Genomic DNA, 57,671 nt, shown 5'->3' with positions numbered 1-57,671 from the left:
CGTGCACGCATGGCTGCTGCACTGTCGGCCGCCGCGCCTTTGAGACTGTCGCCCACCAGTTGGTCGCCACTGGCAATCAACGCCGAGAAGCGCTTGTCCAATGCCGCCAGATCGGCCTCCACCGAAGCCGTCGAGACGCCCATCAAGACCTTGCCGATTTCCACGCCATTAGGATTGATCGAGGCCTCGATGTAGAAGACCGACGGATCGTTCTTCGCCGCATCCAGCACCTTGTCCAGCGCGCGCTCGCCCTGGCCTTTTTCCAGCAGGGCCTTGTTGATCGGGTTTTCCCGGTTGAGATAACGCGTCAGATGCTGGCCCGTGGCGTCGTCATACACAACGAACAGGACGTTGGGATTGCGCTGGGCCCGACGGGCGAACTCGGACAAGGTCGGAACGTCGTTGTCCCACATGGCGCGAGGAGCCACCGAGGCCAGAAGCTGCGCCATGTCGCTGGCGGAATCCTTCAGGTCTTTTTCCAGGGTCGAACGCAACTGCGCCTGCTCGTCCTCCAGTCGCGCAGACAAGCCGGCCGTGAGGCGTTGACGCGTACTGGCGGACAGGCTGTCGAGGCTCGACGTGACTTCACGTCCCGCCTGCTCGAGCTCACCGGACAGTTTTTGACTGTCCGCTCCCAGGCGCTGAGCGAGATCGGCTTCCAGCGCCGTCACGGTGCTCCGGGTCAGCGCGACTGCCACCAGCACCTGCACCAAAAGGGCGATACCAAGGGTAACGAATACGGGCCGCAACAAACGGCTTTGTAACAATGAGAGAACGGCCGACACTTGAAATTCCTCTGCATGTGCGCCATTAAATTGATGGCACGCCCGAAAGTGACGCTTTCGGCAAAGCTAATAGCAAAGGTCATGCCGTCCGACAGGCATAAACGACAAAGACCCCTATTAAGGGGCCTTTGTGTTTTACATCAACAACTTATCAAGCGAACGGATGACGCAGAACGATGGTTTCGTTGCGGTCCGGACCCGTCGAAATAATGTCGATCGGCGCGCCGATCAGCTCTTCGACGCGTTTGATGTAAGCACGGGCGTTAGCTGGCAGCTCTTCCAGGGTTTTGGCACCCACGGTCGACTCGGTCCAGCCCGGCACTTCTTCGTACACGGGCTGCAGGCCCACGTAGCTGTCAGCATCAGTCGGGGCAACGGCGTTGCCTTCTGCATCTTTGTAGCCGACGCAGATGTTGATGGTTTCCAGACCGTCGAGCACGTCCAGCTTGGTCAGGCAGATGCCCGAGATGCTGTTCACGTCGATAGCGCGACGCAGGATAACAGCGTCGAACCAGCCACAACGACGAGCACGGCCGGTAGTCGCGCCGAACTCGTGACCTTGTTTAGCCAGGTGGGCACCGACTTCGTCGAACAGCTCAGTCGGGAATGGACCCGACCCTACACGCGTGGTGTAAGCCTTGGTGATGCCCAGGATGTAGTCCAGGAACATAGGGCCAACACCCGAACCGGTAGCTACGCCGCCAGCGGTGGTGTTAGAGCTGGTCACGTACGGGTAGGTACCGTGGTCGATGTCCAGCAGGGAGCCTTGGGCGCCTTCGAACATGATGTCTTTGCCAGCGCGACGCAGGTCGTGCAACTCGGCAGTCACGTCCAGCATCAGCGGTTTGAGCAGCTGCGCATATTCTTTGCATTCGGCCAGGGTCTTGTCGAATTCGATGGCTGGCTCTTTGTAGTAACCCACCAGCATGAAGTTGTGGTAATCCACCAGTTCACGCAGTTTGTCTTCAAAGCGCGGCATGTTGAGCAGGTCGCCCACACGCAGGCCACGACGTGCAACCTTGTCTTCGTAGGCCGGGCCGATGCCGCGACCGGTGGTGCCGATCTTCAGCTCGCCGCGGGCCTTTTCACGGGCCTGGTCCAGCGCTACGTGGAAGGACAGGATCAGTGGGCAGGACGGGCTGATACGCAGGCGCTCGCGCACCGGTACGCCTTTTTCTTCCAGCTTGGTGATCTCGCGCAGCAGGGCGTCAGGTGCAACCACCACGCCGTTGCCGATCAGGCACTGCACGCCTTCGCGCAGTACGCCCGACGGGATCAGGTGCAAGACAGTTTTTTCGCCATCGATCACCAGGGTGTGGCCAGCGTTGTGGCCACCCTGGTAGCGCACTACGGCGGCAGCATGTTCGGTCAGCAGATCAACGATCTTGCCTTTGCCCTCATCACCCCACTGGGTGCCCAGGACTACGACATTCTTACCCATAACACTTGTCCTCATTCGCGCAAACTTGGTGCCGGCGGCAGCCGGCAGGAAAACTCAAGAAGCCAGTGGCGATACTTGCCAAAGCCCGTTCTGCTGAATCAATTGCCGGTCGCAGTCCGCTTCACGGGCGGCGGCCAATGGTTGTCCAGGCAAGGCCTGGACGACACGCTGACCCTCACTGCGCAACTGGCAAACCTGCTGCCAGAGTGCCGCATCCGTACTGTCAGGCATCCAGATACCGCCAGACGGTAGCTCGATCTCAGCACGCCCCAGGGTCACCAGGGTTTTCAAATCGGTAGAGAAGCCGGTTGCCGGTCGAGCGCGACCGAAATCGGCGCCGATGTCGTCGTAACGACCGCCCTGGGCAATGGACTGGCCAACACCCGGCACGAACACCGCGAACACCACACCGGTGTGGTAGTGGTAACCGCGCAGCTCGCCCAGGTCGAAGTACAGCGGAAGCTCCGGGAAACGCACGGACAGACGCTCGGCAATCGCCAGCAAGTCATCCAATGCAGCCAATACCGCGGCCGGGGCCTTGGCCAGACGCTCACGCGCAGCCGCCAGCACTTCACGGCCGCCACACAGGTCGACCAACGCGCGCAGCATGCCCGACAGGTCAGCCGGCAAGCCTTCGGTCAAGGTAATGACCTCATCGATGGCCTTACGTTGCAACGCATCGAACAACTGTTGTTCAACTTCACCGGACAAACCGGCGGCGCGGGCCAGGCCGCGGTAGATACCGACATGTCCCAGGTCCATGTGCACATCCGGCACATCGGCCAGTTGCAACATGGCGAGCATCAGGCTGATGACTTCAACGTCGCTGCTCGGGCTGGCATCGCCATACAACTCGGCGCCCAACTGGATCGGGCTGCGCGAGGACGACAGGGCACGTGGCTGAGCATGCAGCACGCTGCCGGCGTAGCACAGACGGCTCGGGCCTTCGCGGCGCAAGGTATGCGCATCGATGCGCGCCACCTGTGGCGTGATGTCGGCACGGAACCCCATCTGTCGGCCCGATTGCGGGTCGATGACCTTGAAGGTACGCAGATCCAGGTCCTGGCCCGCGCCGGTCAGCAGGGACTCCAGGTACTCGATATGGGGAGTCACGACAAACTCGTAACCCCAGCTCTGGAACAGATCCAACACCTGACGACGCGCAACTTCAATACGCGCCGCTTCCGGTGGCAGTACTTCTTCGATGCCATCTGGCAGTAGCCAGCGGTCTACCGTTGCCATTACGCCTTCCCCTGTATCCGGGCGGTCAGCCTGTGGCCGAGCCTTGAGTGAAGCAGAAAATGATCAGCCCATGTTCATAAATCAGGCGCAGGAGCAACGAAGCGAAACGCCTGCTACCGGCTTCGCCAATCACTTTCCTCGAAAAACCTGTCGAGCATTCAGCTCGGGCACCTGCATAAAACAGCATTCAAACATGCAGACGCAAAAAAGCCGGGAATTTCCCGGCTGCCGCATCATACACACGTTTTCCCAAAGGATCACCCCGCCAGAGGTTTTAGCCGCCCGGCGGGATGAATCAGGTCAACGCTGTATCAAGGCTTGGCTTTTTCCAGGTAATGGAAGAAGTCACTGCTTGGGTCGAGGACCATGACGTCGGATTTGTTCGCGAAGCTTTCACGGTAGGCACGCAGGCTACGGTAGAACGCGTAGAACTCCTGATCCTGACCGTAGGCCTTGGAGTAGATCGCTGCGGCCTGGGCATCACCGTCACCGCGAACCTCTTCAGATTCACGATAGGCTTCAGCCAGCAGTACGCGGCGCTGACGATCGGCGTCGGCGCGGATGCCTTCGGCCAGTTCGTTACCCTTGGCGCGGTGCTCGCGAGCTTCACGCTCCCGCTCGGTGCTCATACGTTCGAACACACTGCGGTTCACTTCCTTCGGCAGGTCGATGGTCTTGACCCGAACATCGACAACCTCGATGCCCAGCTCCTTTTCAGCCATCTTGTTCAGCGAAGCGGTGATATCCGCCATCAGCGCATCACGCTCACCGGACACTACTTCGTGCAAGGTGCGCTTACCGAACTGGTCACGCAGGCCCGATTCGAGACGACGGGACAGACGCTCGTCGGCGATCTGCTTGAGGCCGGAAGTCGCGGTGTAGTAACGCTCGGCGTCCTTCACCCGCCACTTGGCGTAGGCATCGACCATCACTGCTTTCTTTTCCAGCGTCAGGAAGCGTTGTGTCGGTGCATCCAGCGTCATCAGGCGTGCGTCAAATTTACGCACCTGGTTAACGTAAGGCACTTTCACATGCAGGCCTGGCTGAACATCGGTCTGGACCACGCGACCGAACTGCAGCAACACCGCACGCTCGGTCTGAGCCACGATGTAGAAGCAGTTCCAGGCAGCGATCGCCACGACGACGCCGGCAATAAGGGCGATCAGCGATTTATTGCTCATCAGCGACTCTCCCTGGTACGTGCTTGCTGTTGCTGCAGATCTGCTGCCGCACGCGCATTCGCTTCATTGCTGGTGGCTGCCGCACTGGTCACCGGAGTGCTGGTGCTGCGACCACTTTCGACCATTTTGTCCAGCGGCAGGTACAGCAGGTTGCTCTGGCCATTCTTGTTGCCGGTCACGAGAACCTTGCTGGTGTTACTGAAGACTTCCTGCATGGTGTCCAGGTACAGACGCTGGCGGGTGACTTCAGGTGCCTTGCGGTACTCGGCGACCAGCTTGGTGAAGCGATCGGCCTCACCCTTGGCGCGCGAGACGGTTTCGTCACGGTAGCCATTGGCATCTTCAAGGATGCGCTGGGCCTGACCACGGGCTTCCGGCACGACGCCGTTGGCATAGGTTTCAGCCTGGTTGCGCGAACGCTGCTCGTCTTCACGGGCGCGGATCACGTCATCAAAGGCTTCCTGCACTTCACGCGGTGCCGCTGCGCTCTGTACGTTGACCTGGGTGACGGTGATACCGGTGCGATAGGTATCCATGAAGCGTTGCAGGCGCTCCTTGATTTCGCTGGCCATCAATTCACGACCTTCGGTCAGCACCTGGTCCATTGCAGTGGAACCCACCACATGGCGCAGGGCGCTGTCGGTCGCATGCTGCAGGCTGATTTCCGGCTGATCGACGCTCAGCACGAAGTCCTGCAGGTTGCTGATCTTGTACTGCACGGTCAGCGGCACTTCGACGATGTTTTCGTCTTCAGTCAGCATTTGACCCTGCTTGGTGTACGCCCGCTCACGCGTGACGTTTTCCATGTACTTCTTGTCGATCGGCGGGAAGTAGATATTCAGGCCGGGACCGACGGTTTCGTAGTACTTGCCGAAGCGCAGCACCACGGCTTGCTCCTGCTCGTCGACGACATAGACCGCGCTGTACAGCCATACGGCCGCCAACACGACCAGACCGATGCCCAGCAGGCCGCCGAAGCCGCCGCTCTTGCCCGAACCACCACCATCATCCCCGCGTTTCTTGCCACCACCGAACAACCCGTTCAGGCTTTCCTGCAGCTTTCGGAAGGCCTCGTCGAGATCTGGCGGTCCCTTGCGGTCGCCGTTGTTACGACGCTTGCCACCCCAAGGATCCTGATTATTCGAGTTGCCACCCGGCTCATTCCAAGCCATAGCGCTCTCCATCTGATAAAGCAAAGACGCACCCACGGCGCGCCGACCAATGCTACAGAATGCCTGTCACCACGGCACAACCGCTTTCTCAGGCTTTTATTGCAAAGTGTGTTGCTCGATGAATTCCACCGGTTGCAAACCTTCGCGGCTCACCAGCCGATTCAGCTCGGCGCGTGGCAAACGAACGGCCAGCAAGCTGATGCCTTCATCGTCATGTTCTTCCTTCTGTACCGCACCGAGTTCGAAGAACTGCGCACGCAGTCGAGCAAATCGGTTCGGTAAGCGCAAGGTGCCAACAAACAAATCATCCCCAAGCAGTTCGGCCACGGCCTGCCTGAGCAGGTCCAGACCTGTACCGTCCTTGGCCGACAACCAGACACGTTGCGGCTTGCCATCGGCATCGCGCTGGATCTTCGGCTCCACGCCCTCGAGCAAATCGAGTTTGTTATAGACCTCCAGGATCGGCAAGTCTTGAGCCCCGATCTCGCCAAGCACCACCATGACCTGTTCAATCTGGGCCATGCGCTCGGGTTCATGGGAGTCGATCACATGCAGCAGCAGGTCGGAATTGCTCGACTCTTCGAGCGTAGCCCGAAATGCCTCGACCAGTTTGTGCGGCAGGTGACGGATGAAACCCACGGTGTCAGCCAGAACGATCGGCCCGAGGTCATCGAGTTCGAGTCGGCGCAGGGTCGGGTCGAGGGTGGCGAAGAGTTGGTCGGCGGCGAAAACTTCGGAATCGGTCACCGAGTTGAACAGCGTCGATTTGCCGGCGTTGGTGTAGCCCACCAGAGAAACCGTCGGTATGTCAGCCCGTTTGCGGCCACGACGCGACTGCTCGCGCTGGCTGCGGACCTTTTCCAGGCGCCCCTTGATCTGCCGCAGGCGAACCCGCAACAGACGCCGGTCGGTTTCCAGCTGGGTTTCACCCGGACCGCGCAAGCCGATACCGCCCTTCTGCCGCTCAAGGTGAGTCCAGCCGCGAACCAGCCGCGTACTCATGTACTCAAGCTGTGCCAGCTCAACCTGGAGCTTGCCTTCATGGGTGCGGGCGCGTTGGGCGAAGATATCGAGAATCAGACCCGTGCGGTCGATCACGCGACACTCGAAGATGCGTTCGAGGTTACGTTCCTGACTGGGCGTGAGGGTGTGATTGAAAATCACCAGATCTACCTGTTCGGCTTTGACCAGGTCGCGTAATTCTTCGACCTTACCGCTGCCAATCAGGTATTTGGCGGATGGCCGATGACGCGGCACGTTGAAAAACGCGACGGTCTCGGCGCCAGCCGAAATTGCCAACTCCTGAAACTCCTGCGGATCTTCGCGCGCCTCAGGGTCCTGTCCATCCAAGTGAACGAGAATGGCCCGTTCACCACCACCGTGGCGCTCAAAGAACAAAGGAGACTCCTATCAGGCGTTACCTGGCTCAGCATCACCTGCTTCGGATTCGGTTGCGCTAGGCAGACGAATTGGACGAACCGGCACTACTGTAGAGATAGCGTGTTTGTAGACCATTTGGCTGACGGTGTTTTTCAGCAGGATAACGAATTGGTCGAAAGACTCGATCGTACCTTGCAGTTTGATCCCGTTGACCAGGTAAATGGACACCCCAACTTTCTCTTTACGTAAGGTATTCAAGTAAGGGTCTTGTAGCGAATGCCCTTTTGACATGTGCCGCACTCCTTTAAGGATTCAATATAAAAAAATAGGTAAACGATGGCTTGGCCGCCCCACCCCCAAGGATAGACGGCAATCGTAAGGACTCAGCTCAATATGGAGATGGTCCCCAGGTATTTCAAGGCGCGCGGCAGATTGTCGCAATCGAGGCTGTCCAGCCAGTGTAAATCAGCCCAACTGCGAAGCCAGGTGAACTGGCGCTTTGCCAATTGGCGCGTGGCAATGATTCCACGCTCCTGCATCTCGGCTGACGTCAGCTTGCCATCCAGGTAATCCCAGACTTGGCGGTAGCCTACCGCACGTATAGACGGCAACCCGGCATGCAGGTCACTTCTATTACGCAGGGCTACGACCTCGTCGATGAACCCCTGTTCCAACATTAATGTGAATCTTTGTTTAATTCGCTCGTGCAATACCTGGCGATTCGCCGGAGCAATGGCCAAGTTCGCGACAGTATAGGGCAATTGTTGCCGTCCCGAAGCGGCTGCTTCAGTACTTTGCGCAGATTGTTGCAAGCGCAGCGCAGTCATGCTCTGACCGCTGACACGGTAAACTTCCAACGCTCGACTCAAACGCTGAGGATCGTTCGGATGAATACGTGCCGCGGAAACCGGGTCAATGACCGCCAACTGCTCGTGTAACGCCTGCCAGCCAAGGCGTGCGGCCTCTTCCTCGATCTGCGCGCGGACATCCGGGTCGGCGGGCGGCATATCCGCAAGCCCTTCGACCAACGCCTTGTAATAGAGCATTGTGCCGCCCACCAGCAGCGGAATTTTACCCCGCGCGGTGATCTCGGCCATGACTTGCAGGGCGTCGCGCCGGAAATCCGCCGCCGAATAAGCCTCGGCCGGGTCGATAATATCGATCAAACGGTGCGGAAACTCTGCCAACAGCTCTTTTGACGGTTTGGCGGTGCCGATGTCCATGCTGCGGTAGACCAGCGCCGAATCGACACTGATCAGCTCGCAAGGCAGGACCTTGCTGAGTTCGATGGCCAGGTCGGTCTTGCCGGCGGCGGTCGGGCCCATCAGGAAAATCGCAGGGGGGAACTGGCTCATCAACGACCGCGCAAGAACAGTTTGTCCAGATCGTCCAGGCCCAGTTGGGTCCAGGTCGGTCGGCCATGGTTGCATTGACCGCTGCGCTCGGTGTTCTCCATGTCACGCAGCAGACCGTTCATTTCCGGCAGGGCCAGGCGTCGATTGGCCCGGACCGCGCCGTGGCAGGCCATGGTGCCGAGCAGTTCGTTCAGGTGCGCCTGAATCCGGTCGCTGGTGCCATATTCCATCAGGTCGGCCAGTACGTCACCCACCAGTCGATTGGCCTCAGCCTGCTTGAGCAAGGCCGGTATCTGCCGAATGGCCAGGGTTTCCGGGCCGAGGCGCTGTAGTTCGAAGCCCAGGCGCTGGAACCATGCGACGTGCTCTTCGGCGCAATCGGCTTCTCGCTGACTGACCGCCAGGGATTCCGGCACCAGCAGCGGTTGCCCGCTCAAGCCTTCGCTGGCCATGGCGACTTTCAGGCGTTCGTACATGATTCGCTCGTGAGCGGCATGCATGTCCACCAGCACCAGCCCCTGGGCGTTTTCCGAAAGGATGTAGATGCCTTTGAGCTGCGCCAGCGCATAACCCAGCGGTGGGATGTCGTCCTGACCGACTGGCAGCGCTACCGCATTGGCCTCGGGCAACGGCGCGAAGAACTCGCGATAGGCGGCCTGTGCTTCTGCCGCCGGAACAGCTGACTGCGCACGCGGGGTGTATTGATATTGATATCCGGCGCCAGAACCCGAACCGGCTGGCGCATTGAACGAAGGCTGGGCCTGAGGTTGCTCCAGCAGCGCATTGGCGGCCAGGCGCATTTCGCCCTGCGGGCCGAACTCACCGGCTTCGAGGCCGGTAGGCCGGACCGAGGCTGTCGCGACCGGTGCCGCCAGATGATCGTCCGGCCGCACATCGCCCAAGGCACGGTGCAAGGTGCCATAAAGGAAATCGTGAACCATGCGCCCTTCACGGAAGCGCACTTCGTGCTTGGTGGGGTGCACGTTGACGTCGACGCCCGTCGGATCGACCTCGAAAAACAGCACGAACGTCGGATGCCGGCCATTGAACAGCACGTCGCGATAAGCCTGGCGCACGGCGTGGGCCACCAGCTTGTCGCGCACGGCACGGCCATTGACAAAGAAATACTGCAAATCCGCCTGGCTGCGGTTGAAGGTCGGCAACCCGACCCAGCCCCACAGATGCAGGCCATTGCGTTCGATTTCGATTGGCAGCGCCTGCTCCAGGAAACCTGGCCCGCAGATTGCCGCCACGCGCCGGGCGCGAGCCGCATCATCGTGGGCTTCGTGCAGGCTGAGGATGGTCTTGCCGTTATGACGCAGATGAAAGGCCACGTCGAACCGCGCCAGGGCCAGGCGCCTGATGACTTCCTGCAGGTGATCGAATTCGGTTTTTTCGGTCTTGAGAAACTTGCGGCGTGCCGGGGTATTGAAGAACAGGTCGCGCACCTCGACCGAAGTACCGACCGGATGGGCCGCAGGCTGCACCCGCGGCGCCATGTCTCGGCCTTCTGTTTCGACTTGCCAGGCCTGCTCGGCATCGCGTGTGCGCGAAGTCAGGGTCAGGCGCGCCACCGAACTGATCGATGCCAGGGCCTCACCCCGAAAGCCCAGGCTCATAACCTGTTCAAGATCTTCCAGATTGCGGATCTTGCTGGTGGCGTGTCGCGCCAGGGCCAGCGGCAGGTCATCGGCAGAAATGCCGCTGCCATCGTCGCGCACCCGCAGCAACTTGACGCCGCCCTGCTCCACGTCGACATCGATGCGCCTGGCACCGGAATCGAGGCTGTTTTCCAGCAGTTCCTTGATCACCGAAGCCGGGCGCTCGACCACTTCGCCAGCAGCAATCTGGTTCGCCAGTCGCGGGCTGAGCAGCTCGATGCGAGCGCTGTTGTTCACGACCTGATTCATTCTTTGGCCGCCAGTTCAGTGCCCGGGATGGTCAGGTGCTGACCGATCTTGAGTTCATCGCTCGACAGGTTGTTGGCGCTGCGCAGGGTCGCCGGCGACACCTGATAGCGCACTGCGATCATCGCCAGCGTCTCGCCCGGGTTTACCCGATGGTCACGAGGGCCTTGAGCGATTTTTCCGGAATCACGCAGCCAGGCAACGTAAGTGCCCGGTGGCGGATTCTGCTGGAAGAACTGGCGCACGCCGCTGCTGATGGAACGTGCCAGCGCCTGCTGGTGGCTCGATGCAGCCAGCTTCGAGGCTTCGTTGGCGTTGGAGATAAACCCGGTTTCGACCAGGATCGACGGGATGTCCGGCGACTTCAGCACCATAAACCCGGCCTGCTCGACCCGCTGCTTGTGCAGGGGCGTGACCCGGCCGATATTGCTCAGGACTTTCTGGCCGACGTTCAGGCTGGAGGTCAGGGACGCGGTCATCGACAGATCGAGCAATACACCAGCCAGCATGCGGTCCTTGTCGTCGAGGCTGACGTTGCCGGCACCACCGATCAGGTCGGAACGGTTTTCACTGTCGGCCAGCCAGCGCGCGGTTTCCGAGGTGGCACCGCGATCGGACAAGGCGAACACCGAGGCACCGAACGCCGCGGTAGAAGGCGCGGCGTCGGCGTGAATCGAGACGAACAGGTCGGCGCCTTTCTTGCGGGCAATTTCCGTACGGCCACGCAGTGGGATGAAGTAGTCGCCGGTGCGGGTCAGTTCCGCGCGGAAGCCTTTCATGCCATTGACCTGGCGTTGCGTTTCGCGGGCGATCTGCAGCACCACGTCTTTCTCGCGCTGACCGCGAGAGCCGGAGGCGCCCGGGTCTTCGCCACCGTGACCGGCGTCGATCACCACAATGATGTCGCGCTTGCCCGCCGGTGCTGGCGGCAACTTGATTGCCGGCTCCGAAGGCGTGACCGGCACGGCCGGTATCGTGGCGACCGAGGGGGTCGGTGCGGGCGGCGGCGCGGCATCGGCCGGGTTATCGAACAGATCGACCACCAGGCGATTGCCATACTGGGCGTTGGGCGCCAGGGAGAAGCTTTTTGGCGTCACGGCCTTTTTCAGGTCGATGACCACCCGCAGGTCGGTCGGCGTGCGTTGGGCAGAGCGCATCGCGGTGATCGGGGTGTTGGAAGAGTTGACGTTCAGCGGCGCGCCAAGGGAGGCGCCGTTGATGTCGATCACCAGGCGATCCGGAGACGTCAGGGTAAAGACGCTGTGCTGCACCGGCCCTGTCAGGTCAAACACCAGCCGAGTGTTGTCCGGAGCCCGCCACAGGCGAACACTGTTGACCTTCGTCTCGGCCACAGCGTCGACGGTCACCGCCAGAAACAACACCCCTACGGCAGCAACCAACGCGCGAAAGCGCATACCTAACCCCATCATCTATTTGGATTCCAATGCCAAAGCGGCACACCAGGCCTCGCCACGCGAGCCCCTGGGTAAAATTTTCAGCGAACGCCCGCTGTCTTGCGGGCTAATGGTAATGGTCAGGTCGGGCTTTGGCAAAAAGCCTGCACCTTTATCCGGCCATTCGATCAGGCACAGGGCATCGTCGTCGAAATAGTCGCGGATGCCGAGAAACTCCAGCTCCTCCGGATCGACCAGGCGATACAGGTCGAAATGGAAGGCGCGAATGGTGCCAATCTCGTAGGGTTCGACCAGGGTGAAGGTCGGGCTTTTGACCGCCCCGACATGCCCCAGGCCACGGATGATACCCCGGGACAATGTGGTTTTCCCCATCCCAAGATTACCTTCAAGGAAGATCAGGCCATGCCCCTCGGTGATACGGGCGATACGTGCGCCAAAGTCGCTCATGGCCTGCTCATCGGCCAGGTACAGGGTTACTTCAGACACGGTGCTTGCTCCTCCAACAACTGACGAATGGTTGGTATCAGATCACTGGCCGCCAGCCCGCGGCCGAATTTACCTTGGCGCTCACCGGCATTGGCGTGCATCCAGACGGCGAGGCAGGCCGCATCGAACGCGTCCATGCCCTGGGCCAGCAATGCGCCGACCAGACCGGCCAGCACGTCGCCCAGCCCGGCGGTGGCCATCGCCGGATGGCCCTGATGACACACGGCAAGCCGCCCGTCAGGACAGGCAATTAGACTACCAGCCCCCTTGAGCACCACCACTGCGGTGTATTTTTTGCTCAACGCATGGGCCGCCTCGGGGCGATCCGCCTGAACCTGGGCAGTGCTGAGCCCCAGCAACCGCGCGGCTTCCCCCGGATGCGGCGTGATCACACAGCCCTTTGGCAAGCTAACCCGGCCTTCGGCCAGCAGGTTCAGCGCATCGGCGTCCCAGACTTGCGGCAGTGGTGCGTTGGCGGCGGCCGACAACAGGCTTCGCCCCCAGGCGCCCTGCCCCAGTCCAGGACCGACCACCAATACGGACACCTTTTGAAGCAAATCCATCAACTGGTTGGCCGACGCAGTGCCCAACGCCATCGCCTCGGGGATCCGAGCCAGCGCAGCGGGCACATGCTCGGGGCGGGTCGCCAGCGACACCATGCCCGCGCCGCTGCGCAGTGCACTTTGCGCGCTCAACAGGATCGCCCCGCCCAGTCCGCGATCGCCACCGATCAGCAGTACATGGCCGAACTGCCCCTTATGGGAAGCGCCCTTCCGGGCGGCCAGGCGCGGCAGATTGCCGACCGTCAGGCGCCGGGCAGTGGACGGCGCCCCCTCGAGCAGCCGGGGATCGGCGTGCAGGTCATTGAACACCCGCTCGCCCACCACATTTGCCGCGTCGCCGGTGAACAACCCCAGTTTCAAGCCGATAAAGGTAACCGTCAGATCGGCTCGCACCGCGCAACCGAGCATGCGACCGGTATCGGCGCACAGCCCGGAGGGGATATCCACCGCCGCCACTGGAAGTCCGCTGGCATTGATCGCGGCGATGACACTGGCGTATGGCGCGCGCACGTCACCGGTCAGGCCGGTACCGAGCAAGGCGTCCAGGACGATGCCACGGCAGTCCGATTGCGCGCTCCACGCTTCGATGGCAACGTTTTCGGCTACCGCTTCGGCATGGGCCGCAGCCGCATCACCACGCAGCCGCTGCGGATCGCCCGCCGCCAGTACCCGCACCGTCCACCCACCGCGCTTGGCCAGCACGGCGACCAGGTAACCGTCGCCAGCGTTATTGCCGCCGCCTGCGACCACCGTCAGTTCGCTGGCCGTCGGCCATTGGCGGACCAGCGCCCGCCAGGTGGCCCGTGCGGCGCGCTGCATCAATTCGAAGCCCGGTGTACCGGCCGCGATCAGGCTCGCATCGAGCCCTCGGACCTGCGCGGCGCTGTACAGCGCGTCGGGTAAATCATCTTTAGTGTGCGGCATGCGTCTACGGGCTCCGATGTCTGGCAGAATTATACGCACCTCAGCTCCGGTTTCTCTCGCCTCATGCCCGCTATTACCACAGACCTGCCCGCTCTCGCCCAATCCATCAAGGACTGGGGCCGCGAGCTGGGCTTTCAGCAAGTCGGCATCAGCGGCCTTGACCTGGCCGAGCATGAGCAGCACCTGGAACGCTGGCTCGCCGCCGGCTACCACGGCGAAATGGAATACATGGGCGCCCACGGCAGCAAACGCTCGCACCCCGAAGAACTGGTGCCGGGCACTTTGCGCGTGGTGTCGCTGCGCATGGACTATCTGTCGGGCGATACCAAAATGGCGCAATTGCTCGCCCAACCGGAAAAAGCCTACGTCTCGCGTTATGCCTTGGGCCGCGATTACCACAAATTGATCCGCAAACGCGTGCAACAACTGGCGGAAAAAATTCAGGCCGAGATTGGCCCGTTTGGCTATCGCGCGTTCGTCGACAGCGCGCCCGTCCTGGAAAAAGCCATTGCAGAGAAAGCGGGTCTGGGCTGGATCGGCAAAAATACCCTGGTCTTGAATCGCAAGGCCGGCAGTTATTTCTTCCTCGCCGAACTGTTCGTCGACCTGCCGCTGCCAGTGGACCCACCCCATGCCACCGAACACTGCGGCCGCTGCAGCGCCTGCCTCGACATCTGCCCGACCAATGCCTTCGTCGGCCCCTATGTGCTGGACGCCCGGCGCTGTATTTCCTATTTGACCATCGAACTCAAGGGCGCCATCCCCGAAGAGCTGCGACCGCTGATCGGCAATCGGGTGTTTGGTTGCGATGACTGCCAGATCGTCTGCCCGTGGAACCGCTTCGCCCGCCCGTCCGGCGAAAGCGACTTCAAGCCGCGACACAACCTGGATAACGCCCAGCTGGCCGATTTATTCATGTGGGACGAGGATAAATTCCTGAGCAGCACCGAAGGCTCGCCCTTGCGCCGGACTGGTTACGAAAACTGGCTGCGCAACCTGGCGGTGGGTTTGGGCAATGCGCCTTCAACGATTCCGGTACTGGAAGCGCTGAAGGCGCGACGGGAACATCCGTCCGGGTTGGTGCGCGAGCATGTCGAATGGGCGTTGCAGCAGCACGCCGAACGTCAGGCCTCGTCGTTGTAGACGAACTTGGGCATTTCCCAATGGAAGCGGATCGCTAGCAGGCGTAGCAGGAAGCCGCCGAACAGCGTGATCAGGATCGCCTGCTCTCCCGGCAGATTCAGGTACAGACAGAGCATGTAGCACCACGCCGCCGCGAACGAGACGCTGGCGTACAGCTCGCGCCGAAAGATCAGCGGAATATCGTTGCAGAAGATGTCCCGCAGGATGCCACCAAAAACCCCAGTGATCACACCGCTGACCGACGCGACCAACATGCCATGCCCCATTTCCAGGGCTGTCATGCAGCCGATCAGCGTGAACGCCACCAGGCCGACGGCGTCGAGCACCAGAAACAATGAACGCAGATGGCGCATCCAGCGCGCGGTGAACACCGTGAACATCGCTGCAAGGGTGGTCAGCACCAGGTATTCCGGGTGTTTCACCCAAGTCAGTGGGTAGTGGCCGAGCAGCACATCGCGCACCGAACCGCCGCCCAGCGCCGTGACGCACGCGATCAGCACCACGCCGAACCAGTCCATGCCGCGACGGCCGGCAGACAGCGCGCCGGTCATGGCCTCGGCGGTGATGGCGATCAGGTAAAGCATCAGCAACATGGTGGCGATCCTTGCGAAAAGGCGCGCAGTCTACTCACTTCGCTGAAGCACCAAAAGAGGGCGGCGCACGCACCACAAACCTGTGGCGATGGGATTTATCCCCGTTCGGCTACGAAGCAGCCGTAAATGCGAAAGACTCGATCTGTTTGAACGGACGCTGAAGGCCGCTTAGCGGCCCAACGGGGATAAATCCCCTCGCCATAAAAGCCCTCGCCTCACCTTCAGACCTTGATGAAATGCTGGCGATAGTGCTGCAGCTCGGCGATCGACTCGCGGATGTCGTCTAGCGCCAAGTGAGTGCTGCCCTTCTTGAAGCTGTCGCGTACGTCCGGCGCCCAACGAGCGGCCAGTTCCTTGAGGGTCGAAACGTCGAGGTTGCGGTAGTGGAAATAGCTTTCCAGGGATTTCATGTGCGTATAAAGGAAGCGGCGATCCTGGCAGATGCTATTGCCACAGATCGGCGACTTGCCCTTGGGCACCCACTTCTCCAGGAAGGCGATGGTTTGTGCTTCGGCCTCAGCCATGCTGATGCGGCTGTCGCGAACGCGCTGGGTCAGCCCCGACCCACCGTGCTGCCGAGTGTTCCACTCGTCCATGCCGGCGAGGATTTCGTCGCTGTGGTGGATGGCGATCACCGGACCTTCGGCCAGGGTGTTCAGGTCGCTGTCGGTGACAATGGTGGCCATTTCGATGATGACATCGGTATCCGGGTTCAGACCGGTCATTTCCAGGTCGATCCAGATCAGGTTCTGCGGGTTTTGCATATGTCGGCTCCTAGGCAATGCTGCGCAGTTTAGCCTAGGCCGGTGGCCGGGCGTGCTAAACTCGCGGCCGTTTTACCTAATCGCTGCATTCTTGATACGGAACACCCATGGCCAAACGCCAACTCAATCGTCGTCAAAACTGGCGCATCGAAAAGATTCAGGGCGAACGCGCTGCCCGCGCCGCCAAACGCGAGTCCTCGGCTGTCGAGGCACTCGAAGGTGGCGACCTGGGTCCGGAACAGACCGGCCTGGTGATCGCGCACTTCGGGGTGCAGGTCGAAGTCGAAGCCCGTGAGGGCGCGCTGGCCGGCCAGGTGTTCCGTTGCCACCTGCGGGCGAACCTGCCCGCCCTGGTGACCGGCGACCAGGTGGTCTGGCGTGCCGGCAACCAGGGTATCGGCGTCATCGTGGCGCAATTGCCACGCAATACCGAACTCTGCCGCCCGGACAGCCGTGGTCAGCTCAAACCGGTAGCGGCGAACGTCGACATGATTGTCATCGTGTTCGCGCCGCTGCCTGAGCCCCATGCCAACCTGATCGACCGCTACCTCGTGGCCGCCGAACACGCGGGCATCAAGCCGCTGCTGTTGCTGAACAAGTTCGACCTGATCGACGAGCATAACGCCCCGGCGCTGAATGCCTTGCTCGCGGTTTACCGCACCCTGGGTTATCCAGTGCTGGAAGTGTCGGCCCACCACGGCAACGGTATGGAACAGCTTCAAAAACTCTTGGACGGGCGCATCAGCGTGTTCGTCGGCCAGTCCGGCGTCGGCAAGTCGTCGCTGGTCAACAGCCTGCTGCCGGAAGTCGAAACCCGCGTCGGCCCGTTGTCCGAGTTGTCCGGCCAGGGAACCCATACCACGACCACCGCGCGTCTGTTCCACTTCCCCGGTGGCGGTGAGCTGATCGACTCTCCGGGCATCCGCGAATTCGGCCTGGGCCATGTCAGCCGCGCCGACGTCGAGGCCGGTTTCATCGAGTTCAACGACTTGCTCGGCACCTGCCGCTTCCGTGACTGCAAGCACGACCGCGAACCCGGTTGCGCCCTGCTCAAGGCCCTGGAAGACGGCCGCGTGCAACAGCAACGGATGAACAGCTACCGCTCGATCATCGCCAGTTTGCCGGAAAACGGCTACTAAACAGACGTGCCGACCGCCCTGACTTCAGCGGGGCTGTCGGCGGCTGGATCCCGCCCCACTTAAACATCAGAAGTTTCTGTAAGGCGCACGCACGCGCACTTGTAGGACATTTCTCTTTCCGCGCCATCCCCTTGTGGCCGCCCTGCAATCGCCTAAGTTCAAACCCTCTTCGCACTCCTGCGACACCGAGGGACACCCATGCAAACCTACCATCTGTTCATTAGCCACTCGTGGAACTACTCCGACGCCCACGACAGTCTCGTGCGCCTGCTCAACGCCAAGCCGGGTTTTACGTACAAGAATTTTTCGGTGCCACCGGACAACCCGATTGTCGGCGCGAAAACCGACAAACAACTTGAGGAGGCCATCGAAAACAAGATCCGCCCGTGTTCGGCGGTATTGATCATGGCCGGGATGTATTCCACCTACAGCAAGTGGATCAACAAGGAAATCGAGATCGCCAAGCGCATGGGCAAGGTGATCATTGCGATCAAGCCGTTCGGTGCCGAACGCATTTCCACGGTGGTACGTGACGCGGCACATGCCGAATGTGCGTGGAACACCAACAGCATCATCACCGCGATTCGCCAGCATACGGCGGTGTAACCATGCGCAAGGGACTGTTTATCGGCATCAACGACTACACCCATGTATCGCGCCTGAGTGGTTGCAGCAATGACGCCATGGCCATGGCCTCGGTGCTGAAGACCGACGCCAATGGCGATCCGAACTTCAAGAACATTGTACTGACCTCCGCCGAGGACTACCTGAGCCGGGAAAAACTCGAAGACCAGATCCACGAGCTGTTTTCCGGGGACTGCAATGTCGCACTGCTGTATTTCGCCGGCCACGGCAGCTTCGACACCGACACCGACGAAGGCATGTTGATCCCGCAGGATTACAAGAGCGCCAAGGACGGGATTCGCCTCAGCGACATTCTGAACTGGGCGAGCAAAGCCACGAAAATCAAAAACAAAGTGATCATTCTCGACTGTTGCCAGAGCGGCTCGGCCGGCGAGGTTCGCGCCTTGCGCAGTGAGGGCAGCGTAGTCGGCGAAGGCATGACCATTCTGACCGCCTGCAAAAAGGAGGAGCCGGCAATGGAGGGCGCACAGCACGGTATGTTCACCGGATTATTGCTCCAGGCCCTGCACGGCGGAGCAGCGAACATCCTGGGCAAGATCACCCCCGGCAGCCTCTATTCGTTTGTCGACAATGCGCTCGATGCCTGGGAGCAGCGCCCGGTGTTCAAGACCAACGTCTCGCAGTTCATCTCCCTGCGCGAAGTGTCACCGCTGATCCCCAAGGAAATCCTGCGCAACCTCCCCGAATGGTTTGCCGAAGCGGAGTCGGTGTACCCCCTCGCCCCCAGCTTTGAGCCCACCGAACCGGAGTTCAACCCGGAACAGGGCGAGGTCTTCGCCCAGCTGCAAAAGTGCAACCGTCACAGCCTGGTCGAACCGGTAGACGCCGAACACATGTACTACGCCGCCATCCACTCCACCGGCTGCCGCCTCACCGCCCTCGGCGCCTATTACCGCGAACTCGCGATCAAGGGACATTTCTGATGCCAGTGTTTATCAGCTACCGCCACATGGATCGCGCCCACGCGATCCACATCAACACGCGCCTGATGCAGGCCAATATCAAAACCTACCTCGACGTCGTGCTTGGTATCTGCCCAATCTATTCCGACATAAGCAGTGAATTGCTGAGACAGGAGCGTTTGCATCAACAACCTCCACAGGCGCTAAAGTACATGCAGGGACATGCATGCTTGCGTCCAGCGAAAGCGATATAGAGAGCCGTGTCCGGCTTTCCCTGAGGATTCGTTAGAGGGCGCAAGCGCACCTGTGGGCTCGAAGGTGAGGCGGTAATCATCGTGTGCTTGAGAGGCATATTCGTAGCCCACAGGTGCATGTTCCTTCCTTGATTAAAACTGACTTCCAGACACCGAAGTATGGAAGAAGAAAGGAACGGACAACCTATATCGAGAGGCTTCGTTCCGGTTCTGCGCAGTGGCTAAACCGGCATGGATGCCGGTTTAGCCGCGCTGGGCCATGGATGGCCCAGCGCGGCGGGCCCTGTAGGAGCGAGCATGCTCGCGAAAAACGCCAGAACAACACGGGCATTCAGATAGCCCTCGTCATCGTTGACGACCATCGCGAGCATGCTCGCTCCTACAGGCTTTTCCAAGTGACTCGCCGTAAGGGCGAAACCATAAGAAGCCGTTACCGCAGCAATGGATATGTACTCCGACAATAATAATAGGTCGGAGGCCGCCTTCGCTGGCAAGCCAGCTCCTATGTATGGACTCGCCCCCACTGTCTACCCGCTTTTGAAAAACTGTCGCCCCGTTGCATCTATGTATCAGGCCTATTCATGGAAGCCGTCTTCGGCATCTGGCCAAAATTGGAAGAGCTCGTGGTATGCCGATTACAGTCAGGCCTCGAAGGCCAGTAGGAGCTTAGGCATCAATCCACGCCGGTCTTACCTGGGGTCAATTTTTTTCAACAAAGGGTCGGACAGTCAGTACCTCGGTGGCAGAACTCTGTCGCTCAGTGGCTCATCGTCGCTTGCTGGCCATCACCAGCGTGGCGACGATAAGTCTGATCATTCTGTAAAAGCACCCAGACGATTCGCAGGTTGCGGTTGGCTAGCCTGATCGCAGCCTCCTTACGGCCCAGCCGGCTCATCCAGCGCAACAAGCGGCGGTCATCGGGTTGCTGGGAATCAGGTCGTAGTTGTTGCAGCACCGCATGGGCTCCCTGGATCATCAGGCTGCGTAAATAGACATCACCTCGCTTGGTCATGCCCCCCAGCCGGACCGTCTGCCCGCTACTGTGCTGGTCAGGCACCATGCCAAAGTACGCGGCAAACTTGCGGGCATTGGGAAATCGCTCAGGCTTGCTTTCCTTGGCCACCAGTGCCGTGGCAGTGACTGGGCCGATGCCGCGCACAGTCATCAGTCGCTTCGCCGTCATGTCGGCGTTGGCGGCCACTTCCAGGCGTCCCGTCAGCACGCTGATGCGCTCGCCCAAATGGCGCCACTCGGCCAACAGTTCGTCGATCAGTTCACGCAGCAGGCCCGGCACCGGCTGGGTAGCATCCTCCAGTACCCGCGGTATTTTCTGGCTGATCGCAACATCGCCCTGCGCCAAAGCCACGCCGTGCTCGAGCAGCAGGCCGCGCATCTGATTACTGACGGCCGTGCGTCGACGCACATAGCCCTGACGAGCGCGATGCAACGCCTGCATTGCCAGTGCCGCAACGCTTTTGACCGGTACTGCGCAGATTTTTTCATCGCGACCCGCCCGCAAAATCGCCAGTGCATCGTTGCGATCATTTTTAGGCCCGCTGCGATGGGTGGCCACCAAACCGGCTGGAAGAATCCGCGCCAGGTTGCCTTGGTCTTGCAGCTGCCGGGCCCAGGCTTGAGCACCCGGACCGGTCTCCATCAAAATCACGACATGAGGCGGCAGCTGCCGGAGAAACTCATAAAACGCCTCACGCGACTTGATCCGCTGCTCGTAGCGCACTTGGCCAAGGACATCTTCACCGGCGACCTGAAAGACCTGCTTGGCCAGATCCACCGCTAAGGTTGTACAGGCCGACAAATCGGAAGAAGACAGGGATTGATCAATCGAACTATGATTTTTCATGGACTCGCCCTCGCTGTCGTTGGCTGTTTAGACTGCCAGCGTGGCGCATTGACGCCTCGGCTGGGGCGAGTCCATCCAATTACAAAAAGCGGCCTCCAAACCAGTAAAAGCCACAGAAAAAAAGCCGACATCACTGTCGGCTTTTTTGTAGGTCACTGCTTCGGCGATTCACCCGGTTTCGGTGCCGGGTCATCGAACAGGTTCAACCGTTCACGCAGTTCGTGAGCCGGTAGCGGCTCCTTGTCCGCCGGCAACGCGTTCGGGTCGACCGGTGCAGCTGGTGCGGCTCCCGGAGCGGCCGAACCTTGTGGTGCATCCGGAGCAGGCTCCGCACCTTGCGAACCTTCGATAGCACGCTGTGCCTTCTTGGTCAGCACGATAATGTCGATACGGCGGTTGACCGGATTGAACGGATGCTCGCGGTCGAACAGGGCCGACGAGGCGTAACCGACCACACGCGCCACTTGCGCATCCGGGTAGCTGCCCGCCACCAACGCACGGCGCGCGGCGTTGGCACGGTTGGCCGAAAGCTCCCAGTTACCGAATTCACCGGTGCCGCTGTACGGCTTGGCATCGGTATGGCCGCTGATGCTGATCTTGTTCGGCACTGCCTTGATGGTATCGGCCATGGCCAGCAGGATGTCTTCGAAATAGGGTTTCAGGCGGGCTGAGCCTGAGTCGAACATCGGCCGGTTCTCGGCATCCACGATCTGGATACGCAAACCGTCCGGGGTGATCTCGAACAAGATCTGGTCTTTGAATTTCTGCAGTTGCGGGTTCTCTTCGACCTTGTTCTGCAGCTCTTGCAGCAGCAGCTCCAGGCGCTCCTTCTCCACCATCTCGGCCATGCCTTCGACCTGTTCGACGTCGACCGTCACCTTGTCCGGCTGCGGCTGGGTCTTCATCTCGGGGTTGAGGGTGTTTTCCGGCGCCATGGTCGGCGTGCCGCCCAGATCGATGATGTACGGCGTGCCACTTTCGGAAAAGCCGATCGGGTCCTTGAAGTAACCGGCGATGGCGATCTTCTGTTCCGGGGTGGCGGTGGACATCAACCACAACACCAGGAAGAACGCCATCATCGCTGTGGCGAAGTCGGCGAAGGCGATTTTCCAAGAGCCCCCGTGATGCCCGCCGGCGTAGCGCTTGACGCGCTTGATGATTATCGGCTGGTTGTTTTCCATGGCTTAACGACCACGAACCGCTTGTTCCAGCTCAGCGAAGCTAGGACGGTGCGCCGGGTACAGAACCTTGCGCCCGAACTCCACGGCCAGCGATGGCGGCATGCCGGAAGCGGAAGCAACCAGCGAGGCCTTGATGGCTTCGTAGACGTTCAGTTCTTCCTTGGCATCGTGGGCCAGGGAATGCGCCAGCGGACCGAAGAACCCGTAGGCAGCGAGAATACCGAAGAAGGTACCGACCAGCGCCGCACCGACGTGCAGGCCGATGGACTTCTGGTCGCCCTCACCCAGCGAGGCCATGGTCACCACGATACCCAGAACCGCCGCGACGATACCGAAACCGGGCATGGCGTCGGCGATACCGTTCACCGCGTGGGACGGGTGCTCCAGGTCTTCCTTGAGGCTGTAGAGCTCCATGTCGAACAGGCCCTCCAGCTCATGGGGCGCCATGTTGCCGGAGGACATGATGCGCAGGTAATCACAGATGAACGCGGTCATGCGCTCATCCTTGAGGACCGTCGGGTACTTGGCGAAGATCGGGCTCGCCGCGGCATCTTCGATATCCGCTTCGATGGCCATCATGCCTTCGCGGCGGCTCTTGTTGAGAATCTCGTAGATCAGGCCCAGCACTTCAAGATAGAAGGCATGGCTGAAACGCGAACCGAACATGCTCAGGGACTTCTTGAGCACGTGCATGGTCATGTAACCGGGGTTGGCCTGCAGGAATGCACCGAGGGCCGCACCCCCGATGATCATGACCTCGAAAGGTTGGATCAGGGCGGCAATCTTGCCATGGGAGAGCACGTATCCGCCGAGCACGCTCGCGAATACGACGATGATGCCGATTATTTTAGCCATAGGTAGGAGAGCACTTACTGAGTCGGGTTCAAGGTCATATTCGGAAGTTAAAAAATCTCTTCTTCTACTTATCGGCAAAACTGCGCCAGACTATAGCCAGTTCAGGCGAAAAGCCAATTTGACCCCCTCCGGGCATAGGTATTGTTGACGATGATCGCCTCCAGACATGGCTAAACAAACAAACGTCCCGACGCCAACACCGACCACGCTCGAAGGCTGGGTCAAACTTCTCGACGGCGTGCGCCTGCCGGTTCCGCAGGCCAGTCACGACCGTGTCTGCCGGGCCATGCGCGACAGTCGCAGCTCTATGCGCAAGATCGCCGACTTGATGCAGGACAGTCCGGCCCTGGCCTTGAGCGTGATTCGCGAGGCCAACCGGTACAGCCATGGCGGCATGACCGAGCCGGCGGAAAACCTTGAGGTCGCCATCAATCGCCTCGGCTTGAAGCGCACCGAGGAGCTGCTCGCGCGACTGCCTGCCATGCCCCAAGACGAGATTCCGAAAGCCCTGCGCCAGTTGCAATTGATCAGCCAACACGCCAGCCAACAGGCCAACGGTTTTTTTGCCAGCCGCCTGGCGCGCCTGTGGCAGGACATCCACTGGGGCAGCCTGCTTTTTCTGTCGCCGCTGTGGCCGCTGGCCCTGACACATCCGCACCTGCTCGAAGACTGGGAGCTGCGGGTCATTCATAAAGGCGAATCGGCGTGCACCGTCGAAAAGCAACTGTTTGGCGTTCGCCTGCTGAAAATCGGCCTGGCCCTGGTGGACTTCTGGCACCTGCCGATCTGGGTGCAACAGGGGTATCGACTGCTGCTCAGCGAGCAACGGGAGCTGGTGAAGGTCCTGCGCATTGCCCGCGACAGCGAGCATCCGCTACGCCAGCAGAATCGCCTGGATGACGACCCGACCCTGCGCCGCTGGCTCAATCAACCGGCCAACACGGTGTTGCTGGCCAACGGTCTGGCGCTCTCGGCGCACCAGGCCTGGGACAGTCCGCACAGTGAGCGCTGGCAGTACCTGACCAGCCTCTATCTGCAAATACCGATGGCCGAGGTACAACAACAACTGCACCAGCAAGCCGCCAACAGCGCGCGTTATCACGCCATGCCCGACCTCTGGCATCCCGCTGTCGCGCTGATCTGGCCATGGGGCATGAACCCTGTGCATGCAGGGTTGCGGCCAGCCCCGGCCCCCACCGCCGAAGACCTGGCGAAGTGGCGCAAACAATGCGCTGAGTTGTTGGTCGAACCGAGTCGCTTCACCAATGCCATCCACCTGACCACCTCTGCCCGCGACGCGCTGGTTGCCTGCGGCATGCGCAGGGTGATGATCCTGATGGCCGACCGCACCCACGCCCAGCTGCGCGTGCACCAGACGGCCGGCTTGCCTGACGAAGTGGCCGGCCTGAACTTTGTCGTCAGTCAAAGCGCCGTACTGCAACGCCTGCTCTCGCAACAGGCCCAGGTACGCCTCACGCCGCTCAACAACGCACAATTTTCCGCTTTGCTGCCCCAGAACCTGCGCAGCCAGTTCAGCGGTGAACACCTGTTGCTGCGTTCGCTGCTCAACAATGGGCGGGTGATCATGATCGTCGTGGCAGACCAGGGTGGCGGGCCATTCTCGGACATCACCGTGCAAGCCTTCGGCAAAACCGCACAATGCATCGAAAAAGCGCTGCACAGCTTTAGCCAGCGCGGCCAATAAGGCTGCGCTACAATCCTCCCTTTTGTGCCCTGGAGACCTCACATGTCTGACTTCTCTGGCTTGCCGCTGGTGATCGAGCCGAGCGACTTGCTCCCTCGCCTCGACGCCCGCCAACTGATACTGGTGGACCTGACCAGCAACGCCCGCTACACAGAAGGGCATATTCCCGGCGCGCGGTTTGTCGATCCGAAACGCACACAACTCGGCCAGGCGCCCGCGCCGGGGCTGATGCCGTCGCAAGCGGCACTCGAAGCATTGTTCGGTGAGCTGGGGCACAACCCCGATGCCGTCTATGTCGTCTATGACGACGAAGGCGGCGGTTGGGCCGGGCGCTTTATCTGGCTTCTGGATGTCATTGGCCACAGCAAATATCACTATGTCGACGGCGGCCTGACGGCCTGGCTGGCAGAAGGCATGCCTATGTCAATCCAGGTCCCCGCACCAGCAGGTGGCCCGGTTGCGTTGACCCTGCACGACGAACCCACCGCCACCCGCGAGTACCTGCAAAGCCGTCTCGGCGCTGCCGACCTGGCGATCTGGGATGCACGCGGGCCGCTGGAGTATTCCGGCGAGAAAGTCCTGGCGGCCAAAGCCGGCCACATCCCTGGCGCGGTCAATTTCGAATGGACCGCCGGCATGGATAAGTCACGCCAACTGCGCATCCGCACCGACATGCCGCAGATCCTCGAACAACTCGGGATCAGCAAGGACAAAGAAGTAATTACCCACTGCCAGACTCACCATCGATCTGGCTTCACCTATCTGGTGGCCAAGGCTCTCGGTTATCCGCGGGTCAAGGGCTACGCCGGCTCCTGGGGCGAATGGGGTAACCATCCCGACACGCCCGTAGAGATTTAAGGTTTTTAAGGACAGTTAATGAACAAGCGTCTGTTTATCGTCAGTCAATACCTGCTGCCCCATAACCTGCTCTCGCGACTGGCCGGCTGCATCGCCGAATGCCGCGTGCGCTGGTTCAAGAATGCGTTCACCGCGTGGTTCGCCAAGCGTTACCAGGTGAATATGTCCGAGGCCCTGGTCGAAGACCTGACCGCCTACGAGCACTTCAATGCTTTCTTCACCCGCGCCTTGAAAGACGGCGCGCGCCCGCTGGACGAAACACCTGGCGCGATCCTCAGCCCGGCGGACGGCGCAGTCAGCCAGCTCGGCCCGATCGAGCACGGCCGCGTGTTCCAGGCCAAGGGCCACAGTTTCAGCGTGCTGGAACTGTTGGGTGGCGATGCGGCTAATGCCGCGCCGTTCATGGGCGGTGATTTCGCGACTATTTATCTGTCGCCGAAGGATTACCACCGCGTGCACATGCCACTGGCCGGCACCCTGCGCGAGATGGTCTACATCCCGGGCCGCCTGTTCTCGGTCAACCAGACCACCGCTGAAAACGTTCCGGAACTGTTTGCCCGCAACGAGCGCGTGGCGTGCATTTTCGACACCGAGCGCGGGCCGATGGCCGTGGTGCTGGTGGGCGCGATGATCGTGGCATCGATCGAAACCGTGTGGGCCGGGCTGGTTACGCCGCCGAAACGCGAGCTGAAAACCTTCCGCTACGACGAAGCCGCACGCGCGCCGATCCACCTGGAAAAAGGTGCGGAGCTGGGCCGCTTCAAACTGGGTTCGACCGCTGTCGTGCTATTCGGGCCGGACCAGGTGAAGTGGGCTGAAGAGTTGGTGGCTGGTTCGCCGGTGCAAATGGGCCAGGGCATGGGCTCACCGAAAACCTGATCGACACCGTCTCTACTGTAGGAGCGAGCATGCTCGCGATGAACCTGAGAGCGACGCGGGCAATCTGAATGCCCGCGTCATCGTTGACGTCCATCGCGAGCATGCTCGCTCCTACAGGTGTTTTGCGGCGTTAGAGCTGGCCGTCGCGGTCGCGGAAGCCCAGCAAGTACAACACGCCATCCAGGCCCAGCGTCGAAATAGCCTGCTTCGCCGACTGCTTGACCAGCGGCTTGGCGCGGAATGCCACGCCCAACCCGGCAATCGCCAGCATCGGCAAGTCATTGGCACCGTCGCCCACCGCAATGGTCTGCTCCAGACGCAAGCCTTCCTTGTGTGCCAGTTCTTTCAGCAGATCAGCCTTGCGCTGTGCATCGACAATCGGCTCGATCGCCACGCCGGTCACCTTGCCGTCGACCACTTCCAGTTCATTGGCGAACACATAGTCGATGCCCAGCTTGGCCTGCAATTGCTTGGCGAAGTAGGTGAAGCCGCCTGACAGAATGGCGGTCTTGTAGCCCAGGCGCTTGAGTTCGGCGAACAGGGTTTCAGCGCCCTCGGTCAGGCGCAGCGAAGCTCCAATCGAGTCCAGCACGCCGACATCCAGCCCTTTGAGCAACGCCAGGCGCTCTTTGAAGCTGGCGCGGAAATCCAGTTCACCGGCCATCGCCCGCTCGGTAATTTCCGAAACCTTGTCGCCCACGCCAGCCGCCTTGGCCAACTCATCGATGACTTCGGCTTCGATCAGGGTCGAGTCCATGTCGAACACCGCCAGACGGCGGTTACGACGGAACAGCGAATCTTCCTGGAAGGCGATGTCGACGTTCAGTTCCTGGGCGACGCTGAGGAATTCGGCCCGCAGGGCCTGCGGATCCGCCGCTTCGCCACGCACGGAGAACTCGATACAACCCTTGCCTTTATCGGCCGGGGTATCCAAAGGCATGCGCCCGGACAGGCGATCGATGTGGTCGATGTTCAGGCCATATTTGGCGGTGATCGAGCTCACAGCCTGCAATTGCCCGGCGGTGACCTTGCGAGTCAGCAGGGTCACGATGTGGCGTTTTTTGCCCTGGTTGCCGACCCACTGCTGGTAATCCTCTTCGGACACCGGTGTGAAACGCACCTGTTGATCAAGCTCATAGCCCTTGAACAGGATGTCCTTGAGCACCGACTTGCCCTGTTCGGTATCAGGAATTTCAACCAGGATGCCGAACGACAGGGTGTCGTGGATCACCGCCTGACCGATGTCGAGAATGTTCACACCACCCTGGGCCAGAACGCCGGTAATGGCCGCAGTCAGACCCGGACGGTCGACTCCCGTGATGTTTATCAGGACGATTTCGCGCAAGGCGCACCCCCGCAGGTGGAAAAAAACCGCATTCTACCCACATTCAGTGACCATCGGGCACCGTGAGCGCTTTGACGGCCTAGGGCCTGTCGCTATACTGCGCGTCAACTTCACGGACAAAAGAGCCGAGCTCAAGTGAACCGGCCCACGCCAGTAAAAACCGATAACTTCTTTCTGCTGATCTTCCGTGCACTGCGCCACCGCCGTGTACCGATTGCATTGCGCATTGCCAGCCATAACGTGATCCTGGTCGCTCTGGCCCTGGTGATCTACGCCTGCGTGATGGGTTTGCAGTTCAAGCAGGCCATGCACGAGCAAGCGGATGCGCTGGGTGAAAGCCTGACCATGCAGACGGCCACGTCCGCCACCGAGCTGTTGGTGTCCAACGACATCCTCAGCCTCAACGTCCTGCTCAACAACCTGACCAAGAACAAGCTGGTGGCCCACGCCGCCATCTACAGCATGGACAACCGGATCCTTGCCGAGGCCGGCCAGCGTCCCAAGCACGGCCTGCTGGGCGAGGCCGAAGGCATCTACCAGAGCAAGATCACCTTCCAGGACGTGACCGCCGGGCAATTGCGCATCAGCCTGGACATGGATCAGTTCCAGCAGCCGATGACCATCAGCCTGCAAAGCATGGGAATTTTGAGCGCGATCCTGCTGGCCCTGTCCCTGGCCTTGAGCCTGCGCATGGGCCGATACCTCTCCACGCCGCTGCTGCAATTGCGGGTGTGGCTGCGCAACATCGACGAGTACACCCCGGCCACTGAGCGTAATGACGAGATCGGCGACCTGGCACGTCAGCTGCACGCCGACTTCGCGCCGGAACCGGCCGAGCCGGAACTCGTGCCGGAACCCGAATTCGACGACATCGATGACGACGACGCAGAGCCGGGTTTCGAAGTGCGTAACCTGCGTGATCCGAGTTTCGATGAAAGCCGCCCGATGGCCGCGATGAAAGCCGCGCCACGGCGTGTCGTCAGCACCGCTGAGGATGACGACGATGATGCGTTCGCCGATTTGCTCGATGATGCGCCAGCCAGCACCGCGAAACTGTTGGGCAAACCTGTGGCCTCCAGCGTGCCGCAGCACAGCGCCGTGCTGGCCGTACAGTTGGGCTCACAGGAACAACTGCGACGCCTGCCCCGGACACGCCTGGAAGAATTGCTCAAACGCTACCGCGACTGCCTCGACCAGGCGGCCTCGCTCTACCAGAGCGAACTGCACACCCTGAACGATGGCAGCACCCTGATGCTGTTCCACAACGAAGACAGCGGCGACGATTACCTGACCAACGCCATCTGCTGCGGCGAGCTGCTGCGGGCGCTGGGCCACCAACTGCAGATCGAAGTCGCCGACAGCGGTATCACCTTGCAATTGCAGCTTGGCCTGACCCTGGGCGACGAGTTGTTCGGTCTGAGCCAGATCGACCTGTTGCTGACCGACGCCGCGCAGGATGCCCTGGCCCTGTCGCAACACAGCCGCAACCTGCTGCTGGTGGAACGCAAGATCAATGACGACACGCTGATCCGCCAGCGCGCACGGATCCGCCCGATTGCCAGCCCTGAAGGCGCTTGCTGCGTGGAGCGACTGATGGAGCCTTATCCGTCGATGCTGGAACGACAACTGGCGCGGATGCACGAACGCCGGGCGTAAAAGCCTTGTTATGAAGAAGCCCGCAGATGAGTGATCGTCTGCGGGCTGATCGTTCCCACGCGCAGCAAAGGAATGCCTCCAGGGACGCTCCGCGTTCCAGCCTCACCTCATATCCCAAGCCTGACACCGATGTGACGCAGAGCGTCACGGGCTGCATTCCCACGCAGAGCGTGGGAATGATCAGTACCTCCAACCTGCAGAAACAACAAGGCCCGCATCAATGCGGGCCTTGTTTCGAATCCATTCAGGCTTAGAAGCGAAACACTTCCATATCCGTCCGGATCGGTGCAGCCATCGGAATCTTCTGCTGCTTCTCCGCTTCCGCAGCAGGCGCCACAGGTTTGGCTGCCGGCTTTTTAGGGGCTTCGGCAATCGGTGGCTGGTTGGCCAGTGGCTTGAGCGCTGTCGACAGCTGTTCAGCAAGCTTCTGCAGCAACACACCCTGCGCCTGAACCTGAGCCGCGGTGTTGCCGGCGTGCTGTTCCTGCAGGTGAATGATGCGGTTATCGCGCACCTGGCCACGACGATCGATCAAACGCCATTGCGCATCGAGGATCGCCGGTTGCGACTCTCCCGAATCCAGACGCGTGATGGTCAACAGCACTTGGACATCCGGTGTGAACCCCGTTGTCGCAGGCGCCAGCACGACACGCTGGCTGTCCAGGTGACCGGCCACCTGACGCAGTAACAGCTGATCGATGTCGGAAGACAGGCTGCCAGCCCAACGGCCATCGGGCGAGGCTTGCAGGCTGCCATCCGGTTGACGCTGCAACAGGGTTTCGCGCTGCAGGTAGTCCGCCACGGTTACCGGGCCCAACAAAACCGCCATGCCCGCGCTTTGCGCAGGCTGAACCGGACTTCCGCTGTCCAGTTGATACAGCGACACCGGCTGGTGAACGCTGCAACCCGCCAGGCCAAGTACGCCGGCGAGCATCAAAATAAAAGGAAGGCGCAGAGCAGTCATCGTCCCATCCAGGTGATTGCCACAAGGCTAATCACAGTGAAAATACTCAATAAATATGAAGAACGCTCGGCCACGCCGGCGCTTGAAAGGCCATATCATCCGTGAATATGCGTTCCGACTCCAGCGCGAAAGCGTCGATCTACGCGTTAAATCGTAGATCGAGCGCTCTAGGACGCTTAATTGAGGTTTTCGACGAGCAGCGCATCCACCCTCTGGAAGCCACGTGGCAATTTGTTACCACGACGCCCACGCTCACCTTTGTAGTGTTCGAGGTCGTCTGCTTTCAGTGACAAGGTACGTTTTCCGGCCTGCAGCACCAGGGTGGCACCATCCGGCACAACGGCGATGTCCGTGACATATTCTTCGCGACTGGCCACACGCTCACCGGAAATCCCGATGATCTTGTTGCCTTTGCCTTTACCTAATTGTGGCAGATCGCTGATCTTGAAGATCAGCAGGCGACCTTCGGTGGTCACCGACGCCAGCCAGTTCTGCTCACGATCGGCCACCGGCCGCGGCAGGATCACCTTGGCGTTGTTCGGCAAGCTCAGCAGGGCCTTGCCCGCCTTGTTCTTGGCCTGCAGGTCTTCACCCTTGACCACGAAACCGTAACCGGCGTCCGACGCGATGACGTACAGCGCATCGTCCTCGGGCATCAGCACGCATTCAAAACTCGCCCCTGGCGGAGGCGTCAGACGGCCGGTCAGCGGTTCGCCCTGACCACGGGCCGATGGCAAGGTGTGTGCGGCTACCGAGTAGCTGCGACCGGTGGAGTCGATAAACACCGCAAACTGGTTGGAACGCCCCGCCGCCAAGGCCTTGAAACCATCTCCGGCCTTGTACGAAAGCCCGGTGGCGTCGATGTCATGGCCCTTGGCGGAGCGAACCCAGCCTTTTTCCGAGAGCACGACGGTGACTTTTTCGTTCGGCAGCAGATCGTGCTCGGTCAGCGCCTTCGCTTCAGCACGCTCGACGATGGGCGAGCGACGGTCGTCGCCATAGGTCTCTGCGTCCTTGATCAGCTCGGTGCGTACCAGTTTTTTCAACTTGGCTTCGCTGCTCAGCAGCGCTTGCAGCTTGGCTTGTTCCTTGAGCAGTTCGTCCTGCTCGGAACGCAGCTTCATTTCTTCCAGTCGCGCCAATTGACGCAAACGCGTGTCGAGAATGTAGTCGGCCTGGATTTCGCTCAGGGCGAAACGCTCGATCAGCGCGGCTTTGGGCTGCTCCTCGGTGCGGATGATGTGAATCACTTCATCCAGGTTGAGGTAGGCGATCAACAAACCGTCCAACAGGTGCAGGCGACGCTCGACCTTGTCCAGGCGGAATTGCAGGCGACGACGCACGGTCTGGACCCGGAACTCCAGCCACTCGACCAGCAAGGCCCGCAGGTTTTTCAGCTGCGGCTTGCCGTCAAGCCCGATGATATTGATGTTGACCCGGTAGCTCGACTCCAGCTCGGTGCTGGCGAACAGGTGCTGCATCAACGCATCGTGGTCAAAGTTTTTCCGGGCGCCCGGAATAATCACGATCCGGCACGGGTTCTCGTGGTCCGATTCGTCGCGCAAGTCCGCGATTTGTGGGGCTTTCGACGGTTTGGCCTGCATCATCGCCGCGATCTGTTCCAGCACCTTGGCACCCGAAACCTGATGCGGCAGCGCGGTGACGATGATGTCGCCGTCTTCGATGTGGTACACGGCGCGCATGCGCACAGAACCCTTGCCGGTTTCGTAGATTTTCAGCAGGTCGGCACGCGGGGTGATGATTTCCGCTTCGGTCGGGTAATCCGGGCCCTGGATGTGTTCACAGAGCTGTTCGACCGTGGCTTTGGGCTCATCGAGCAAACGCACGCACGCCGTCGCGACTTCGCGCAGGTTATGCGGCGGAACGTCGGTGGCCATGCCCACGGCGATGCCGGTGGTGCCGTTGAGCAGGATGTTCGGCAAACGGGCCGGCAACACCAGCGGTTCGTCGAGAGTGCCATCGAAGTTCGGGCCCCAGTCCGCCGTGCCCTGACCCAGTTCGCTGAGCAGCACCTCGGAGTAACGCGACAGCCGTGCTTCGGTGTAACGCATGGCGGCGAAGGATTTGGGATCGTCCGGCGCACCCCAGTTACCCTGGCCATCCACCAGCGTGTAGCGGTAGCTGAACGGCTGGGCCATCAGGACCATGGCTTCGTAGCAGGCCGAGTCGCCATGGGGGTGGAATTTACCGAGCACGTCACCGACGGTACGCGCCGATTTCTTGTGCTTGGAATCGGCGTCCAGCCCCAGCTCGCTCATGGCGTAGACGATACGCCGCTGTACCGGTTTCAGGCCGTCGCCGATATGCGGCAAGGCACGGTCCATGATCACGTACATGGAGTAGTTGAGGTAGGCATTTTCGGTGAAGTCAGCCAGTGACCGGCGTTCTACACCGTCCAGGCTGAGATCAAGGGAGTCGCTCATGCGGGCCTCATCGGTTCGTTGTCTGGCGCAGCAGCATGGTGCCACCGCGCTGGGTAAATTCAAGTTTGTTCAGCGCGCTCATACCGAGCAGCACTTGATCGCCATCCAGGCCTGGCACGACGAGGGCGCGCACATCACGCAACACAATGTCGCCCAGTTGCAGGCGGTCGACGCGGGTTCGATAACCCTCGGTTCGACCGTTGGCGGTGCTCAGGGTCACCCCGAAGCCTTGTTCCAGTTTCAGCCGTTCGGCCATTTGCGCCGGGATCGCCACATCGGTCGCCCCGGTATCGAGCATGAAATTCACCGGCTGACCATTGATATGGCCGCTGGCAACGAAATGTCCCTGGCCGTTGCTGACCAGTTTCACTTCGACGAAACCATCGCCGAGCTGCGAGCTCACTACCACATTCGGGTTTTGCTGACGCTCTTCCCACTGGCCGAAAAACCGCGTCGCCAGAAACAACGCGGCGCACCAGGCCAGTACCATCAATACCCGACCGGCACGTTTGCCCGGCGTTTGCTGGCTCATGGCTTGGCACTCCAGCCACCTTCAGGTGCAGCAAAGCGCCAGACGATCGGACGAACCTCGCCATCGGCGCGGGCACCGGTGTTGTTGTCGACACCGATCCAGGCACCCTCGGCGTCCACGATCAACGCTTCGGTCAGTGCAAAGTCCTGGGGATAACGACGATCGTCCTGCAACGCCTCATCGGCAAACGACCAGCAACGTTCGACCTTGGCCGTCACCGCATCACGGCGACAAATCTCGAACGCGTTGCGCTCAAGGGTAAACAGCTTGCCGTTGAACCATGACAGATCGGCAAAATCCCGGGGCATCGCTCTGGCGCTGGGAAATTGCGCAGGTTGCATTTCCTTTCCGCCTTCACTCAGCAGCACACAACCACCATCGCAGTCCCACAGGGTTTGCTGGCGCTTGACCAGTAGCAACCCGCGATTCTCGCGCTCGGCAGCCAACCACAATTGGTCACCTTGCGGATTGATTGCCAGGCCTTCGAACAACGCATTGAAGCGCAGCAACATGCCGCTGGCCCGCGCCTCGCGCACCATGATCGGTGAAATCTTCAGCCAAGAGGTCGGCCCGGTTGGCGGAATTTGCAACACCGCCGCATGGGATTCGCTGACCACGTAGCGATTTCCGGCGCTGTCGCAGGTGATCCCTTCGAAGTCCAGATCACCGCCACGCACGAACGACGACACCCAGGCCCGCGAACGCAAACCCCAGGGCAAGCCGTTGTCCGGCACGGGCGGGACGCCGATGCCCACTGCTTCCGCGTACCAGACACCATCGCCCGTCTCGAGGCGGTAGATCTGATCGTCGTCGCGGTCGGAGACCGTCCACAGCTCTTTGCCGCACTGGGCCAGCCCGGACAGGTTGCCACCGCGCATGCCGTCCACGGCATGTTCGGACAACAGACGCAACTGCGGTGTCGGCTTGGCAGACACCGTCATCGAGGTCAGCAGCAACGCACACGCCAGGGCAAAGCCCAGCCGCATCAGCCCAGCACCTCCGCCAGGTTGCCCTTGGACTCCAGCCAGGTCTTGCGGTCGCTGGCGCGTTTTTTCGCCAGCAGCATGTCCATCATTTCCGAGGTCGCGTCGAAATCATCGCCCAAGGTCAGTTGCACCAGACGCCGGGTGTTGGGGTCCATGGTGGTTTCTCGCAGCTGCGGCGGGTTCATCTCACCCAGGCCTTTGAATCGGGTGACCTGCGGCTTGCCGCGCTTCTTCTCGGCCACCAGGCGATCGAGAATGCCGTCGCGCTCGGCATCATCCAAGGCGTAGTAGATCTCTTTTCCCAGGTCGATGCGGTACAGCGGCGGCATGGCGACGTAGACGTGACCGGCATCCACCAACGGGCGGAAATGCTGGAGGAACAACGCGCAGAGCAGGGTCGCAATGTGCAGTCCGTCGGAGTCGGCGTCGGCGAGGATGCAGATCTTGCCGTAGCGCAGCTGGCTCATGTCCGCGGCGCCCGGATCGACGCCGATGGCCACGGCAATGTTGTGCACTTCCTGGCTGGCCAGCACTTCGCTGCCGTCGACTTCCCAGGTGTTGAGGATCTTGCCGCGCAACGGCAGGATCGCCTGGAACTCTTTGTCCCGCGCCTGCTTGGCCGAACCGCCGGCGGAATCACCTTCCACCAGGAACAGCTCGGAACGCATCGGGTCCTGCCCGGCGCAATCAGCGAGCTTGCCCGGCAACGCCGGCCCCTGGGTGATGCGTTTGCGCTCGACCTTCTTGCTGGCCTTCAGGCGACGGCCGGCGTTGCTGATCGCCAGTTCCGCCAGCGCCAGACCGGTTTCCGGGTGGGCGTTGAGCCACAGGCTGAAGGCGTCCTTGACCACACCAGAAACGAACGCCGCCGCTTCACGGGACGACAGACGCTCCTTGGTCTGGCCGGAAAATTGCGGCTCCTGCATCTTCATCGACAGCACAAAAGCGATGCGTTCCCAGACGTCTTCCGGCGCCAGCTTCACGCCGCGCGGCAACAGGCTGCGGAATTCGCAGAACTCGCGCATGGCGTCGAGCAAGCCCTGACGCAGGCCGTTGACGTGGGTACCGCCCTGGGCAGTCGGGATCAGGTTGACGTAGCTTTCCTGTACCGCGTCGCCACCTTCCGGCAGCCACAGCAGCGCCCAGTCCACGGCTTCCTTGTTACCGGCCAGGCTGCCGCAGAACGGCTCGTCCGGCAGACGCTCGAATTCGCTGACGGCATCGACCAGGTAGGAACGCAGGCCATCTTCGTAATGCCATTCGACTTTCTCGCCAGTGGCCTTGTCTTCAAAACTGACCAGCAGCCCCGGGCACAGAACGGCCTTGGCCTTGAGCACGTGCTTGAGACGGCTGATGGAGAATTTCGGCGAATCGAAATATTTCGGATCCGGGGCGAAGAACACGCTGGTCCCGGTATTGCGCTTGCCAACCGTACCGACGATTTCCAGCTCGGTTTTCTTGTAACCGTCGGCGAAGGTCATCTGGTATTCGTTGCCGTCACGTTTTACACGCACCCGGACTTCGGTCGACAAGGCGTTGACCACTGAAATACCCACCCCGTGCAGACCGCCGGAGAACTGGTAGTTCTTGTTGGAAAACTTGCCGCCCGCATGAAGCTTGGTAAGGATCAGCTCGACGCCCGAAACACCTTCTTCGGGGTGAATGTCCACTGGCATGCCACGGCCGTCATCGCTGACTTCCAGCGAGTGATCGGCGTGGAGGATGACCTGCACCGATTTGGCATGCCCGGCCAAGGCTTCGTCGACGCTGTTGTCGATGACTTCCTGGGCGAGGTGGTTCGGCCGACTGGTGTCGGTGTACATGCCGGGGCGTTTGCGCACCGGGTCGAGGCCCGAGAGGACTTCGATGGCGTCGGCGTTATAAGAGCTAGCGCTGGGAGTGGCCATGGGGTCTCGTCGTCAGTCTTTCATTGAAAATAAGGGCAAGGTTTCACAGCGCGGTGAAATCAATCGCCTGATACAAATCTGCGCCAATGCTGGCAAAACTCAGCATCGCCGGAAGCTGCTCGGCAAAACCCTGGAAACCATGGTCCCCGCCGGCCTGGATACGCAAGGCGCAGGCCCGGTAATACTGTTGGGCGAGGCGATAGTCCAGCGTTTCGTCACCGGTCTGCAACCATACCTGATAGCGCTGTGGATCCTGGGGTGCCGGCACTTCCAGCTCGGCGAGGGCCGTCACGTGGTCGCGGGTCATTTCCCAGGTCTCTTCGGTATACAGGTTTTTCTGTGTCCCCAGGAACCCGTCGAACATCCGATGCGGGCTGACGGCAGGGTTGATCAACAGGGCCTTCAGGCCATGGCGCTCGGCCAGGTGAGTCGCATAGTAGCCGCCGAGTGAGCTGCCGACCAGCAGTGGCCGCCCGAGCGTTTCAATCGCCTGCTCCAGCTGACTGATGGCCTCGCGGGGATGGTGATGCAGGGCCGGCACAAGCAGTTGATCGCTCAAGCCCAGGCGCTCCATCACTTCGCTCAACTGAGTGGCCTTTTTCGACGCAGGCGCGCTGTTGAAACCGTGGATATAAAGGATCGAGCCGGACATGAAGACTCCCTGTGGGTCGGGTAAGGAAGGCGGAGTTTACAGGGTGTTGGAGATGTTGGATGCCCCTGTAGGAGCGAGCATGCTCGCGATGGTCGCCAACGATAACGCTGGTTGCCTGATTTCCAGTGTCGTCATTGCGTTTTTCGCGAGCGTGCTCGCTCCTACAGTGAAGGCGGGCGTGTCAGTAGCCGTTGGAGCCGTAATCGACCTGAAAATCGAACCCGGTCACACGCCCCACACCGGTTTCCAGCCGCCCATCCGGCAACAACCGCAACCAGCGATACCCCGGCGCCTGCTCCCCGACCTTGAAATCCTCGCTGCCCGGTTCGAACTGAATACACGTCGATGGCGAGGCGATCAGACGCACGTTGTTACGCAATTGATCGATTTCCTGATGCACATGCCCCCAAAGCACGGCGCGTACCTGTGGAAAACGATCCAGAACCTCAAAAAACGCTTCGGGATTACGCAGCCCGATTGGCTCCATCCACGCACAGCCGATCGACACCGGATGATGGTGCAAGCACACCAGATGATGCCGCTCTGGCGCCTCACTCAAAGAACGGGCCAGCAGTTGCAACTGTTCGTCCTGCAAATACCCCGGCACCGAGCCTGGCACTGCCGAATCGAGCAGTGTGACCCGCCAGTTGCCAATATCCACCACCGGATCCAATAAAGCACTTTGTACCGCGGCCTCGGCCATGATGTGCGGTTCGTCGTGGTTGCCGGGAATCCAGCGGGCCGGCGCGTCGATCTGCCGGGTCAATTCACGAAACTGCTGGTAGGACGCAAGCGTGCCGTCCTGGGACAGATCGCCGGTGGCCAGGACCAGATCGATCTGTAACTGCTGCACACGCACCAACTCAATGACTTTTTGCAGGCTATCGCGGGTATTCATGCCCAGCAGCGTGCCGTCCGCCTCGGCGAACAGATGACTGTCGGAGAGTTGCACCAGCAACGCCGGATCGGCGGTGGTCAAGGTGGATACGCTCGGCAAGGTGTTCTCCCAGGGCGTGATCGCGGGATTGGATAATGGCGCAATTATGCTGGGGGATGATCGAAAAGGGGAATCCGTGAACCTGACGCAGTTCACAAGAACGTTAACGGACCACTTCGTACTCGTGCCCCAATGCCAGGCAGTGACTCAACCATTCACCCAGAAACATGTTCAGTTGGGCCTTTTCGTCGGGCTGATGCATCGAGGCGTTCGGGTAAGGATAGATGCCGCGAAAGCGTCGCGCATGTTCGGCGCTGACCACTTCGGCCATGCACGCATCGTGATAGACCTGCACTTCCAGTTGGGGCACCGGCAGCCACGGCAGGCTGTGTTCCTGGCGCACCTGCAGGGTCGTGGTGTAGGGACAGACCTGCAGCACCTCCAGCGCCAGCACGCCCAGCATCTGGTCGCCATGGGTCACGGCGATACGCCGCGCCGCTGGCTCGCTGCGCATGTCCGGCAACAGTCGCATCAGGCGCGCGTAGTTCGCCTCACACGACGCCTGCAGCCCCACGAGGTCCACCCGATAGCGATCGCGCAGCTTGTTTACGACCATAGCCCCCTCACTTCAACGCGGTTCAGTGCCAGCCATTGCAAGGCAATGATGCTGGCCGCGTTGGCAATTCGTCCGTCGCGTACGGCTTGCAGGGCGTCTTCGAAAGCCCACACCGTGACGCGGATATCTTCAGCCTCTTCCTCCAGCCCATGCAGGCCGCCTACCCCACTACTATCGCAACGTCCCAGGTACAAATGCACGAATTCGTTGCTGCCGCCCGGCGATGGAAAATATTGGGTCATCGGCCACAGCGCCCCGATGACAAGCCCAGCTTCCTCCTGCGCTTCGCGGTGAGCAACTTCTTCCGGTTGCTCATCCTTGTCGATCAGACCAGCGACCAGTTCGATCAGCCAAGGATTGTCGGTCTTGCCCAGCGCACCGACGCGAAACTGCTCGATCAGCACCACTTCGTCGCGCTGCGGGTCGTAGGGCAGCATGCACACCGCATCGTGGCGCACGAACAATTCACGGCTGATTTCGCGGCTCATGCCGCCGGCGAACAATTCGTGGCGCAAGTGCACGCGATCGAGCTTGTAGAAACCCTCGAAGCACTTTTCGCGCCGAACGATATCCACGGCGGTCGGAATGGCTTTGGCAAAATCAGTCATGACTATCCTCTTACTGCAAACCGATACGAGGTTCCTTTTTTCCTGGAACCTCGACTTCGCGCCATCCTAACGCGCCCGTGAGGTTTGATGCAGCCCCTTTACCTTCAGCGAGATAGACGGTGAGGGCGAAACCCACTCTAATTAGCTTAGTGGCGAACTGACTGCTCCGTTGATAGTCGAAGCGGGTAACTTTTCGCCTTTCCCTGTTTTATGAAGGACGCCCATGTCGCTTTTTAAAATTGCCTCCGTGGCCGCTCTCGCCCTGACCCTGGGCGCTTGCCAGAGCCTGTTCCAGCCCAACTATCGCGCGCCGCTGGAAACCACCCGCGACGCCACTGAGCAGCTCAAGCCAGGTTGTACCAACCAGGACTGCCCGCTGGTGAACATCGACACCCTGCACTTCCCCGCCGAGCCTGCGCTCGACGGCATCATCGAAAAACGCCTGCTGCAAATGACCCGTACCTCACCCGACGCCCCGGTGGCGCCGACGCTGGCGGCCTATCGCGAACAGTTTTTGCGCACCGCCGGCCCGCGCAACAGCAGCTATTTGCAGGCCAAAGTACGTGAGCAGCATGACGGCTTGGTGATCATCGAGTTGTCCAGTTACCTGGACACCGGCGGTGCCCATGGCACGCCGGGTCGAGGTTTCATCAACTATTCGCGTCAGCAGCAAAAAGTGCTGACGCTTTCGGACATGCTGGTGCCGGGGCAGGAAGATGCGTTCTGGAAAGCCGCGCAGGTGGCGCACAACAGCTGGCTGATCAGCACCAAGCTCGATCAGGAACCGGAGTTCGTCAAGAGCTGGCCGTTCCAGAAAACCCAGAACGTGGCGCTGACCTACGGCGGGGTGATCCTCAAGTACGAAACCAGCAGCATCGCGCCTTACGCGCTGGGCCATGTCGAACTGAAGATCCCCTACCCTCGCCTGAACGGCATCATCAAGCCCGAGCTGTTTCCCGGCCGTAACTGAAGGCCCGGCCCAGCACTAGCTGCAGCAGCCCTGCCAGGATCAACGCCGGCAGGGTTGCGCCGATATCCGGATACAGATTGGCCAGCAGATGATAGGTGCTGACCCCGCCCAACCAGGCGAGCAGCGCCGGCCAGCGCAATGCGGCCGATGCCACCTGGCCGCTGCGCTTGCGCAGGATGAAGTGATCCACCAGCACCACGCCGAACAGCGGTGCGAACACCGAACCGATCAACAGCAGGAAGTTCTGGTACTGGGCCAGTGGCGCCAGCAAAGCGATCAGGGTGCAGATCACGCCGATGGCCAAGGCCAGGTGCTCGACTTTCAGGCGCAACAGAATCCCGCTGGAAACGGCTGCCGAGTGAATGTCGGCAAAGGCATTTTCCGATTCGTCCAGCAGAATCAGCAACAGCGGAATGCCCAGACCCGCGCCAGCCAATGCCAACAGCAAGGCATTGACTTCACCGCTCGGCGCGAACGCCAGGGTGTAGGCCACGCCCAGGCTCATCAGCCAGAAGTTACCGATAAAGAAGCCGATGGCTGTACCACCGAAGACGTTTTTCGCACGCTTGCCGAAACGCGAGTAGTCGGCAATCAGCGGCAGCCAGGACAACGGCATGGCGATGGCAATGTCGAAGCCCACCGCGAACGGCATCGAACCGTCACCGGCCTGAGCCCACAATGCGGCCAGGTCAGCCTTGGCGAATAGGTTCCAGGTCAGCCAGATGCACGCAGCCAGCAGCAGCCAGATGCCCCATTTGCGCAGGATCTGGCGCACGAAGGTCAACGGACCGCTCACGGCCAACAAGGTCGCAAGAGCGCCGAAAAACAGCGTCCACAGCACTGGATTGGACAGCGTGCTGCCGTCGCTGAAGGCCTTAGCGCCCAACAGGCTGGCGGCATCGCGCATGACGATGATCTCGAACGAGCCCCAACCGATCAATTGCAGCAGGTTCAGCACGGCCGGCAGGCTCGCGCCACGTTTGCCGAGGCTGAGCTTGAGCGCGGCCATCGACGACAGGCCGGTGTCGCTGCCGATCACGCCGACGGCAGCCAGCAGCAGAACACCGACCAGCGTGCCGAGGAAAATCGCCAGCAACGAGCCGGACAGGCCCAGGCCGGGCGCCAGAAGCGCGCCGGTCTGCAGGACCATCAGGCCGATGCCGAGGGAGAACCACAGGGAAAACAGGTCGCGACCGCCGAACACACGCTTGTCGGTCGGCACCGCGATGTCGGGTGAATAAGTACTCGGTTGAATGCTCAAGGGTGTTATCTCAGAGGGACATTTGTTGTTGTGTAGATCGCCTTCGCGAGCAGGCTCGCTCCCACATTGGAATGCATTCTCCTGTGGGAGCGAGCCTGCTCGCGAAGAGGCCCTTTCAGGCCCCTACCTTTTCAGGTCAGATCAAACTTTCTGATACAGCTGGCTGCCTTCCTTCTTGAAGCGCTCGGACTGTTCGGCCATGCCTTGGGCGACGTCCACGTCCACCGCTTCGATCCGTTGGTTGGCCGCATACTCGCGGACTTCCTGGGTGATTTTCATCGAGCAGAATTTCGGCCCGCACATGGAGCAGAAGTGCGCGACCTTGGCCGAATCCTTCGGCAACGTCTCATCGTGATACGAACGAGCGGTGTCCGGATCCAGGCCCAGGTTGAACTGATCTTCCCAACGGAACTCGAAGCGTGCCTTGCTCAAGGCATTGTCGCGGATCTGCGCGCCGGGATGCCCTTTGGCAAGATCGGCGGCGTGCGCGGCAATCTTGTAGGTGATGATCCCGGTCTTCACGTCATCCTTGTTCGGCAGGCCCAAGTGTTCCTTCGGCGTGACGTAGCAAAGCATGGCGCAACCGAACCAGCCGATCATCGCCGCACCGATACCCGAGGTGATGTGGTCGTAGCCCGGCGCGATGTCCGTGGTCAGCGGGCCGAGGGTGTAAAACGGCGCCTCGTCACAGCATTCCAGCTGCTTGTCCATGTTCTCTTTGATCAACTGCATCGGCACGTGGCCCGGGCCTTCAATCATGCATTGCACGTCGTGCTTCCAGGCAATCTTGGTCAGCTCGCCGAGGGTTTCCAGTTCGCCGAACTGCGCTTCGTCGTTGGCGTCGGCAATCGAGCCAGGACGCAGGCCATCGCCCAGCGAGAAGCTGACGTCGTAGGCCTTCATGATTTCGCAGATGTCTTCGAAATGCGTATAGAGGAAGTTCTCTTTGTGGTGCGCCAGGCACCACTTGGCCATGATCGAACCGCCACGGGAGACGATGCCGGTCACGCGCTTGGCGGTCATCGGCACGTAGCGCAACAGCACGCCGGCGTGGATGGTGAAGTAGTCGACGCCCTGCTCGGCCTGCTCGATCAGCGTGTCGCGGAACAGCTCCCAGGTCAGGTCTTCGGCCACGCCGCCGACTTTTTCCAGAGCCTGGTAGATCGGCACCGTACCGATCGGCACTGGCGAGTTGCGGATGATCCACTCGCGGGTTTCGTGAATGTGTTTGCCGGTGGACAGGTCCATGACCGTGTCCGAACCCCAGCGAATACCCCAGGTCAGTTTCGCCACTTCTTCTTCGATGGACGAACCCAGGGCGCTGTTGCCGATGTTGCCGTTGATCTTCACCAGGAAGTTACGGCCGATGATCATCGGTTCCAGCTCGGTGTGGTTGATGTTGGCCGGAATGATCGCGCGACCGCGGGCAATCTCGTCACGGACAAATTCCGGAGTGATGATTTTCGGCACGCTGGCACCGAAGCTGTGACCGGCGTGTTGCTGGTCCAGCAGGCCGGCGGCACGGGCCACTTCCAGCTTCATGTTTTCGCGGATGGCGACGTATTCCATCTCGGCGGTGATGATGCCTTTGCGCGCGTAATGCATCTGGCTGACGTTGGCGCCCGGCTTGGCGCGACGCGGGTTGTTGACGTGGGCGAAACGCAGCTTGGTCAGTTCCGGGTCGGCAAGGCGCTCCTGGCCAAAGTTGGAGCTCAGGCCGCTCAGGCGCTCGGTGTCGCCACGGGATTCGATCCACGGCGAGCGCACATCGGCCAAGCCTTTGCGCACGTCGATGACGACGTTGGGGTCGGTGTACGGGCCCGAGGTGTCGTACACCACCACAGGCGCGTTGACCTCGCCACCGAAGTCGGTCGGCGTTACGTCGAGGCTGATTTCGCGCATCGGCACGAGGATGTCCGGGCGAGTGCCCTGGACATAGATTTTTTGCGAGCGGGTAAACGGCTGCACCGATTGCTGATCGACCTTGGCCGAGTCACTCAGGTTGGTGGCGATTTTTGCTTTTGTAGTCATCACGGGCTCTCCAGACAGCATCCAGGCAGTGGAATTTTGTCGGAGCGAACCTGTAAACGAATGGACGCACGGGCGCTGGAAAACCAGCTGTGCTGTGCTCAGTGCTCGAGGGGTGTTCGATTGTCGAACAACATCCCGGACGAAGCACAAGAGGACTCGCCGGGTGACGAGAAATCTTGTTCCCTACGCAGGCGCTAACCTGATCAGGTTCAACGGGATCCGAAATTATTCGATCTCAGCCTCATAGCAAGGCACCCCGACAAGAACCCGGCCAGTCTAGACATAACTGGCAAAGAACGCCAACACCGCTGCAAACACCGTGATGAATGGCGTAATTACCGGGAACGGCAGGATTGTTGCCGAACGTGTGCGCAACTACACTCGCAACGGCCAAGCTGCGCATTGACGCTGCATGTGCTGCGCCGTAGCCTTGGCGCTCAAATTATCAGCGTAATTTTTAAGGGATCGCCTCATGCTGCGCAAACTCTCACTGGCCGTTGCCGTGTCTTGTGCGTCCAATGGAATGGCCTGGGCAGCAGAAGCGCCCCTATCGACCAAGACCGATCTGGTCAGCGTCTATCAGGAAGCGGTGAACAACAACGCCGACCTCGCCGCCGCTATCGCCCAATATGGCGCCCAGAAGGAAGTCGTGCCACAGGCCCGCGCCGGGTTGCTGCCCAATCTCTCCGGCGGTGCCGATGTTGCCAGCGTGCGCACCGCGATCGATCAGCCGTCGGCCACGGCCAACCGTAATGCCCATTCGTACCAGGCGACCCTGGCGCAGCCACTGTTCCGCGCCGACCGCTGGTTCCAGTTCCAGGCCGCCAAGGACGTCAACGAACAAGCTGCGCTGCAACTCTCCGCGACCCAGCAGAACCTGATCCTGCAGACCGCCGACAGCTACTTCAACGTGCTGCGCAGCCAGGACAACCTGGCCTCGACCAAGGCCGAGGAAGCCGCGTTCAAGCGTCAACTCGATCAGTCCAACGAGCGCTTCGATGTCGGCCTCTCGGACAAGACCGACGTACTGAACTCACAAGCCAGCTACGACACCGCACGCGCCAACCGCATCGTCGCCCAGCGCCAGGTGGATGATGCCTTCGAAGCCCTGGTGACACTGACCAACCGCCAGTACAACTCGATCCAGGGCATCAGCCACAACCTGCCGATCCTGCCGCCGGCACCGAACGACGCCAAGTCCTGGGTCGAAACGGCAGCCAGGCAAAACCTCAACCTGTTGGCCAGCAACTACGCCGTCAGCGCCGCCGAGCAAACCCTCAAGCAGCGCAAGGCCGGTCATGCACCGACCGTCGATGCGGTGGCGCAATACCAAAAAGGCGACAACGATGCACTGGGCTTCAGCAACCCGAGCGCATTCGGCCAGCCGTACAAGGGCGACGTCGAGCAATCCTCGATAGGCCTGCAACTGAACATCCCGATCTACAGCGGCGGCCTGATCAACTCCCAGGTGCGTCAATCCTACGCACAACTGGACCAGACCGAACAGCAACGCGAATCCCTGCGCCGGCAAATCGTGGAAAACACCCGCGACCTGCACCGCGCGGTAAATACCGATGTCGAACAGGTCCAGGCACGCAAGCAGTCGATCATCTCCAACCAGAGTGCGGTGGAAGCGACCGAAATCGGTTATCAGGTGGGTACGCGCAACATCGTCGACGTGCTGGATGCGCAACGCTCGCTCTACACTTCGGTTCGCGACTACAACAACACCCGCTACGACTACATCCTCGACAACCTGCGTTTGAAGCAGCAGGCCGGTACGCTGAACCCGGGGGATTTGCAGGATCTGGCACGTTGGCTCAATCCCAACTACAACCCGGACAAGGACTTCCTGCCGCCGGATCTGGCGAAGGCAGCAGCTGAACAGCTCAAAGCCCGACCCTGAGAACACCTCTGTAGGAGCAAAGCTTGCTCGCGATGGCGTCCTTGAGATCGCTATCGCGAGCAAGCTTTGCTCCTACAGGGTTTGTGTGCGCTACATGATTCGGTCTACCGCTCGATCAACCGCCCCAACCCATCGAGCAACCGCTGCAACGCCCCCTGATTGGTGCGCATCACCTTCAACCCCGCCTCGGCCATGCGCTGCGCATCCCTCGGCAATTCGAACAGCCGCTGCACCGCCACCACCAGCCCTTGTGCATCCTCAACCTCCTGCAACGCCCCGGCACTGCGCAACTGCGCGGCGATTTCAAGGAAGTTGAACAGGTGCGGGCCACTGAGCACCGGCTTGGCCAAAGCCGCCGGCTCAAGCAGGTTATGCCCGCCATTAGGCACCAGGCTACCGCCGACGAACGCGCTGTCGGCCAAGGCATAGAGAAACAACAGTTCGCCCATGGTGTCGCCCAACAGCACCGATGTGGCGGCGGTGACCGCCTCTGCGCTGGAGCGCCGCACTGTGGCAAAACCCTGCTGGCGGCACAATTCGAATACCGGATCGAAACGCTCGGGATGGCGCGGCACCAGAATCAGCAAGGCATCGGGATGGCTAGCGAGCAACTGACGATGGGCCGCCAGTACCACCTCGTCTTCGCCATCATGGGTACTGGCGGCGATCCACACCGGGCGTTCCTGTGCCTGCCATTGCCCGCGCAACTCGGCAGCACGCTGCAACAGTTGCGGGTCGATGGTCAGGTCGAACTTGATCGAGCCGGTGACTTCGACGGTTTCCGCCCGCGCGCCCAACTTCCGGAAACGCTGGGCTTCGGCTTCGGTCTGCACCGCGAACAGGCTCATCTCGGCAAGCATCGGCCCGGTCAGCTTGCTGAAGCGGCCATAGCCTCTGGCCGAACGTTCAGACAGTCGCGCGTTGGCCAGGGCCACAGGAATTCCGCGCTTGGCGCATTGATGGATATGGTTGGGCCAGAGCTCGGTTTCCATGATCACCGCCAGTTTCGGCTGGACCCGATCAAGAAAACGCTTGGCGGCGCACGGCAAATCGTACGGCAAATAGCAGTGCTGGATGCGCGGTTCGTTGGCGAACAATGCCTGGATGCGCTCCGATCCGGTCGGAGTCATGCAGGTCACAGTGATCGGCAGCTGTGGATAACGCTGCAACAAGGCGCGAATCATCGGTGCGGCGGCAATGCTTTCACCCACGGACACCGCGTGCACCCAGATACCCCCGGGCTTCATCGTCGGCATCCCGTAGGAGAAACGCTCGCCGATGCGCTTGGCATACGCCGGCGCCTTGCGCGCGCGAAGCCACAGCCGAATCGCCACCAATGGCAGCCCCAGGTAAAACAGCGCGGTGTAGAGAGTTCTATTCATGGCGGCGGAGTTTATCGGTTTTTTCACCGATCGCCTGCAAATGCACGGCAAAACGCTCCGCCAGCCAGCGCGCCGCCGGCCCGAGTGGCTCATCGCGGCGCCACACCAGCTCAACCACCAGCGCCGGCGGGGTCCATTCGCTGACCAATTCGACCATCAGATCCTGATACGCCGGGTACTGCACCACGTGACGCGGCAACCAGGCCCAGCCGAGGCCGCGCACCAGCCATTCAGCCATCACATAAAAACTGTCGGCCCGCCAGACCTGCGGGCTGGCCGGTTCGCTGCCGGGGTAGACGCTGGACTGCGTGGACATCAGCAGCTGACGATGCTGCGCCAGTTCCTGGCAGTTCACTTCAGCCTTTGCCGCCAACGGATGCCCGACGCCACACACGGTAACCATCTCAACGCTGCCCAGCACCCGCCGCTCAAGGGCTTCAGGAATTTGATCGTGATAAAACAACAAACCCAGATCGGCCCGACGCTCCACCAGTTTGCGCGCCACATCACCTTGGGCAGCGCTGGTCAGTTGCACTTCAAGGCTGGGAAATTTTTCCGCCAGGGCTTCAAAGCTTTCGATGACCGGCTGGTACGGCATGGCCTCGTCCTGGGCCAGACGCAAGCGAGCTTCCTGACCGCGCATGATCGCCAGCGCCCGGCCATTGAGGCGCTCACATTGGCGCAGCACTTCCCGCGCCTCTTCCAGCAAGGCGTTGCCGGCTGCGGTGAGTTTCGGCTGGCGCCCGCTGCTGCGGTCGAACAGGCTCACGCCCAGATCTTCCTCCAACAGCGCAATCGCACTGCTGACCGCCGACTGGGCTTTGCGCTGCTCCCGTGCCACGGCAGAAAACGACCGTTGCTCCGCCACACCGACGAATAAGCGCAGTTGTTCAAGATTCCATTGCATAGGCAAACCCATCTTCAGAACAGATAGGTAATGACTTTACCGCATCTGGAGAATCTCTAGAATGCCGAACTCAGCAAGCAACACTTCATACGAGGATTAACCCATGACCGCTTACTACTACCTGGCCGTCGCCATCTGCGCCGAAGTGATTGCCACTGTTTCGATGAAAGCGGTCAAAGGCTTCAGCACGCCGTTGCCGCTGCTGCTGGTCATCGTCGGCTACGGCATCGCCTTCTGGATGCTGACCCTGGTGGTGCGCAGCGTGCCGGTGGGCGTGGCTTACGCGGTATGGGCCGGCATGGGCATCGTGATGGTCAGCGTCGCGGCGTTGTTTATCTACGGGCAGAAGCTGGATGTGCCGGCGATGCTGGGGATGGCGTTGATCGTGTTGGGGGTTGTAGTGATTCAGCTGTTCTCGAAGACCGCCGGCCACTGAAAGCCGAACCGCCATCCCTTGTGGGAGCGAGCCTGTGTGGCGAGGGGATTTATCCCCGTTGGGGCGCGAAGCGACCCCAGAATTCCTTCAGGCACACCGAGTTGTCTGGCTTTGCGACTGCTTCGCAGCCGAACGGGGCGGTGCGACGTTTCGCTAAATCCCCTCGCCACACAGGCTCGCTCCCACAGGTGCAGCAGCCCCTCCAATCTTCGAGTCTGTATACTGCGCCCTCGTCTTGAACTCTGAGGTCGCTGCATGCCATCCGTTATTTCCACCGACGTTCTCATTGTCGGCGCTGGTGTCGCCGGCCTCTGGCTGAATGCGCGCCTGCGTCGCCAGGGTTTCTCGACCGTGCTGGTGGAAAGCGCCAGCCTCGGCGGCGGGCAAAGCGTGAAATCCCAGGGCATCATCCATGGCGGCGCCAAGTACGCACTGCATGGCGCCCTGACCGGCGCCTCGGAAGCCATCGCCGACATGCCGCGTCGCTGGCGTGAAGCCCTGGCCGGGGATGGCGAACTGGACCTTTCGGGCGTGCGCCTGCTGTCCGAAGCCCACTACCTCTGGTCCCCGGGCACGATCGCCGGCAACCTCACCAGCTTCTTCGCCAGCAAAGCCGTGCGCGGTCGCGTCGATCAGGTCAAGGGCGACCAACTGCCACCGGCCCTGCGAGACAAACGCTTCAAGGGCAAGGTCTATCGCTTGGCGGAACTGGTGATCGATGTACCGAGCCTGATCCAGCGCCTGGCTGACCTCGCGGGTGATGGCCTGCTCGCCGGCCAGAAGATCGAGCCGCTGCTGGAGGGTGGCGTGCTGGTCGGCCTGAAGGTGGACGAACGCGAGATCCGCGCCCAACGCATCGTCTTGAGCGCCGGAGGTGGAACGGCGGCGTTGCTCGAAGCGCTGGGGCTGACCCAGCCCGCCATGCAACGCCGCCCGTTGCACATGATCATCGCCAAAGGCCCAAGCCTCAAACCGCTGTACGCCCATTGCCTGGGCGGAGGAACCAAACCACGCATCACCGTGACCACGCACCCGGCGGCCGATGGCCAGTGGGTCTGGTACCTGGGCGGCGATATCGCTGAAACCGAAGGCGTGACCCGTGAACCCGCCGAACAAATCGCCACCGCACAGAAGGAACTTGGCCAGTTACTGCCATGGATCGACCTCAGCACGGTGCAATGGGCAACCTTGCGCGTGGACCGCGCCGAGCCACTGCAATCGGGGCTGACCCGTCCCGACAACGCCTTTGTTGCCGAAGAAGGTCGCCTGCTGGTGGGCTGGCCAACCAAACTGGCACTGGCGCCGGACTTTGCCGACCGGGTGATCGCCAGCCTTGCCCGCGATGGCATTCAACCGGGTCCGGTCACCGCGTTGCCGCCGCTGCCAAAACCGCCGATGGCCGTCCCGGCCTGGGAGCAATTGCTGCCATGAGCCAACCGACTCTGCACGACTTGCATCGCCCCCTGGGCAGCACCGGCCTGCTGGTGTCGCCCCTGGGTCTGGGCACGGTAAAACTCGGCCGTGACCAAGGCGTGAAGTATCCCAATGGCTTCCAGATCCCCGACGACAATGAAGCGCGGATGCTGCTCAAGCTCACGCGCGACCTGGGCATCAACCTGATCGATACCGCTCCGGCCTATGGTCGCAGCGAAGAGCGCCTTGGCCCGCTGCTGCGTGGTCAGCGTCCGGATTGGGTGATCGTCAGCAAGGTCGGCGAAGAGTTTGCCGACGGGCAGTCCCGTCACGATTTCAGCGCCGCGCACACCCGTTTCTCTGTAGAACGCAGCCTGCAACGCCTTGAGACTGATTTCATCGACCTGGTGCTGGTGCACTCCGACGGCAACGACCTCGCGATCCTCGATGACAGCGAAGTCTATGCGACGCTTGCCGCGCTCAAGGCCGAAGGCAAGATTCGTGGCTTCGGCTTTTCCGGCAAAACCGTCGAAGGCGGCTTGAGGGCGCTGGAGCAAGGTGATTGCGCAATGGTCACCTACAATCTGAACGAGCAAAGCGAAAAGGCCGTCATTGACTATGCTGCTGCTCATGGCAAAGCCATTCTGGTCAAAAAAGCCCTCGCCAGTGGTCATGCGTGCCTGAGTCCAGGCGAGGACCCGGTACGCGCCAGTTTCCAATTGTTGTTCGAACATCCCGGTGTGGCCAGTGCTATTGTCGGAACGATCAATCCGCTGCACCTCGCCCATAACGTGGCGACCGTTGCCCAGGTCCTACGTAGCAACTGATGCCGCCCCACGCGGCCTTAAGCAGGAGCCGACATGCCGCGTACGCTCATTAGAAAGAACCCGAGCAACTTCAAGACCCTACCGTTATTCGTCGAAGCAACTCCCGAAGGCCTGAGTTATCAGAGTGTCGGGAGGCCGTTGAATTTCTCCCAGATCCTGCAACGTCGGCGTCCGGTGAGCGTCGCCAATACGGAACGATTTTCCCTTGAATTGGCCAACCTCGGGGTTTCGGTACGCCTGACACTGCATTGGCAGAATCGCGATTACTGGGTACTGGTGCGTCAACGGCGGCAGGATCGCGGCGACGTGGTGCTCAAGCTGATTTCCGGCTACGTGCCCGCCCATGAGCTGAACCTGCCGCTGCACACGGCAATCCAGGAAATCGCCGAAGAATGCCTGCTGGAAACCCCGGAAGGCTGGCTTGGCGGGCGCTTCAACGACACCTGGCTACCCGCACCCTACTCGACCGCCTTGCACTATCGCGAAGCCCTGCCGTTTCGCCTGTCGCCGCTGTCCGGCTCGGCGCGTCCGGTGCGTTGCGCCAACTTGCCACTGATCGAACGGCCACGGGCTTATGTGCACTTGCCGACCGCATCGCTGCAATTGATTTACGACTTGCGCCTGGAGGTCCCCAAGGAAGCCAAGTCCCTGAGCCTGTTTCACGCCGACGAACGACTGGAAGGCGATCAACTGGTGGCCCGCCTGGATCGCAAGCGCCCCGACCTGTACCTGATGCCTTTAAAGGACGGCCACCCCTTGGCCGAGCTCTACACCTTGAAAAAGGATCAATTGCACCCGGCGAGCACCCGTGGACTGTACCTGGCCGAAAGTTTTGCCCGGCAGGAAGGCTGGCTGGTGAGGGATGAGCGGATTCGCTGGAAGGACTGGGTGCGGCAGCAGGGTTTGACGCCGCCGGGGAAGGATTCGGGCCTGGCGCGATTGCGTGGCAAGGCCAGGCAACTGCTGAAGAAGATCGTGCCGCGTACCTTGTAGGAGCGAGCTTGCTCGCGATGGAGGCCAACGATAACGCGGGAAACCTGACGCCCCGCGGTGCTCTCCGGTTTTTCGCGAGCAAGCTCGCTCCTACAAAGGCTGCTTCATTCGGACTTGCGGATTTTCTCGACAATGGCAGTCGTGGAGCTGTTTTCCACCAGCCCCAGTACTTTCACGGTCCCGCCGTAAGCGGTCACGATGTCTGCACCGACCACTTGGTCAATCCCGTAGTCCCCACCCTTGACCAGCACGTCTGGCTTGACCTCGCGCAGCAGGTTCTCCGGTGTGCCTTCAGCGAAGCTGATCACCCAATCGACTGCGCCCAGACCTGCCAGCACCGCCATGCGCCGGTCGACACTGTTGATAGGACGGCCAGGCCCTTTCAGGCGGCTGACCGACGCATCGTCGTTGACCGCAACGATCAGGCGATCGCCTTGCGCCCGCGCCTGTTCCAGGTACGTCACGTGCCCGGCATGCAGGATGTCGAAGCAGCCGTTGGTGAAAACGATTTTCTCGTTGTGCGCACGGGCGTCGTCGACTGCCAGCAGCAACTGTTCAAGGCCCAGCACGCCGCGCTCTGAACCCTGATCGCGCTGGATGGCACGACGCAACTCCGGCGCGCTGATGGCCGCCGTACCGAGCTTGCCGACCACGATGCCTGCCGCCAGGTTGGCCAGGCCCACCGCGTGCGGCAGTTCTTCGCCAGCGGCAATCGCCGCTGCCAGGGTGGAAATTACCGTATCGCCAGCACCGGTCACGTCGAACACTTCACGGGCGCGTGCCGGCAGGTGCAATGCCGGATGATCCGGGCGCAGCAGGGTCATGCCGTGTTCACCACGGGTCACCAGCAAGGCGCCAAGGTCCAGGTCGTGCATCAGCTGCGCGCCCTTGTTCACCAAATCATGCTCATCGGCGCAACCACCGACGATGGTTTCGAATTCGTTGAGGTTCGGCGTGATCAGGCTCGCGCCACGATAAATGGAGAAATCCTTGCCCTTGGGATCGGCCAACACCGGAATGCCCCGGGCACGGGCGGCCTGGATCAGTACTTGATGGTTTTTCAGCGCGCCTTTGCCGTAGTCGGACAGCACCAGCACCTTGATGCCTTCGAGCAGTTCGTCGACTTGCACGGACAACGCCACGGAGTCCGTGGCGAACGGTTCTTCGAAGTCGATTCGCAGCAGCTGCTGGTGACGGCTCATGACCCGCAGCTTGACGATGGTCGGCTGGTGAGCAATGCGCTGGAACAATGCGCGCACACCGGCACCCTTGAGGCTATTGACCAGGCTGTCGGCGGCTTCATCGTCGCCGGTCACGCCGACCAGCGAGGCCGGCGCGCCGAGGGCGGCAATGTTCAACGCAACGTTGGCGGCACCGCCCGGGCGGTCCTCGATGTGATCGACCTTGACCACCGGTACTGGCGCCTCAGGGGAAATCCGTGAGGTACCACCATGCCAGTAACGGTCGAGCATGACATCGCCGACCACCAAGACAGGGGCTTGATCGAATCGCGGCATGGACAACTTCATGGAGCAACCCACATACAAAATGAACAGGGGCGCGATATTAACACAGGGTGGGCACCGGCTTGTGTGACGGCTGCAACGGGATCTTCCGGCAAGGCTTTTTGATCAATTCTTGAGCAAAATTGGTGCATGGACACACTCGTCGGGCGCATTGCACGCCGGCAGAGCATCAGGGTGAGCCAGGCTCACCCTGATGTCGGTATCAGGCGATGTCTTCGGCCGGCGTATCGAGCCCCATCGCATGCAGGCGTGAATAATAGCCATTCTGCGCCAGCAATTGAGTGTGGGTGCCACGCTCGACGATTTCGCCGTGATCCATCACCAGAATCAGGTCGGCCTTTTCGATAGTCGACAACCGGTGAGCGATAACCAGCGTGGTACGACCTTTCATGACTTGATCCAGCGCTGCCTGAATGTGGCGCTCGGACTCGGTATCGAGTGCCGAGGTGGCTTCGTCGAGAATCAGCAACGGAGCATTTTTCAGCAAGGCGCGGGCAATCGCCAGGCGCTGGCGCTGACCGCCGGACAGCAGTACGCCGTTTTCCCCGACCTGGGTATCCAGGCCTTGCGGCATCTGCGCGATGAAGTCCATTGCATAGGCGTCCGCAGCAGCCTTTTCAATGTCGGCGCGAGGTGCGCCAGCCAGATCACCGTAGGCGATATTGTTGGCGATGGTGTCGTTGAACAGGGTCACATGTTGTGTGACTTGCGCTACGTGCCGACGCAGATTGCGCAGGCGATAGTCTTCGATTTCGACATCATCGAGCAGGATCTCGCCGACATCATGATGGTAGAAGCGCGGGATCAGGCTGGCGAGTGTCGATTTGCCGCTGCCAGAGCGACCAACCAGAGCGATCATCTGCCCCGGCGCCGCGGTGAAGCTGATGTTCTTGAGCACCTCACGGTCTGTCCCAGGGTAGGTAAAGCTCAGGTTGCGCACCTCCAGGTAGCCATTGACGCGATCACGCTCAACGGTACCGTGGTCGACTTCCGGCTCAACGTCCAGTTGCTCGAAAATGCTTTCGGCACCGGCGACACCTTTCTGAACGGTCGAACTGACTTCCGACAGCTGCCGGATCGGCTTGGGCAGCAGACCTGCCGCAGTGATATAAGCCACCAGGTCACCGGCGGTTGCATCACCGCGCAGGAACAGCACCAGGAACATCAGCACGGCCATGGCGGTGTAGATCACCAGCTGCAACATCGGGGTATAGACCGCGCCGGTCTTGGTCATGCGCAGTTGCTTGTCGGTATTGCCCTGGCTGGCTTCGGCAAAACGTCGCTCTTCGTAGCTCTCGCCACCGAAGCTGCGCACTACGCGATAACCCTGGATGGTCTCGGACGCCACATGGGTCACGTCGCCCATGGCCACCTGGATCTTCTTGCTCTGCTTGCGAAATTTCTTGCTGGTATTACCCACCATGAGTGCAATCAGCGGCAGGATTGCCAGCATCACGATGGTCAGTTTCCAGTTCATCCACAGCAGGTAGGCAAACAGGAAGACCACGGTAAGGCCTTCGCGGATCACCACCTTGATGGCATCGGTGGCGGCACCGGTAACCATGGTCACGTTGAACGTGATGCGCGAGATCAGATGCCCGGAATTGTGGGTATCGAAATAGCGGTTTGGCAGGACCAGCAATTTATTGAACAACTCGACGCGCAGGTCATGCACCAGCCCCAATGAAACCTTCGCCAGGTAGTAGTTGCCGAGGAAGGAGCCCAGGCCTTGCCACGCTGCGATCAGGATGATCAGCAATGGCACGGCCATCAGCAGCTGCAAGTCCTTCAGATAGGGGACGTTGGGGAAGAGCACCGCTTCAGGATTACTCAGGCCATCGACGAAATACTTGAGAATCCCCGCCAGCATCGGCTGTGTGGAGGCAAAGATCACGAAGCCCACGATACTCAGCAAGAAAAGGCCGAGATAAGGTTTTACATACCCCAACAGCCGAAAATAGATTTTCAGGCTGGAGTCCTGTCCCGCTTTGGGCGGTGCGTCACTCATCGTAGAGCTCACTGGTTAGGAAGAACGCGAAATTTTATCACAAGCGTCGGGATTGGCCCGCGCCCATACCAAAACACTGGCCAGGCCAATGGGCAACCAGCTGATAAACCATTCGGCCCTTGGCGTGCCGTTCAGGCTGGCGGCATCGAATTGCATCGCCAATGTCGAGAACAACCAAATGCCGATGATCCCCTTGGCATAGAGTGTTTCCCGAACCTTCCAGGCCTCGCGCAGCACAGCGATCCATGCCGCAACCCACAATAATAACCCTGGCAGGCCCAGTTCGATGGCCACATGGGTGAACAGGTTGTGGGCGTGGTCAAAATACTGCCCATCGGCGAACACCGTGTAGCTACTGCCAAGGCCCAGGCCACGCCATGGGTGCTCAGCGATCATTTGCAAGCTTGCCATCAGGATCTGCGGGCGATAGGAGGCGCCCCGCGCCAGGACCAGGGATTCGAAAAACCAGAACGCCAGCATGGCGATGATCAGTGCGAGCGCCGCGATGATGCGACTACGCCGGTCACGGCACCAGATCGGCATGGCAAGTATCGTGAGAAACAGCGCCAAGGCAGCGCCGCGGCTCTGGCTGAGCAGAACAAATACACCCAGAAAGCCCAACGCAACAGCACAAACCACCTGCATCACGCCAGTACGCGGTGTCCAGAGCACCAGCCACACCGCTGCCAGCCCGATGACGTAGCCGCCGAGAATCGGATGGGCCAATTCGCCCAGCCCTTCCACACGTGAACTCCAGACGTTGCCATGTATTCCATAAAATTTGACGATCGCCACCAGCGCGGTGACAGCTAGCCCTACGCCCCCCCATTGCATGATGCGGATCACGCGCTCGGGTCGGGCACTGGCGAATACCGGAAAAAACAACAGGAACACCACGATGTACAGCACGCGCTTGGCTGCACGCTCCAGCTCAGGGGCGTTCGACCATGAAAGACTGAGCAGTGACCAAATCACCAGCCCGAGCATCGGCAAATAGATCCAGCGCTGGTCATGGAACAATTCCCGAAGCCGGGCCCGTGCGGGCCAGCAGAGCATAATTGCAGGCAACCAGAGAAACACCACCAAGCCTTGCTGATAGAGCTTGTTGGTAGGCGCAATGGCGATGGCCAACAAAAACCACAAAAGACCTACTGCCATCCATGCTTGCGCCCAACGAGTTTCTTGCATCAAATTGCTCCTGTAAGCGTTCGCCTACCCAACCCGACATGGTTAAAGTTGAATTTTTTCGGCATCATTGCCCGCCAAGGCGCCCCGTTCTTCCAACAAGGCTTTCTACGATGCAATGTTCCCGGCTCCCTCAAGCCGCCCTAAATCAAATGATTGACGGTGCCAAAGTACTGGAGGCCGACAGTTACGGGCCGAAAGTCTACCTGTTGCAAGATGGGAATATCCTCAAACTGTTTCGTCGCAAGCGTATTTTTTCATCCGCCTTGTTTCGGCCTTACTCGAAACGCTTCATCGACAATGCCATCGAACTGCAAAAGCTTGGCGTGCCGACCTTGCAGGTCCTGCAGTATTACCGACTGCAGACGCCCGGCATGACAGCCGTGCTGTACCAGCCACTGCCAGGCGAGACCCTGCGCCAGATCGCCAGCAAGGACGGTTTCAACTGGCCGCAAGCCTTGCCGGAGCTAGCCGGATTGATACGCAGCCTTCATCAATCGGGGATCTACTTCCGATCACTGCATCTGGGCAACATCGTGATCACGCCCGACAACCGCATGGGCCTGATTGATGTGGCTGACATGCGCTTCCTGCGAGCCCCATTGCCTCGCCATTTGATCAAACGCAACCTGCAGCACTTCGCGCGCTATATTGCGCGCGAGAACCTGAACGACACCTTTCCGATGCAAGCATTGGAGCAGGCAGTGCTGCCCTCATGAGAGTAGTGCACGGGCGGTCTGGCTGAAGCTCAGCCAGGCTTGATCCGGCCCTAATGCCTGGAACTGATCAGCGGCGACCGCTTCGGCAGAGACGCTGAACGCTCGCAAGATCGCTTCGCGCCAGGCATTCACGTCATCAACCGGGGCATACCAGCCAGTATCGGCCAACTGTTCGCGAAATACCGGCAACTCACTGCACAGTACCGGAACGCCCGCCATGACCGCCTCCTGCATGATCAGCCCCAGGCCTTCTTCCCGCGAAGGGATCGCGACCCAGTCGAAGGCACGATAAAGACGCGCCGCATCATCGAGATGGCCCGGCAGCAAGACCTGCTCGCGCAGCCCCAACTCATCGATACGCGCTTGCAGCGCGGCACGGGTGCTGCCCTCCCCGACAATGACCAATCTCAGGTCGGCGCGCTCCTGCAATGCCGCTGCAAAAGCATCGAGCAGGCAACTGAAGCCCTTTTCCGAAACCAGGCGCCCCACCGCTCCCAGTACCGGCCCACCGTCCGCAGACAGGCCCAAGCGAGTCAGCGCCTCTTCCCGAGGAAGTAAAGCGCAACGGAAAGCGGCAGGCTCAAAGGCACTGCGCAATGTCACGACCGGTACCTGCAAGTCACGGCTCAGTGAGGTTGCGAGGGTGTTCGACACTGCAGCCAATGCCAGCCGGGAAGACGGGAGCTGTTGGAAGAGCGCTCGATCACCCGCATGCAGTCGCGAAGATCCATGAAAAATGACCACAACGCGGATATGCGGCAATGCCTTGAGTATCGGCAACAGCGTGCGCGCTACCCCCAACCCGTCAAGCAACAGCAGACGCACATCAC

Annotated in this window: 51 protein-coding genes, 1 pseudogene and 1 riboswitch (2 of these 53 cut by a window edge); of the genes and pseudogenes, 16 read left to right on the top strand and 36 right to left on the bottom strand. The window is 60.7% G+C overall.

Going from position 1 to position 57,671, the window contains the following annotated elements:
• From ACA058_RS02530 to ACA058_RS02475, 12 genes are all read right to left on the bottom strand, one after another.
• Positions 1–785, bottom strand: partial view of a methyl-accepting chemotaxis protein gene (locus ACA058_RS02530; RefSeq protein WP_497637699.1) — the 5' end (the start) only. Its footprint begins 1,150 nt before the window's first position; 785 of the gene's 1,935 nt are visible here — the first part of the coding sequence; its start codon is at positions 783–785; the stop codon falls past the left edge of the window.
• Between the two features lie 151 nt (positions 786–936).
• A complete protein-coding gene (locus tag ACA058_RS02525; protein WP_459730939.1) occupies positions 937–2,226 on the bottom strand; it encodes an adenylosuccinate synthase in 1,290 nt (429 codons plus the stop codon).
• 54 nt (positions 2,227–2,280) lie between these two features.
• Positions 2,281–3,468, bottom strand: a complete 1,188-nt coding sequence (locus ACA058_RS02520) for an ATP phosphoribosyltransferase regulatory subunit (protein WP_008064107.1) — start codon at positions 3,466–3,468, stop codon at positions 2,281–2,283.
• Between the two features lie 311 nt (positions 3,469–3,779).
• A complete protein-coding gene (hflC, locus tag ACA058_RS02515; RefSeq protein ID WP_497637698.1) occupies positions 3,780–4,649 on the bottom strand; it encodes a protease modulator HflC in 870 nt (289 codons plus the stop codon).
• Complete coding sequence (gene hflK, locus ACA058_RS02510) at positions 4,649–5,821, bottom strand: FtsH protease activity modulator HflK (protein WP_497637697.1); 1,173 nt, start codon at positions 5,819–5,821, stop codon at positions 4,649–4,651. The genes hflC and hflK overlap by 1 nt, the downstream gene beginning before the upstream one ends.
• A 96-nt stretch (positions 5,822–5,917) precedes the next feature.
• The gene (gene hflX / locus ACA058_RS02505; RefSeq protein WP_497637696.1) at positions 5,918–7,219 is read right to left on the bottom strand and encodes a ribosome rescue GTPase HflX; all 1,302 of its coding nucleotides are present in this window, start codon (positions 7,217–7,219) and stop codon (positions 5,918–5,920) included.
• A gap of 12 nt (positions 7,220–7,231) precedes the next feature.
• On the bottom strand, positions 7,232–7,492 hold the full coding sequence (hfq, locus tag ACA058_RS02500; RefSeq protein ID WP_007902656.1) for an RNA chaperone Hfq: 261 nt from the start codon (positions 7,490–7,492) through the stop codon (positions 7,232–7,234).
• A gap of 92 nt (positions 7,493–7,584) precedes the next feature.
• Positions 7,585–8,556, bottom strand: coding sequence for a tRNA (adenosine(37)-N6)-dimethylallyltransferase MiaA (miaA, locus tag ACA058_RS02495; protein WP_497637695.1), 972 nt, complete (start codon positions 8,554–8,556; stop codon positions 7,585–7,587).
• Positions 8,556–10,466, bottom strand: a complete 1,911-nt coding sequence (gene mutL / locus ACA058_RS02490; protein WP_497637694.1) for a DNA mismatch repair endonuclease MutL — start codon at positions 10,464–10,466, stop codon at positions 8,556–8,558. Before mutL ends, miaA begins: the two co-directional genes overlap by 1 nt.
• Complete coding sequence (locus ACA058_RS02485) at positions 10,463–11,893, bottom strand: N-acetylmuramoyl-L-alanine amidase (RefSeq protein WP_497637693.1); 1,431 nt, start codon at positions 11,891–11,893, stop codon at positions 10,463–10,465. The genes mutL and ACA058_RS02485 overlap by 4 nt, the downstream gene beginning before the upstream one ends.
• On the bottom strand, positions 11,894–12,364 hold the full coding sequence (gene tsaE, locus ACA058_RS02480; protein ID WP_497637692.1) for a tRNA (adenosine(37)-N6)-threonylcarbamoyltransferase complex ATPase subunit type 1 TsaE: 471 nt from the start codon (positions 12,362–12,364) through the stop codon (positions 11,894–11,896).
• Positions 12,352–13,851, bottom strand: coding sequence for an NAD(P)H-hydrate dehydratase (locus tag ACA058_RS02475; protein WP_497637691.1), 1,500 nt, complete (start codon positions 13,849–13,851; stop codon positions 12,352–12,354). The genes tsaE and ACA058_RS02475 overlap by 13 nt, the downstream gene beginning before the upstream one ends.
• Positions 13,852–13,914: 63 nt before the next feature.
• On the opposite strand from ACA058_RS02475, the gene queG reads away from it, so the two are divergent.
• Positions 13,915–14,994 carry a tRNA epoxyqueuosine(34) reductase QueG gene (gene queG, locus ACA058_RS02470; protein ID WP_497637690.1) on the top strand — a complete coding sequence of 360 codons (1,080 nt, stop codon included), beginning with the start codon at positions 13,915–13,917 and terminating at the stop codon, positions 14,992–14,994.
• On the opposite strand, the gene ACA058_RS02465 is transcribed toward queG, so the two are convergent.
• Together ACA058_RS02465 and orn are read right to left on the bottom strand one after the other, a co-directional pair.
• On the bottom strand, positions 14,976–15,587 hold the full coding sequence (locus ACA058_RS02465; RefSeq protein WP_497637689.1) for a trimeric intracellular cation channel family protein: 612 nt from the start codon (positions 15,585–15,587) through the stop codon (positions 14,976–14,978). The genes queG and ACA058_RS02465 overlap by 19 nt on opposite strands.
• Positions 15,588–15,808: 221 nt before the next feature.
• The gene (gene orn, locus ACA058_RS02460; RefSeq protein ID WP_020798550.1) at positions 15,809–16,351 is read right to left on the bottom strand and encodes an oligoribonuclease; all 543 of its coding nucleotides are present in this window, start codon (positions 16,349–16,351) and stop codon (positions 15,809–15,811) included.
• A 107-nt stretch (positions 16,352–16,458) separates the two neighbouring features.
• Here orn and rsgA point away from each other — a divergent pair, with 107 nt between their 5' ends.
• From rsgA to ACA058_RS02440, 4 genes and pseudogenes are all read left to right on the top strand, one after another.
• Positions 16,459–17,490: a small ribosomal subunit biogenesis GTPase RsgA gene (gene rsgA / locus ACA058_RS02455; RefSeq protein ID WP_497637688.1), complete on the top strand. Its 1,032-nt coding sequence runs from the start codon at positions 16,459–16,461 to the stop codon at positions 17,488–17,490.
• 198 nt (positions 17,491–17,688) lie between these two features.
• Positions 17,689–18,096 (top strand): TIR domain-containing protein, encoded by a 408-nt coding sequence (locus ACA058_RS02450; protein WP_497637687.1) that lies wholly within the window; start codon positions 17,689–17,691, stop codon positions 18,094–18,096.
• A 2-nt stretch (positions 18,097–18,098) separates the two neighbouring features.
• Entirely contained in the window at positions 18,099–19,058 is a 960-nt protein-coding gene (locus tag ACA058_RS02445) for a caspase family protein (protein ID WP_497637686.1), read from the top strand.
• Positions 19,058–19,157, top strand: a pseudogene (locus ACA058_RS02440) (molecular chaperone Tir); the annotation flags it as partial. The gene ACA058_RS02445 and the pseudogene ACA058_RS02440, both read left to right, overlap by 1 nt.
• Positions 19,158–19,512: 355 nt before the next feature.
• On the opposite strand, the gene ACA058_RS02435 reads toward ACA058_RS02440, so the two are convergent.
• From ACA058_RS02435 to motA, 4 genes are all read right to left on the bottom strand, one after another.
• Positions 19,513–19,662 carry a hypothetical protein gene (locus ACA058_RS02435; protein WP_497637685.1) on the bottom strand — a complete coding sequence of 50 codons (150 nt, stop codon included), beginning with the start codon at positions 19,660–19,662 and terminating at the stop codon, positions 19,513–19,515.
• A gap of 386 nt (positions 19,663–20,048) precedes the next feature.
• Positions 20,049–21,107, bottom strand: a complete 1,059-nt coding sequence (locus tag ACA058_RS02430; protein ID WP_497639851.1) for an IS110 family RNA-guided transposase — start codon at positions 21,105–21,107, stop codon at positions 20,049–20,051.
• A gap of 197 nt (positions 21,108–21,304) precedes the next feature.
• The gene (gene motB, locus ACA058_RS02425; RefSeq protein ID WP_497637684.1) at positions 21,305–22,333 is read right to left on the bottom strand and encodes a flagellar motor protein MotB; all 1,029 of its coding nucleotides are present in this window, start codon (positions 22,331–22,333) and stop codon (positions 21,305–21,307) included.
• A 3-nt stretch (positions 22,334–22,336) separates the two neighbouring features.
• Complete coding sequence (motA, locus tag ACA058_RS02420; RefSeq protein WP_008063575.1) at positions 22,337–23,188, bottom strand: flagellar motor stator protein MotA; 852 nt, start codon at positions 23,186–23,188, stop codon at positions 22,337–22,339.
• A 166-nt stretch (positions 23,189–23,354) separates the two neighbouring features.
• On the opposite strand from motA, the gene ACA058_RS02415 reads away from it, so the two are divergent.
• From ACA058_RS02415 to asd, 3 genes are read left to right on the top strand one after another with little or no spacing between them, the layout of a single operon-like run.
• Positions 23,355–24,893 (top strand): HDOD domain-containing protein, encoded by a 1,539-nt coding sequence (locus tag ACA058_RS02415; RefSeq protein ID WP_497637683.1) that lies wholly within the window; start codon positions 23,355–23,357, stop codon positions 24,891–24,893.
• A gap of 42 nt (positions 24,894–24,935) precedes the next feature.
• Positions 24,936–25,751, top strand: a complete 816-nt coding sequence (locus ACA058_RS02410; RefSeq protein WP_497637682.1) for a rhodanese-like domain-containing protein — start codon at positions 24,936–24,938, stop codon at positions 25,749–25,751.
• 18 nt (positions 25,752–25,769) lie between these two features.
• Complete coding sequence (gene asd, locus ACA058_RS02405; RefSeq protein ID WP_497637681.1) at positions 25,770–26,630, top strand: archaetidylserine decarboxylase; 861 nt, start codon at positions 25,770–25,772, stop codon at positions 26,628–26,630.
• 130 nt (positions 26,631–26,760) lie between these two features.
• On the opposite strand, the gene serB is transcribed toward asd, so the two are convergent.
• Entirely contained in the window at positions 26,761–27,975 is a 1,215-nt protein-coding gene (gene serB, locus ACA058_RS02400; protein ID WP_034148725.1) for a phosphoserine phosphatase SerB, read from the bottom strand.
• A 135-nt stretch (positions 27,976–28,110) separates the two neighbouring features.
• Between serB and ACA058_RS02395 the strand changes: the two genes are divergently transcribed.
• On the top strand, positions 28,111–29,631 hold the full coding sequence (locus ACA058_RS02395) for an AhpA/YtjB family protein (RefSeq protein WP_497637680.1): 1,521 nt from the start codon (positions 28,111–28,113) through the stop codon (positions 29,629–29,631).
• A 250-nt stretch (positions 29,632–29,881) separates the two neighbouring features.
• Here the strand turns inward: ACA058_RS02395 and ACA058_RS02390 are convergent, their stop codons facing one another.
• The 9 genes from ACA058_RS02390 to ACA058_RS02350 form a co-directional block, all read right to left on the bottom strand.
• Complete coding sequence (locus tag ACA058_RS02390) at positions 29,882–30,595, bottom strand: PqiC family protein (protein ID WP_497637679.1); 714 nt, start codon at positions 30,593–30,595, stop codon at positions 29,882–29,884.
• A 176-nt stretch (positions 30,596–30,771) separates the two neighbouring features.
• Positions 30,772–33,039, bottom strand: coding sequence for a DNA topoisomerase IV subunit A (gene parC, locus ACA058_RS02385; protein ID WP_497637678.1), 2,268 nt, complete (start codon positions 33,037–33,039; stop codon positions 30,772–30,774).
• Between the two features lie 7 nt (positions 33,040–33,046).
• Positions 33,047–33,571: a retropepsin-like aspartic protease family protein gene (locus ACA058_RS02380; protein WP_497637677.1), complete on the bottom strand. Its 525-nt coding sequence runs from the start codon at positions 33,569–33,571 to the stop codon at positions 33,047–33,049.
• Complete coding sequence (locus ACA058_RS02375) at positions 33,568–34,557, bottom strand: esterase-like activity of phytase family protein (RefSeq protein WP_497637676.1); 990 nt, start codon at positions 34,555–34,557, stop codon at positions 33,568–33,570. Before ACA058_RS02375 ends, ACA058_RS02380 begins: the two co-directional genes overlap by 4 nt.
• The gene (parE, locus tag ACA058_RS02370; protein WP_497637675.1) at positions 34,557–36,464 is read right to left on the bottom strand and encodes a DNA topoisomerase IV subunit B; all 1,908 of its coding nucleotides are present in this window, start codon (positions 36,462–36,464) and stop codon (positions 34,557–34,559) included. Before parE ends, ACA058_RS02375 begins: the two co-directional genes overlap by 1 nt.
• 43 nt (positions 36,465–36,507) lie before the next feature.
• The gene (locus tag ACA058_RS02365) at positions 36,508–37,116 is read right to left on the bottom strand and encodes a YqiA/YcfP family alpha/beta fold hydrolase (protein ID WP_497637674.1); all 609 of its coding nucleotides are present in this window, start codon (positions 37,114–37,116) and stop codon (positions 36,508–36,510) included.
• A 181-nt stretch (positions 37,117–37,297) separates the two neighbouring features.
• Complete coding sequence (gene cpdA / locus ACA058_RS02360; RefSeq protein ID WP_497637673.1) at positions 37,298–38,113, bottom strand: 3',5'-cyclic-AMP phosphodiesterase; 816 nt, start codon at positions 38,111–38,113, stop codon at positions 37,298–37,300.
• A 103-nt stretch (positions 38,114–38,216) separates the two neighbouring features.
• The gene (locus ACA058_RS02355) at positions 38,217–38,669 is read right to left on the bottom strand and encodes a DUF1249 domain-containing protein (RefSeq protein ID WP_008063540.1); all 453 of its coding nucleotides are present in this window, start codon (positions 38,667–38,669) and stop codon (positions 38,217–38,219) included.
• Positions 38,660–39,277: an NUDIX domain-containing protein gene (locus ACA058_RS02350; RefSeq protein WP_323626742.1), complete on the bottom strand. Its 618-nt coding sequence runs from the start codon at positions 39,275–39,277 to the stop codon at positions 38,660–38,662. The genes ACA058_RS02355 and ACA058_RS02350 overlap by 10 nt, the downstream gene beginning before the upstream one ends.
• A gap of 223 nt (positions 39,278–39,500) precedes the next feature.
• Here ACA058_RS02350 and ACA058_RS02345 point away from each other — a divergent pair, with 223 nt between their 5' ends.
• Positions 39,501–40,247 carry an RsiV family protein gene (locus ACA058_RS02345; protein WP_497637672.1) on the top strand — a complete coding sequence of 249 codons (747 nt, stop codon included), beginning with the start codon at positions 39,501–39,503 and terminating at the stop codon, positions 40,245–40,247.
• On the opposite strand, the gene cytX is transcribed toward ACA058_RS02345, so the two are convergent.
• Both cytX and thiC read right to left on the bottom strand, forming a co-directional pair.
• Positions 40,216–41,508: a putative hydroxymethylpyrimidine transporter CytX gene (cytX, locus tag ACA058_RS02340; protein WP_497637671.1), complete on the bottom strand. Its 1,293-nt coding sequence runs from the start codon at positions 41,506–41,508 to the stop codon at positions 40,216–40,218. The two genes, ACA058_RS02345 and cytX, sit on opposite strands and share 32 nt — an antisense overlap.
• Positions 41,509–41,649: 141 nt before the next feature.
• Positions 41,650–43,539 (bottom strand): phosphomethylpyrimidine synthase ThiC, encoded by a 1,890-nt coding sequence (thiC, locus tag ACA058_RS02335; RefSeq protein ID WP_497637670.1) that lies wholly within the window; start codon positions 43,537–43,539, stop codon positions 41,650–41,652.
• Positions 43,540–43,702: 163 nt separating this feature from the next.
• Positions 43,703–43,808, bottom strand: a riboswitch (TPP riboswitch).
• A 203-nt stretch (positions 43,809–44,011) separates the two neighbouring features.
• Here thiC and ACA058_RS02330 point away from each other — a divergent pair.
• Positions 44,012–45,445: a TolC family outer membrane protein gene (locus tag ACA058_RS02330; RefSeq protein WP_497637669.1), complete on the top strand. Its 1,434-nt coding sequence runs from the start codon at positions 44,012–44,014 to the stop codon at positions 45,443–45,445.
• Between the two features lie 104 nt (positions 45,446–45,549).
• Here the strand turns inward: ACA058_RS02330 and waaA are convergent, their stop codons facing one another.
• Positions 45,550–46,827 carry a lipid IV(A) 3-deoxy-D-manno-octulosonic acid transferase gene (waaA, locus tag ACA058_RS02325; protein WP_497637668.1) on the bottom strand — a complete coding sequence of 426 codons (1,278 nt, stop codon included), beginning with the start codon at positions 46,825–46,827 and terminating at the stop codon, positions 45,550–45,552.
• Complete coding sequence (locus ACA058_RS02320; RefSeq protein ID WP_497637667.1) at positions 46,820–47,734, bottom strand: LysR family transcriptional regulator; 915 nt, start codon at positions 47,732–47,734, stop codon at positions 46,820–46,822. Before ACA058_RS02320 ends, waaA begins: the two co-directional genes overlap by 8 nt.
• Before the next feature lie 103 nt (positions 47,735–47,837).
• Here ACA058_RS02320 and ACA058_RS02315 point away from each other — a divergent pair, with 103 nt between their 5' ends.
• The 4 genes from ACA058_RS02315 (at position 47,838) to ACA058_RS02300 (ending at position 51,403) form a co-directional block, all read left to right on the top strand.
• Positions 47,838–48,170: a DMT family transporter gene (locus ACA058_RS02315; RefSeq protein ID WP_497637665.1), complete on the top strand. Its 333-nt coding sequence runs from the start codon at positions 47,838–47,840 to the stop codon at positions 48,168–48,170.
• A gap of 255 nt (positions 48,171–48,425) precedes the next feature.
• The gene (locus tag ACA058_RS02310) at positions 48,426–49,601 is read left to right on the top strand and encodes an NAD(P)/FAD-dependent oxidoreductase (protein ID WP_497637664.1); all 1,176 of its coding nucleotides are present in this window, start codon (positions 48,426–48,428) and stop codon (positions 49,599–49,601) included.
• Positions 49,598–50,410: an aldo/keto reductase gene (locus tag ACA058_RS02305; RefSeq protein ID WP_497637663.1), complete on the top strand. Its 813-nt coding sequence runs from the start codon at positions 49,598–49,600 to the stop codon at positions 50,408–50,410. Before ACA058_RS02310 ends, ACA058_RS02305 begins: the two co-directional genes overlap by 4 nt.
• Positions 50,411–50,443: 33 nt before the next feature.
• Complete coding sequence (locus ACA058_RS02300) at positions 50,444–51,403, top strand: metal ABC transporter ATPase (protein ID WP_497637662.1); 960 nt, start codon at positions 50,444–50,446, stop codon at positions 51,401–51,403.
• Positions 51,404–51,507: 104 nt separating this feature from the next.
• Here the strand turns inward: ACA058_RS02300 and hldE are convergent, their stop codons facing one another.
• The 3 genes from hldE to ACA058_RS02285 form a co-directional block, all read right to left on the bottom strand.
• Complete coding sequence (gene hldE, locus ACA058_RS02295) at positions 51,508–52,932, bottom strand: bifunctional D-glycero-beta-D-manno-heptose-7-phosphate kinase/D-glycero-beta-D-manno-heptose 1-phosphate adenylyltransferase HldE (RefSeq protein WP_497637661.1); 1,425 nt, start codon at positions 52,930–52,932, stop codon at positions 51,508–51,510.
• Between the two features lie 199 nt (positions 52,933–53,131).
• On the bottom strand, positions 53,132–54,937 hold the full coding sequence (gene msbA / locus ACA058_RS02290) for a lipid A export permease/ATP-binding protein MsbA (RefSeq protein ID WP_497637660.1): 1,806 nt from the start codon (positions 54,935–54,937) through the stop codon (positions 53,132–53,134).
• Positions 54,938–54,952: 15 nt separating this feature from the next.
• Complete coding sequence (locus tag ACA058_RS02285; protein ID WP_497637659.1) at positions 54,953–56,125, bottom strand: O-antigen ligase family protein; 1,173 nt, start codon at positions 56,123–56,125, stop codon at positions 54,953–54,955.
• 110 nt (positions 56,126–56,235) lie between these two features.
• Between ACA058_RS02285 and ACA058_RS02280 the strand changes: the two genes are divergently transcribed.
• Positions 56,236–56,841, top strand: coding sequence for a BUD32 family EKC/KEOPS complex subunit (locus ACA058_RS02280; RefSeq protein ID WP_497639850.1), 606 nt, complete (start codon positions 56,236–56,238; stop codon positions 56,839–56,841).
• On the opposite strand, the gene ACA058_RS02275 is transcribed toward ACA058_RS02280, so the two are convergent.
• On the bottom strand, positions 56,836–57,671 hold the 3' portion of the coding sequence (locus ACA058_RS02275) for a glycosyltransferase (protein WP_497637658.1). It continues 259 nt past the right edge of the window; 836 of the gene's 1,095 nt are visible here — the last part of the coding sequence; the start codon falls outside the window, past its right edge; it ends in the stop codon at positions 56,836–56,838. The two genes, ACA058_RS02280 and ACA058_RS02275, sit on opposite strands and share 6 nt — an antisense overlap.

This window comes from Pseudomonas sp. LBUM1649 (assembly GCF_059716155.1).
Note: the sequence above shows the minus strand (reverse complement) of the source record. Positions and strands in the feature narration are given on the sequence as shown.

Bases quoted from the DNA above. Each gene is read 5' to 3' on its own strand.
- parC (WP_497637678.1), bottom strand. From the start codon at position 33,039: ATGAGCGACTCCCTTGATCTCAGCCTGGACGGTGTAGAACGCCGGTCA.
- ACA058_RS02345 (WP_497637672.1), top strand. From the start codon at position 39,501: ATGTCGCTTTTTAAAATTGCCTCCGTGGCCGCTCTCGCCCTGACCCTG.
- motA (WP_008063575.1), bottom strand. From the start codon at position 23,188: ATGGCTAAAATAATCGGCATCATCGTCGTATTCGCGAGCGTGCTCGGC.
- ACA058_RS02380 (WP_497637677.1), bottom strand. From the start codon at position 33,571: ATGAGCCAGCAAACGCCGGGCAAACGTGCCGGTCGGGTATTGATGGTA.
- ACA058_RS02525 (WP_459730939.1), bottom strand. From the start codon at position 2,226: ATGGGTAAGAATGTCGTAGTCCTGGGCACCCAGTGGGGTGATGAGGGC.
- thiC (WP_497637670.1), bottom strand. From the start codon at position 43,539: ATGACTACAAAAGCAAAAATCGCCACCAACCTGAGTGACTCGGCCAAG.
- ACA058_RS02350 (WP_323626742.1), bottom strand. From the start codon at position 39,277: ATGACTGATTTTGCCAAAGCCATTCCGACCGCCGTGGATATCGTTCGG.
- ACA058_RS02365 (WP_497637674.1), bottom strand. From the start codon at position 37,116: ATGTCCGGCTCGATCCTTTATATCCACGGTTTCAACAGCGCGCCTGCG.
- hflK (WP_497637697.1), bottom strand. From the start codon at position 5,821: ATGGCTTGGAATGAGCCGGGTGGCAACTCGAATAATCAGGATCCTTGG.
- ACA058_RS02435 (WP_497637685.1), bottom strand. From the start codon at position 19,662: ATGCTCGCGATGGTCGTCAACGATGACGAGGGCTATCTGAATGCCCGT.
- ACA058_RS02415 (WP_497637683.1), top strand. From the start codon at position 23,355: ATGGCTAAACAAACAAACGTCCCGACGCCAACACCGACCACGCTCGAA.
- ACA058_RS02445 (WP_497637686.1), top strand. From the start codon at position 18,099: ATGCGCAAGGGACTGTTTATCGGCATCAACGACTACACCCATGTATCG.
- msbA (WP_497637660.1), bottom strand. From the start codon at position 54,937: ATGAGTGACGCACCGCCCAAAGCGGGACAGGACTCCAGCCTGAAAATC.
- ACA058_RS02330 (WP_497637669.1), top strand. From the start codon at position 44,012: ATGCTGCGCAAACTCTCACTGGCCGTTGCCGTGTCTTGTGCGTCCAAT.
- ACA058_RS02520 (WP_008064107.1), bottom strand. From the start codon at position 3,468: ATGGCAACGGTAGACCGCTGGCTACTGCCAGATGGCATCGAAGAAGTA.
- asd (WP_497637681.1), top strand. From the start codon at position 25,770: ATGAACAAGCGTCTGTTTATCGTCAGTCAATACCTGCTGCCCCATAAC.
- orn (WP_020798550.1), bottom strand. From the start codon at position 16,351: ATGCAAAACCCGCAGAACCTGATCTGGATCGACCTGGAAATGACCGGT.
- ACA058_RS02300 (WP_497637662.1), top strand. From the start codon at position 50,444: ATGCCGCGTACGCTCATTAGAAAGAACCCGAGCAACTTCAAGACCCTA.
- ACA058_RS02320 (WP_497637667.1), bottom strand. From the start codon at position 47,734: ATGCAATGGAATCTTGAACAACTGCGCTTATTCGTCGGTGTGGCGGAG.
- queG (WP_497637690.1), top strand. From the start codon at position 13,915: ATGCCCGCTATTACCACAGACCTGCCCGCTCTCGCCCAATCCATCAAG.
- ACA058_RS02410 (WP_497637682.1), top strand. From the start codon at position 24,936: ATGTCTGACTTCTCTGGCTTGCCGCTGGTGATCGAGCCGAGCGACTTG.
- hflC (WP_497637698.1), bottom strand. From the start codon at position 4,649: ATGAGCAATAAATCGCTGATCGCCCTTATTGCCGGCGTCGTCGTGGCG.
- ACA058_RS02355 (WP_008063540.1), bottom strand. From the start codon at position 38,669: ATGGTCGTAAACAAGCTGCGCGATCGCTATCGGGTGGACCTCGTGGGG.
- ACA058_RS02390 (WP_497637679.1), bottom strand. From the start codon at position 30,595: ATGACTGCTCTGCGCCTTCCTTTTATTTTGATGCTCGCCGGCGTACTT.
- ACA058_RS02310 (WP_497637664.1), top strand. From the start codon at position 48,426: ATGCCATCCGTTATTTCCACCGACGTTCTCATTGTCGGCGCTGGTGTC.
- ACA058_RS02315 (WP_497637665.1), top strand. From the start codon at position 47,838: ATGACCGCTTACTACTACCTGGCCGTCGCCATCTGCGCCGAAGTGATT.
- mutL (WP_497637694.1), bottom strand. From the start codon at position 10,466: ATGAATCAGGTCGTGAACAACAGCGCTCGCATCGAGCTGCTCAGCCCG.
- ACA058_RS02465 (WP_497637689.1), bottom strand. From the start codon at position 15,587: ATGTTGCTGATGCTTTACCTGATCGCCATCACCGCCGAGGCCATGACC.
- rsgA (WP_497637688.1), top strand. From the start codon at position 16,459: ATGGCCAAACGCCAACTCAATCGTCGTCAAAACTGGCGCATCGAAAAG.
- hfq (WP_007902656.1), bottom strand. From the start codon at position 7,492: ATGTCAAAAGGGCATTCGCTACAAGACCCTTACTTGAATACCTTACGT.
- motB (WP_497637684.1), bottom strand. From the start codon at position 22,333: ATGGAAAACAACCAGCCGATAATCATCAAGCGCGTCAAGCGCTACGCC.
- hldE (WP_497637661.1), bottom strand. From the start codon at position 52,932: ATGAAGTTGTCCATGCCGCGATTCGATCAAGCCCCTGTCTTGGTGGTC.
- ACA058_RS02450 (WP_497637687.1), top strand. From the start codon at position 17,689: ATGCAAACCTACCATCTGTTCATTAGCCACTCGTGGAACTACTCCGAC.
- ACA058_RS02475 (WP_497637691.1), bottom strand. From the start codon at position 13,851: ATGCCGCACACTAAAGATGATTTACCCGACGCGCTGTACAGCGCCGCG.
- parE (WP_497637675.1), bottom strand. From the start codon at position 36,464: ATGGCCACTCCCAGCGCTAGCTCTTATAACGCCGACGCCATCGAAGTC.
- waaA (WP_497637668.1), bottom strand. From the start codon at position 46,827: ATGAATAGAACTCTCTACACCGCGCTGTTTTACCTGGGGCTGCCATTG.
- ACA058_RS02375 (WP_497637676.1), bottom strand. From the start codon at position 34,557: ATGCGGCTGGGCTTTGCCCTGGCGTGTGCGTTGCTGCTGACCTCGATG.
- ACA058_RS02285 (WP_497637659.1), bottom strand. From the start codon at position 56,125: ATGCAAGAAACTCGTTGGGCGCAAGCATGGATGGCAGTAGGTCTTTTG.
- ACA058_RS02485 (WP_497637693.1), bottom strand. From the start codon at position 11,893: ATGATGGGGTTAGGTATGCGCTTTCGCGCGTTGGTTGCTGCCGTAGGG.
- miaA (WP_497637695.1), bottom strand. From the start codon at position 8,556: ATGAGCCAGTTCCCCCCTGCGATTTTCCTGATGGGCCCGACCGCCGCC.
- ACA058_RS02280 (WP_497639850.1), top strand. From the start codon at position 56,236: ATGCAATGTTCCCGGCTCCCTCAAGCCGCCCTAAATCAAATGATTGAC.
- ACA058_RS02305 (WP_497637663.1), top strand. From the start codon at position 49,598: ATGAGCCAACCGACTCTGCACGACTTGCATCGCCCCCTGGGCAGCACC.